48 protein-coding genes and 3 tRNA genes (1 of these 51 running past the window's edge) are annotated in these 57,671 nt (G+C 63.1%); 20 read left to right on the forward strand and 31 right to left on the reverse strand.

The window, feature by feature from the left end; all coding sequences use genetic code 11:
• Window positions 1–197 (reverse strand): FAD-binding protein (locus ACNA1V_RS11730; RefSeq protein ID WP_415833794.1); only part of this gene is annotated, 197 nt, incomplete at its 3' end.
• A 514-nt stretch (window positions 198–711) separates the two neighbouring features.
• Between ACNA1V_RS11730 and ACNA1V_RS11735 the strand changes: the two genes are divergently transcribed.
• On the forward strand, window positions 712–1,257 hold the full coding sequence (locus ACNA1V_RS11735) for a hypothetical protein (RefSeq protein WP_415833795.1): 546 nt from the start codon (window positions 712–714) through the stop codon (window positions 1,255–1,257).
• A 156-nt stretch (window positions 1,258–1,413) separates the two neighbouring features.
• Here ACNA1V_RS11735 and ACNA1V_RS11740 read toward each other — a convergent pair whose 3' ends face one another.
• The 11 genes from ACNA1V_RS11740 to ACNA1V_RS11790 form a co-directional block, all read right to left on the reverse strand.
• Window positions 1,414–3,069, reverse strand: coding sequence for a thiamine pyrophosphate-dependent enzyme (locus ACNA1V_RS11740; RefSeq protein WP_415833796.1), 1,656 nt, complete (start codon window positions 3,067–3,069; stop codon window positions 1,414–1,416).
• 101 nt (window positions 3,070–3,170) lie between these two features.
• Window positions 3,171–4,124, reverse strand: coding sequence for a LysR substrate-binding domain-containing protein (locus tag ACNA1V_RS11745; protein WP_415833797.1), 954 nt, complete (start codon window positions 4,122–4,124; stop codon window positions 3,171–3,173).
• Window positions 4,125–4,134: 10 nt separating this feature from the next.
• The gene (locus ACNA1V_RS11750) at window positions 4,135–4,857 is read right to left on the reverse strand and encodes a B3/B4 domain-containing protein (protein ID WP_415833798.1); all 723 of its coding nucleotides are present in this window, start codon (window positions 4,855–4,857) and stop codon (window positions 4,135–4,137) included.
• Window positions 4,858–5,085: 228 nt separating this feature from the next.
• Window positions 5,086–5,907, reverse strand: a complete 822-nt coding sequence (locus ACNA1V_RS11755) for a DUF1460 domain-containing protein (protein ID WP_415833799.1) — start codon at window positions 5,905–5,907, stop codon at window positions 5,086–5,088.
• A gap of 115 nt (window positions 5,908–6,022) precedes the next feature.
• Window positions 6,023–6,099, reverse strand: a tRNA-Asp gene (locus ACNA1V_RS11760).
• A gap of 21 nt (window positions 6,100–6,120) precedes the next feature.
• Window positions 6,121–6,196: transfer RNA gene (locus ACNA1V_RS11765), tRNA-Glu, on the reverse strand.
• An 81-nt stretch (window positions 6,197–6,277) separates the two neighbouring features.
• Window positions 6,278–6,353, reverse strand: a tRNA-Ala gene (locus ACNA1V_RS11770).
• A 317-nt stretch (window positions 6,354–6,670) separates the two neighbouring features.
• The gene (locus ACNA1V_RS11775; protein ID WP_415833800.1) at window positions 6,671–9,403 is read right to left on the reverse strand and encodes a hypothetical protein; all 2,733 of its coding nucleotides are present in this window, start codon (window positions 9,401–9,403) and stop codon (window positions 6,671–6,673) included.
• A gap of 98 nt (window positions 9,404–9,501) precedes the next feature.
• Window positions 9,502–12,276 carry a TonB-dependent receptor gene (locus tag ACNA1V_RS11780; RefSeq protein ID WP_415833801.1) on the reverse strand — a complete coding sequence of 925 codons (2,775 nt, stop codon included), beginning with the start codon at window positions 12,274–12,276 and terminating at the stop codon, window positions 9,502–9,504.
• A gap of 225 nt (window positions 12,277–12,501) precedes the next feature.
• Window positions 12,502–13,470 carry a FecR domain-containing protein gene (locus ACNA1V_RS11785; protein WP_415833802.1) on the reverse strand — a complete coding sequence of 323 codons (969 nt, stop codon included), beginning with the start codon at window positions 13,468–13,470 and terminating at the stop codon, window positions 12,502–12,504.
• A 5-nt stretch (window positions 13,471–13,475) separates the two neighbouring features.
• Entirely contained in the window at window positions 13,476–13,985 is a 510-nt protein-coding gene (locus ACNA1V_RS11790; protein WP_415833803.1) for a sigma-70 family RNA polymerase sigma factor, read from the reverse strand.
• A gap of 247 nt (window positions 13,986–14,232) precedes the next feature.
• On the opposite strand from ACNA1V_RS11790, the gene ACNA1V_RS11795 reads away from it, so the two are divergent.
• The gene (locus ACNA1V_RS11795) at window positions 14,233–15,375 is read left to right on the forward strand and encodes an HPP family protein (protein WP_415833804.1); all 1,143 of its coding nucleotides are present in this window, start codon (window positions 14,233–14,235) and stop codon (window positions 15,373–15,375) included.
• Between the two features lie 310 nt (window positions 15,376–15,685).
• On the opposite strand, the gene ACNA1V_RS11800 is transcribed toward ACNA1V_RS11795, so the two are convergent.
• Entirely contained in the window at window positions 15,686–16,126 is a 441-nt protein-coding gene (locus ACNA1V_RS11800; protein WP_415833805.1) for an HIT family protein, read from the reverse strand.
• Between the two features lie 45 nt (window positions 16,127–16,171).
• Complete coding sequence (gene map, locus ACNA1V_RS11805; protein ID WP_415833806.1) at window positions 16,172–16,987, reverse strand: type I methionyl aminopeptidase; 816 nt, start codon at window positions 16,985–16,987, stop codon at window positions 16,172–16,174.
• Window positions 16,988–17,404: 417 nt separating this feature from the next.
• On the opposite strand from map, the gene bioB reads away from it, so the two are divergent.
• Window positions 17,405–18,523: a biotin synthase BioB gene (gene bioB, locus ACNA1V_RS11810; protein ID WP_415833807.1), complete on the forward strand. Its 1,119-nt coding sequence runs from the start codon at window positions 17,405–17,407 to the stop codon at window positions 18,521–18,523.
• The gene (locus ACNA1V_RS11815; RefSeq protein WP_415833808.1) at window positions 18,511–19,365 is read left to right on the forward strand and encodes an EamA family transporter; all 855 of its coding nucleotides are present in this window, start codon (window positions 18,511–18,513) and stop codon (window positions 19,363–19,365) included. Before bioB ends, ACNA1V_RS11815 begins: the two co-directional genes overlap by 13 nt.
• Here ACNA1V_RS11815 and ACNA1V_RS11820 read toward each other — a convergent pair.
• The 4 genes from ACNA1V_RS11820 to ACNA1V_RS11835 all read right to left on the reverse strand — a co-directional run bounded on the left by ACNA1V_RS11820 (window position 19,303) and on the right by ACNA1V_RS11835 (window position 23,731).
• Window positions 19,303–20,808 carry an MFS transporter gene (locus tag ACNA1V_RS11820; protein ID WP_415833809.1) on the reverse strand — a complete coding sequence of 502 codons (1,506 nt, stop codon included), beginning with the start codon at window positions 20,806–20,808 and terminating at the stop codon, window positions 19,303–19,305. The two genes, ACNA1V_RS11815 and ACNA1V_RS11820, sit on opposite strands and share 63 nt — an antisense overlap.
• Window positions 20,809–21,151: 343 nt before the next feature.
• Window positions 21,152–21,613 carry a universal stress protein gene (locus ACNA1V_RS11825; protein ID WP_415833810.1) on the reverse strand — a complete coding sequence of 154 codons (462 nt, stop codon included), beginning with the start codon at window positions 21,611–21,613 and terminating at the stop codon, window positions 21,152–21,154.
• Window positions 21,614–21,778: 165 nt separating this feature from the next.
• On the reverse strand, window positions 21,779–22,120 hold the full coding sequence (locus ACNA1V_RS11830; protein WP_415833811.1) for a protein tyrosine phosphatase family protein: 342 nt from the start codon (window positions 22,118–22,120) through the stop codon (window positions 21,779–21,781).
• Between the two features lie 156 nt (window positions 22,121–22,276).
• Window positions 22,277–23,731 (reverse strand): aminotransferase-like domain-containing protein, encoded by a 1,455-nt coding sequence (locus ACNA1V_RS11835; RefSeq protein ID WP_415833812.1) that lies wholly within the window; start codon window positions 23,729–23,731, stop codon window positions 22,277–22,279.
• A 147-nt stretch (window positions 23,732–23,878) separates the two neighbouring features.
• Here ACNA1V_RS11835 and ACNA1V_RS11840 point away from each other — a divergent pair, with 147 nt between their 5' ends.
• Window positions 23,879–24,529, forward strand: a complete 651-nt coding sequence (locus tag ACNA1V_RS11840) for a LysE family translocator (protein ID WP_415833813.1) — start codon at window positions 23,879–23,881, stop codon at window positions 24,527–24,529.
• A gap of 108 nt (window positions 24,530–24,637) precedes the next feature.
• Here ACNA1V_RS11840 and pdxY read toward each other — a convergent pair whose 3' ends face one another.
• Both pdxY and ACNA1V_RS11850 read right to left on the reverse strand, forming a co-directional pair.
• Complete coding sequence (pdxY, locus tag ACNA1V_RS11845; RefSeq protein ID WP_415833814.1) at window positions 24,638–25,474, reverse strand: pyridoxal kinase; 837 nt, start codon at window positions 25,472–25,474, stop codon at window positions 24,638–24,640.
• A 225-nt stretch (window positions 25,475–25,699) separates the two neighbouring features.
• Window positions 25,700–26,290 (reverse strand): YqaA family protein, encoded by a 591-nt coding sequence (locus ACNA1V_RS11850; protein ID WP_415833815.1) that lies wholly within the window; start codon window positions 26,288–26,290, stop codon window positions 25,700–25,702.
• Between the two features lie 109 nt (window positions 26,291–26,399).
• Between ACNA1V_RS11850 and ilvA the strand changes: the two genes are divergently transcribed.
• Together ilvA and ACNA1V_RS11860 are read left to right on the forward strand one after the other, a co-directional pair.
• A complete protein-coding gene (gene ilvA, locus ACNA1V_RS11855) occupies window positions 26,400–27,908 on the forward strand; it encodes a threonine ammonia-lyase, biosynthetic (protein WP_415833816.1) in 1,509 nt (502 codons plus the stop codon).
• A gap of 58 nt (window positions 27,909–27,966) precedes the next feature.
• On the forward strand, window positions 27,967–29,256 hold the full coding sequence (locus tag ACNA1V_RS11860) for a glycerate kinase type-2 family protein (RefSeq protein WP_415833865.1): 1,290 nt from the start codon (window positions 27,967–27,969) through the stop codon (window positions 29,254–29,256).
• A gap of 35 nt (window positions 29,257–29,291) precedes the next feature.
• Here the strand turns inward: ACNA1V_RS11860 and ACNA1V_RS11865 are convergent, their stop codons facing one another.
• The 3 genes from ACNA1V_RS11865 to ACNA1V_RS11875 all read right to left on the reverse strand — a co-directional run bounded on the left by ACNA1V_RS11865 (window position 29,292) and on the right by ACNA1V_RS11875 (window position 34,142).
• The gene (locus ACNA1V_RS11865) at window positions 29,292–30,662 is read right to left on the reverse strand and encodes a sigma-54-dependent transcriptional regulator (protein WP_415833817.1); all 1,371 of its coding nucleotides are present in this window, start codon (window positions 30,660–30,662) and stop codon (window positions 29,292–29,294) included.
• Window positions 30,659–32,656: an ATP-binding protein gene (locus ACNA1V_RS11870; RefSeq protein WP_415833818.1), complete on the reverse strand. Its 1,998-nt coding sequence runs from the start codon at window positions 32,654–32,656 to the stop codon at window positions 30,659–30,661. Before ACNA1V_RS11870 ends, ACNA1V_RS11865 begins: the two co-directional genes overlap by 4 nt.
• A gap of 148 nt (window positions 32,657–32,804) precedes the next feature.
• Entirely contained in the window at window positions 32,805–34,142 is a 1,338-nt protein-coding gene (locus ACNA1V_RS11875; RefSeq protein WP_415833819.1) for a dicarboxylate/amino acid:cation symporter, read from the reverse strand.
• Between the two features lie 526 nt (window positions 34,143–34,668).
• Here ACNA1V_RS11875 and thiC point away from each other — a divergent pair.
• From thiC to ACNA1V_RS11900, 5 genes are all read left to right on the forward strand, one after another.
• On the forward strand, window positions 34,669–36,585 hold the full coding sequence (gene thiC / locus ACNA1V_RS11880) for a phosphomethylpyrimidine synthase ThiC (RefSeq protein ID WP_415833820.1): 1,917 nt from the start codon (window positions 34,669–34,671) through the stop codon (window positions 36,583–36,585).
• A 166-nt stretch (window positions 36,586–36,751) separates the two neighbouring features.
• Window positions 36,752–37,291: a YaeQ family protein gene (locus ACNA1V_RS11885; protein ID WP_415833821.1), complete on the forward strand. Its 540-nt coding sequence runs from the start codon at window positions 36,752–36,754 to the stop codon at window positions 37,289–37,291.
• A gap of 69 nt (window positions 37,292–37,360) precedes the next feature.
• Complete coding sequence (locus ACNA1V_RS11890; RefSeq protein ID WP_415833822.1) at window positions 37,361–38,164, forward strand: thiazole synthase; 804 nt, start codon at window positions 37,361–37,363, stop codon at window positions 38,162–38,164.
• Window positions 38,165–38,172: 8 nt separating this feature from the next.
• Window positions 38,173–39,018, forward strand: a complete 846-nt coding sequence (gene thiD / locus ACNA1V_RS11895) for a bifunctional hydroxymethylpyrimidine kinase/phosphomethylpyrimidine kinase (RefSeq protein ID WP_415833823.1) — start codon at window positions 38,173–38,175, stop codon at window positions 39,016–39,018.
• Between the two features lie 125 nt (window positions 39,019–39,143).
• Complete coding sequence (locus tag ACNA1V_RS11900) at window positions 39,144–39,824, forward strand: protein-L-isoaspartate O-methyltransferase family protein (RefSeq protein WP_415833824.1); 681 nt, start codon at window positions 39,144–39,146, stop codon at window positions 39,822–39,824.
• Window positions 39,825–39,909: 85 nt separating this feature from the next.
• On the opposite strand, the gene rfaE2 is transcribed toward ACNA1V_RS11900, so the two are convergent.
• The 5 genes from rfaE2 to ubiE all read right to left on the reverse strand — a co-directional run bounded on the left by rfaE2 (window position 39,910) and on the right by ubiE (window position 45,212).
• Window positions 39,910–40,407, reverse strand: coding sequence for a D-glycero-beta-D-manno-heptose 1-phosphate adenylyltransferase (rfaE2, locus tag ACNA1V_RS11905; RefSeq protein WP_415833825.1), 498 nt, complete (start codon window positions 40,405–40,407; stop codon window positions 39,910–39,912).
• Between the two features lie 49 nt (window positions 40,408–40,456).
• Window positions 40,457–42,010 (reverse strand): ubiquinone biosynthesis regulatory protein kinase UbiB, encoded by a 1,554-nt coding sequence (gene ubiB / locus ACNA1V_RS11910; protein ID WP_415833826.1) that lies wholly within the window; start codon window positions 42,008–42,010, stop codon window positions 40,457–40,459.
• Window positions 42,007–42,654 carry a ubiquinone biosynthesis accessory factor UbiJ gene (locus ACNA1V_RS11915; RefSeq protein WP_415833827.1) on the reverse strand — a complete coding sequence of 216 codons (648 nt, stop codon included), beginning with the start codon at window positions 42,652–42,654 and terminating at the stop codon, window positions 42,007–42,009. The genes ubiB and ACNA1V_RS11915 overlap by 4 nt, the downstream gene beginning before the upstream one ends.
• Before the next feature lie 311 nt (window positions 42,655–42,965).
• Window positions 42,966–43,949, reverse strand: a complete 984-nt coding sequence (locus ACNA1V_RS11920; RefSeq protein WP_415833828.1) for a Tim44 domain-containing protein — start codon at window positions 43,947–43,949, stop codon at window positions 42,966–42,968.
• A 468-nt stretch (window positions 43,950–44,417) separates the two neighbouring features.
• Complete coding sequence (gene ubiE / locus ACNA1V_RS11925; protein WP_415833829.1) at window positions 44,418–45,212, reverse strand: bifunctional demethylmenaquinone methyltransferase/2-methoxy-6-polyprenyl-1,4-benzoquinol methylase UbiE; 795 nt, start codon at window positions 45,210–45,212, stop codon at window positions 44,418–44,420.
• A gap of 243 nt (window positions 45,213–45,455) precedes the next feature.
• Between ubiE and phoB the strand changes: the two genes are divergently transcribed.
• The 3 genes from phoB to serA all read left to right on the forward strand — a co-directional run bounded on the left by phoB (window position 45,456) and on the right by serA (window position 48,942).
• Window positions 45,456–46,154 (forward strand): phosphate regulon transcriptional regulator PhoB, encoded by a 699-nt coding sequence (phoB, locus tag ACNA1V_RS11930; protein WP_415833830.1) that lies wholly within the window; start codon window positions 45,456–45,458, stop codon window positions 46,152–46,154.
• Window positions 46,155–46,227: 73 nt separating this feature from the next.
• The gene (phoR, locus tag ACNA1V_RS11935) at window positions 46,228–47,529 is read left to right on the forward strand and encodes a phosphate regulon sensor histidine kinase PhoR (protein WP_415833831.1); all 1,302 of its coding nucleotides are present in this window, start codon (window positions 46,228–46,230) and stop codon (window positions 47,527–47,529) included.
• 204 nt (window positions 47,530–47,733) lie between these two features.
• Entirely contained in the window at window positions 47,734–48,942 is a 1,209-nt protein-coding gene (gene serA / locus ACNA1V_RS11940) for a phosphoglycerate dehydrogenase (protein WP_415833832.1), read from the forward strand.
• A 65-nt stretch (window positions 48,943–49,007) separates the two neighbouring features.
• Here serA and ACNA1V_RS11945 read toward each other — a convergent pair whose 3' ends face one another.
• Together ACNA1V_RS11945 and ACNA1V_RS11950 are read right to left on the reverse strand one after the other, a co-directional pair.
• A complete protein-coding gene (locus tag ACNA1V_RS11945) occupies window positions 49,008–49,910 on the reverse strand; it encodes an HpcH/HpaI aldolase/citrate lyase family protein (protein WP_415833833.1) in 903 nt (300 codons plus the stop codon).
• 52 nt (window positions 49,911–49,962) lie between these two features.
• Window positions 49,963–50,760 carry a sulfite exporter TauE/SafE family protein gene (locus ACNA1V_RS11950; RefSeq protein WP_415833834.1) on the reverse strand — a complete coding sequence of 266 codons (798 nt, stop codon included), beginning with the start codon at window positions 50,758–50,760 and terminating at the stop codon, window positions 49,963–49,965.
• A 187-nt stretch (window positions 50,761–50,947) separates the two neighbouring features.
• Here ACNA1V_RS11950 and ACNA1V_RS11955 point away from each other — a divergent pair, with 187 nt between their 5' ends.
• The 3 genes from ACNA1V_RS11955 to ACNA1V_RS11965 all read left to right on the forward strand — a co-directional run bounded on the left by ACNA1V_RS11955 (window position 50,948) and on the right by ACNA1V_RS11965 (window position 55,771).
• Window positions 50,948–53,392: an ExeM/NucH family extracellular endonuclease gene (locus ACNA1V_RS11955; protein ID WP_415833835.1), complete on the forward strand. Its 2,445-nt coding sequence runs from the start codon at window positions 50,948–50,950 to the stop codon at window positions 53,390–53,392.
• Window positions 53,393–53,561: 169 nt separating this feature from the next.
• The gene (locus ACNA1V_RS11960) at window positions 53,562–54,482 is read left to right on the forward strand and encodes a sulfurtransferase (RefSeq protein ID WP_415833836.1); all 921 of its coding nucleotides are present in this window, start codon (window positions 53,562–53,564) and stop codon (window positions 54,480–54,482) included.
• Between the two features lie 2 nt (window positions 54,483–54,484).
• Complete coding sequence (locus tag ACNA1V_RS11965) at window positions 54,485–55,771, forward strand: YeeE/YedE family protein (protein WP_415833837.1); 1,287 nt, start codon at window positions 54,485–54,487, stop codon at window positions 55,769–55,771.
• Between the two features lie 375 nt (window positions 55,772–56,146).
• Here ACNA1V_RS11965 and ACNA1V_RS11970 read toward each other — a convergent pair whose 3' ends face one another.
• A complete protein-coding gene (locus tag ACNA1V_RS11970) occupies window positions 56,147–56,755 on the reverse strand; it encodes an arylesterase (protein WP_415833838.1) in 609 nt (202 codons plus the stop codon).
• On the opposite strand from ACNA1V_RS11970, the gene ACNA1V_RS11975 reads away from it, so the two are divergent.
• Window positions 56,754–57,446, forward strand: coding sequence for an ABC transporter ATP-binding protein (locus tag ACNA1V_RS11975; RefSeq protein WP_415833839.1), 693 nt, complete (start codon window positions 56,754–56,756; stop codon window positions 57,444–57,446). The genes ACNA1V_RS11970 and ACNA1V_RS11975 overlap by 2 nt on opposite strands.
• A 99-nt stretch (window positions 57,447–57,545) precedes the next feature.
• On the forward strand, window positions 57,546–57,671 hold the 5' end (the start) of the coding sequence (locus ACNA1V_RS11980) for an ABC transporter permease (protein WP_415833840.1). The gene runs 2,358 nt beyond the window's last position; only the first 126 of its 2,484 coding nucleotides appear in the window; it begins with the start codon at window positions 57,546–57,548; the stop codon falls past the right edge of the window.

Genomic DNA, 57,671 nt, shown 5'->3' on the forward strand with positions numbered 1-57,671 from the left:
CCCTGCGAGTTCCCCGGCACCCAGGTCGTACCGCCTGAGGTGGACGTATTGCCCCCTACCTGTCCGGTTTTCTCGCACAGCAGCACCTTCAGCCCGCTCAAAGCCCCCACCAGCGCCGCAGTCATCCCGCCTGCCCCCGCGCCGAATACCAGCAGATCGACCTCCTCGTCGAAACCTGCTTTCTGTTGATCCGTCATGCAGCCTCCATCCCCTTGTTATGCATCCCGCCGAACAGGAAACGAGGAAACGCGCACGCACGGCAGGCAGTCGATTAAACCGGTGGAATTATATTCTTAATTGGAATCTGATTCCATTTTGTTGATCACCATTCCAAACACACTGCTCTGACTGAAGCCCTCTCATCGCAGCCCTGTGCCTGAGCCTGCCGTGACGCGCCACCGCGAGCCGCGTTGACGCTATCTATTCGGCCTGTCCAGCAGGGCCGGCAAGGCAAAATGTTCTGTCTTGGCAGGCGTGGCACCGCACATGGCTGCGCTTTTCATGAGACGGATCAATAGTGCTTCGCAATCCCATTTGCAAATCGGCAAAGGCTGTCGCACAATCCTTTACAAATCATGAAAGTTAATTCTTTCGGCAGCAGTTTTAATGAAGTCCCAGACCGTCCTTGCAGACGGTACGCCGTCCCCATGCCGACGCCCGGCGCTCTGCCGTGTTCGGACGTTTATTCAATCCTTTTCACGAGTTTTCACCATGATCGGAAATACGCTGAATCAAGCAAAGAAACGCCTGCTGCTCGCGGGCGCAGCCACGGTCTGCGTCCTCGCAGCCGGCTGCGCTGCGCTTGGCGGCCCCGAGCCTTATTCCGCGCAAGCCTGGGTAGGCAAGCCTGTAGCGACCGCCACCAAAGTGTTCGGCCAGCCGTCTGCGACCAAGGCCCTGCCCAATGGCGCCACCGACTACGCCTGGTACGGCCTGTACGACCGCACCTACGATCGCCCGCTGGGCTACTTCATGGATCCGGGCTTCTACCAGCCGCCCTTTGACCAGTTCGATGGCCCCGACTACTACCCGCCCCTGGCCGCCTTCGGCAATCCGGAGTTCGACGGCCCCTACCCCTACCCGGATGGCGGCCTGAACTACGTGGCGGAGCGCCGCCTGGTCAAGTGCAAGGTTTCGCTGACGGCAGAGCAAGGCGTCATCAAGTCGTTCAAGGTGCAAAACCTGACGACCCCGGATCAGTTCATGGCCGGCGGTTGCGACAACTACGTCACCAACTGGGTCCAGCAGGCCCAGTAAGCCCTGTCTTGCGACAAGGCCCGTCACCGCTGTCGTGACAGGCCTTGCCCGCAACAGAAAACAAAGCCCTGCCAGCACATGCTGGCAGGGCTTTGTACCTTTATGCACTCAAGCTGCTGGCGATAGCGCACTGCGCCCACCCTCAGCCTGAAGGCTTCAGATGCTGGCCTTGGAGAAGTCCGGATGCAGGAATTTCCAGGGGCTGGCATCAGTGCCACGCGGCACCACCACTTCGATGAGCACCGGCCGGTCAGCGGCAAGCGCCTGCTCCAGCACACCGCGCAAGGCTTCGGGCGCATGGACGCGATGCCCTTGCACACCAAAGGATTCGGCAAACTTCATGAAATCCGGATTCACCAGTTCCGACCCCAGCAGACGGCCACCAAACGCCTCCTGCTGATCACGGTAAACGTTGCCAAATGCGCTGTTGTTGAACACGATGGTCACGACATTGATGCCATACTGCACCGCCGTCGCCAGCTCCTGGGCCGCGAAGAGAAAGCCGCCATCGCCGCAGATGGAGACCACGGCCTTGTCGGGATTGGCCACCTTCACGCCCAGCGCCGTCGGAAAACCGAAACCCAGCGTGCCCTGCTGACCAGAAGTCACCAGGGTACGAGGCTCATAAACCGGGAATCCGAAAATGGATGTAAAGCCGACCTGGGAAATCTCCTCGACAAAGAAGCCATCACGCGGCAGCACTGCGCGAATCACGCGCAGGTAGTCCAGCTGCGGCTGGATGCACTGGATGTCCTGCTCGGCCGCCGCCTTGGCGGCCGCCAGCTCCGCATCGCGACGCGGTGGCGTGCCGGTGCGCCGTACTTCTTCTGCCAACGCCGCCGCCCCGTCGGCCGCATCGGCCAAGACACTGACATCCGCACTGATGCGCCGCACTTCCGCCGGGTCGATGTCGATACGGATCAGTTTCAAGCCGGCCGGGCGGTGACGCCAGCGGATATCAAACAGCTCGAAGCGGGATCCGATCACGATGGCCACATCCGTTTGCGGCCACAGCCGGGCGCCGGACGCCACGGTAAAACCCAGTGGGTGATCATCGCCCACCACGCCACGGCCCCCACGGAAACTCACGACGGGCGCGCCCAGCGTCTCCGCCAGCTCACGCACTTCCGCGCTGGCTTCCAAAGCGCCTGAGCCCACGAAAATCATGGGTGTCCTGGCCTGGCTCAGCAGCTTTGCCGCCCGTGCAATGGCGTCGCAGTCCACTGGCGGCTTGGGCTGCAGCGGCAGCGGCGCCTGGGTACGCACCCGCCCTGGCTGGGTGAAGAAATCCCAGGAAGCCTGTAGCGACACGACACCGGGCCGCCCGGACTGCATTTCCTGAAAGGCACGCGCCACCTGCCAGGGCGTATCGGCAGGCTGCTCGATATGGGCCGCCCACTTGCCCAGGTCGCGCAGGATTTCCAATTGCTTGGGCAACTCGTGCAACTGCCCCCGGCCGCGATCCTTGAAACCGCTCATGACGTCGCCGGTAATGGCCAGCACGGGCGCATTGCAGCCATGCGCCGTCAGCATCGCTGCGCTGGCATTGAGGATCCCGGGCCCAGGCACCACGGCAAACACGCCGGGTTTGCCACTGGAACGCGCATAGCCGAAGGCCATGTAGCCACTGGTCTGCTCATGGCGTGCGCCTATGGTGCGCACACTGTCCTGATTGCGCGCCAGCGCATCCGTCAAACCATATATCTGCGCGCCAGGCAGCGCGAATACGGTATCGACACCGTGGGTTTTCAGGCCATGCACCAGGGCATCGCCCCCTGTCATGGTGTACGTGGTGTTCGGATCGGTCTGCATATCACTTGCCTCCTGCCAGTTACGATTATCTTGTCATTGCGTTCGACGGTTCGACAATGCCCTCCTGCCGCAGCCAGGCGCGTACCGCCTAAGGAAAATGCTCAGACTGCATAGCCTGGCGGCACCGCATCGCCAGGGCTGAGAAAACGGGAATTGCGGCAATGCTCGAACACGAATTGCCGGAACCACTGCTGTTCTGGGGAACTCTGGATACGGCTGTGCCAGACGACCCAGTAGCGGAAACGATGCTCGATGAAGGATAAGGGCCGCGCACAGACCTCTGCCTGCTGCGCCCATTGGCGGGCGATGTGGTCGGGCAACGTCAGCAACATGTCGCTTTGCTGGATGACACTGAGCGCGGCGCTGTAGAACGGCACCGCCAGCTTCAGGTCACGGCGCAAGTGCTGGCGACGCAGATGCGCGTCGATGAAACTGTCCTTGTCACCCCCCAGGCTGATCGTGGCATGCGGCCAGGACAAGTACTGCGCCTGGGTGATCTGCTCAGCATTGGCCAGCGCATGGCCGCTGCGCATGCAGCAAACAGGCGTATCCTCGCCCAGTACCCGGCCATGGTAGTCAGCAGGCGTATCTTCCAGCATGGTCGTTACCAGATCGACCTTGCCGTCCTCCAGCCAGTCATACCGATCGGCCTGCCAGATGCGGAACTCCACGCTGACACCTGGCGCCTGCTCGGCCAGGTCATGCAGCAGGCCAGGCAAAATGTACTGCGCGACATAATCCGACCCTGCCAGGCAAAAACGGCGCTCGCAACGGGCAGGGGAAAACTCGGTGGGGGAACTCAAGCGCTCCAGGCCTGCTAGCACCTCGCGCAACGGATCCAGCAAGGCTTGCCCCCGCTCGGTCAGCACATATTCCCGCCCGCGGCGCACCATCAGCGGATCGCCCAAGGCCTCGCGAAACTGCGCCAGATGGCGGCTCAGGGCGGGCTGGCTCGTGCCCAGCAGCTTCGCCGCCCGGCTCAGGTTGCGCACTTCCAGTATGGCCGCCAACGCCATCAACTGAGACACGCTCAGGTGATTGAAGGCGAAGTTCATGGCAGCGGGCTCAGTCCAATGCGATCCGCGTGACAGGCTGCGTGGCATCCAGCACCGCCTGCCCCAGACAGCGCCCGCCGCAATATCGGCCGACCAGGGCCACGACGTCCGCCACCGCGTTCTCGACATCATCGCGGCTGCTTGGCGGCAAACCGTCGATATCGAAAAAGACGCACGAAGTATCGGCCACTGTGCGCGTATCGGCAGCCTGGCGCCAGGTCCAGCGCCGCGTCAGCACCCGCTGGCCAGCGGCCAGCACGATCTCGCCCGCGGCGATGCTTTCAGGCGCTTTGCCTGGCTCGGCCAGGAACCCATCTCCGTCCTCCGTCTTGCGCAGGGCAATCTCCTGCGAGTGCGCACCAATGGGATGCACCCCGGCCGGCAGCACGTAGCGCAAGGACAGCAGGTTGCCGATATCCACCAGCGGATTGATGTCGGGCAAGGTATCCGGCTTGAGCACACGGCGGCTCAAGGCCTCAATGGCACTGCGGTGCTCGGAAGGCTTGGCACCAAACCGGCGATAGGCTTCCCGCCACGCGGCAATCTGCGGGTACTCGGCCGGATTGCCGGCGATGCGCTCGCGCAATGCCGCTTCACTCTCCCGCAGCAAGGCTGTCAGCCCGGCATCGGGCCGCGAATTGTCCAAGCCTGCGAACACGACCACGCCCCGCCGGTATTCCGGATGATCCTGGAAAATTTCTGGAGCAATGGTGTATGAAAAATTCGTCGTCATGCGGCCTCGATACGGAGCAGATGCACAGGCCCGGCCAGATGCGGCCGGATTCGCAAGGACTATACACCGGCCCCGGACGCCAAACCATGCGCCATCCGAATGGCAACTATGCAAATAATGGATAGCCCTCCCCCGCCATCCTCCAGCCTGCCCGTCCGCTACTCGGTCTCGGTGCCCGACGCCGGATAGCCATCCCGGCCAAAGCAGTCCTGACCCGAACGGCTCTCTTCAGTGCGTACGCAGCACCACCATGCCGGGTTTCGCCGCCATATATTCCCGCAGCGGCACATCGACCACCTTCCTATTGGCCTGCACGGAGGAAGCATTGCGGAACCAGACCTGACCACCCGCCTTGATCACAATCCCCACATGCGTCACATCCAGGCCATCCAGCGGCGTATAGGCGCCCACATAATCTCCGGTCTGCAACTGCTCCAGCACATGTTCATCAATGGCAGCGGCCGGAATGTAATCTATCGTCCTGGGCGTCCCCCCCAGGCCGGGCAAATACTCCGTGCCATCGGCCTTGCGGTTCAGCACCTTATCCACCGAAACCGTGATGCTGCCCAGCTCACGCGTCACATCTCTCGCATTCCTGGGCTCGACAGCCGCCCAATCGGAAAAAAAGTGGCGGCGATGACGGAAATCCACCGTGCCATCCGCATAGCGGATGGCAGCCAGCCGGGCCAGAAAATCGTTGCTGTCCGTGGCACGGCTCAAGGCTTCCACGTAATCAATAAACGTAAAACAATCGACCCGATTGAAATCCGCCACCAGCATCTCCCGGGTATCGCGCGAACCCACCAGCGTATCGGCCAAATAGGGAACGCCCAGAAATAGGGACGACACCTGCGCCAGCCGTTCGCCATGACTCAAACCCGGTTCGGACAAGGTGGGCATGGCAACAATGGCCTCCACCCGGCTACGGGTCGCCTCATCCGTCTTGACCAGGTATTGCCCCTGCTGCGCCATGGCAGGAGGCACGCAGGCCATGGCCAGAGCAAGGCCTGCCAGCATGGCTGGCAGGCGGATACTGGGGTAAAAGTGCATGATTTCCTTGCGTCCGTCTGCCCTGCCAACAAATGCCAGCAGGGATCGCACACAGGATAGCTGTGGCATGGACGAAAAAAAAGCACCTTTTTCAAGGTGCTTTTTTTGAATCTTTTGGCGGAGCGGACGGGGCTCGAACCCGCGACCCCCGGCGTGACAGGCCGGTATTCTAACCAACTGAACTACCGCTCCGCAGCGGTACCACAAAATTAGTGGCGTCCCCTAGGGGATTCGAACCCCTGTACTCACCGTGAAAGGGTGATGTCCTAGGCCTCTAGACGAAGGGGACAGGACCAAAACAACAGATCGAAGATTATACAGCACTTCTTCGATTTACTACAAGTTCTTTTTCAAGAACCTCTTCGCTTCGTGGTGGAGGTAAGCGGGATCGAACCGCTGACCTCTTGCATGCCATGCAAGCGCTCTCCCAGCTGAGCTATACCCCCATTTGCTTCAACATTCCACCAACTTTTTACTCGGCTTTCGCTTCGTTTTTTTCGTTGGCTTCTCTGTGTCAGCAGCGAAGAATTGAATTATGCATGAAAGAAAACCCGTGCGCAAGCTCCGTATCGAATATTTTTCATATTTGCACAAATACAACACTTCTATTTTTTTATCGCCTGAAGACTTCCCAAAGCGATTTTCACATCGGCAACGACTTTCTGCCGCACACCTGCCGCCCCTCCTGGGCCGGCGGGCCCCCGCCCGGCCTCAGGCCAGGCGGGTCAGCCGCACACCCACGCTCAAGCAGCGGATGCGGTATTTACTGGGCCCTCACGCAAGCCTGATACGTTTGCCCCTTGCGGTCCACCGCTTCCTGCATCCCCACCACGTTGTTACCGGGGTTGTATTCGAAGGTCCAATCGGGGCGTTCCTTCAGACCAAACTTCCAGACCAGGCCGTTCTTGTTGACGAAGGTGTTCTGATCCCCGGTGCTCAGCCCGCAGCCTTGCAGATTGTTGATCGGCCAGATCAGCTGGAACTCTACCGATTGTCCGCGCCGGATCACCGTGCCATTGTCCAGACCCACAAAGCGGGGACGCTCGATATTGTCCTTGTCATAGGCCTCGAGATTCACAATGGTGTAGTCCTGGTCATAAGCCGTCAGGCGGAAGGTCTTGATCACCGCATCGTCATTGAACCCGCGCGCGGCAGTCAAGCCTGTCGTGACCGGAAGGCTTGCCTGCTTGGGCGTCTGCGCATACGTGGCCTGGTACGGGAACAGCTCCTGCTTGAACTCCTTCTCCGCATCAGGCTGCGCCACCGCCTGCTGCAGTTCATTGCTCCAGCGATGGGCAATCAGCCTGTCCTCCAGCAACAGCGTGGGATACTGCTCGCGCGTTGCGGCATTCATGTTGAGGGTGAACGGCCCGGTCGCTTCCACGCCGTCGCTGACCATCAGCTCGACGCTGTAGTTGCCCGTCACCGTCGGCGCCAGCGTCAGGTCCGGGCAGGTCCACTGCCCCAGATTGGCCTGTGCATGGCGCCATGTCGGGTAGTCGCCATTGGCAGCCGTCCAGGATCCGCCGACCGAGCACAATTTTTCACCCAGCTCCCACTTGGCACCGTTCGGCTGGTTCTTCATGGTCCACAGATAGGTCAGCGTATCCCCATCCGGATCCACCGCATTGGCACCCAGCGCAAAACCATGCCACAGCGTCAGTTTGTGCTGTTGCTCCGTCCCGTTGGCATATACCCGGAACAGTTTGTCCTTGATCAACGGGCCGATCAGCAAGGGCTGCTCCGCGTCATAGACGGTGGAACCGACATTGGTGTACTGCAGATCCCCCAGCGACGGCCGCACCTGCGGCGCATGATTGCGAGCCTTGGCGAAAATGGTCAAGGGCCAAGGCGCACTACGCGAGATCGGCTGCCCGTTCGTGGGCTTATCAATCACCACCAGCGTCGCCGTATAGGGGCCGGCCTTATCTACCGTGAACTGCGCACGGTCGCCATCCTTGCCCACCGGCACCAATGTGGCCTGGCTGCCATCAGGCGCATCCACCAGCGTCCATTCGTATGTCAGCTGGTTGCGGTCAGCATCGGTGCTTTGCGAACCATCCAGGGTCACCAGCATGCCAACAGCCGCATTGGTGTTGCCGCGAGATTCATAGATCACAGCGGACGGACGGCGGTTGGCGCCATTGGTGGCCGTGAACTTCTGCACCAGACGCTCGGACTCGGCACCCTCGGCATCCACGACGGTCAGGGCAATTTCATAGTCCCCCTTCGCATCGAACAGCACGGAAGGCATGCTGCCGCCACTGGCCAATGCCTTCTTGATCGCGGCCTGGTCAGAAGCTGGCGGCGCGCTCAGCAGTTCCCACTTATGAGTCAGGGTATAGGGATCGAATGAGTCCACGTCATACGACAGGTTGCCCTGCAGCATGAGCGTCGTACCAGTTTCCACCATGCCGCCCGGCGCACTGTCCAACCCGAGGCGGGCGATAGGCCGCATGTTCGGCTGACCGGGCACGGGCATGATATTGACGAATGCCTGTACCGGCAGATCCCCGCTGCGAGCGACCCCGTTGAACACGGACAGCTCTATGCGATGCCGGCCAGCGGCACGCGGAACAAAACGCATGACCTGCTTCTTGGCGTCATAAACCACGGCGTCGTGCTCACTGCCAGGCAAGCCAGACTTCCCCGGGATGACTTTCCAGCGATACTCCAGGTGATCGCCGCCACCCAGCTGGCTGGCGCCCCCGTCGATCGTAATTTCCTGTCCCACCAGCAAAGTCTGGTCAGCAGGTGGTAGCGTAATGGTCGCGACCGGACGCGCGAACGGTTCGCTGACATTTACCGTCACGCGTGCCGGCGCGCTGGTGCGGTCCTCATAGAAAACCGTCAAGTCGAACTCGTATTTACCCGGTTTGTCCGCCTTGAAACGCGCCACTGCACGCTTGGCCTCATCCGGATCCATGCTCCGCAATGCGCTTTCCGGGGGCACGCCAATCAGGCGCCAGGCATACGCCAATTTCTTGACATCGCCATTGAAAGGCGGAACGCTGGCGCTGCCATCGAGCTGCACCGCCCCCACCAAGGCCTCGATGCCTGTCGGCACAACGGCAACCGGGTCTTCATTGACTACCAGAAGCGCGGTAGATGCCGTTGCCGACGATGCGCCATTGCTGACCATCAGTGCGACCTGATACTCACCCGGCACGTCTGGCAACAGGCGGGCGACGGAATCGCCCGCATTTTCCAGCGTCACCTGGCTATTGATGGGCTTGCGATTCAAGACCCACTGATAGCCGATGATGCCCCCTTTGCTGGACTTGCCATCCAGCACGACCGTCTGGCCCAGTTGCACCGTCCCGCCGGACTGTACCAGCTGGTCACCGACCAATATCTGGATGGCGGGTTTGGGCTGGTTCACGCCCGCAGGGTTCTCGCTGTCCCCATCATAGCCACTGTCAGTACCACCGCCGCATGCGGACAGCACGAGCGCGGCGCCAAAAGCCAGCAGCAGCTTTTTTGCTCCGGATGTCATAGGTATTTTCCTTTTCGTGAATGGTGCGCGCAAAAATCACGGACGAAGCCGGCTTCATCTGTGTACTCACGCGACGTAAATGTCTGGCCTCGGGCCGCTCAGAACTGCACCGTGGCGCTCAGCCTCGCCGTCCGCCCCGGTGCGGGCACCAGGCCCAGGCTCAAGGCGTCCAGGTAGTAGCGGTCGGTAATGTTGTCGATGTTGAAATCGACGCTGAAGTTATCGTTGAAGCGATAGGACGCAAACAGATCGAAGATCTTGTAGGCATGCCAATCGACCGGCCGCGCAAAAATCGTGTCCACACCCTGGCTGTCAAACCGCGGCATAGGGTTGCGCTTGCCCATGAAGGTTCCGCGCATGCCTACCGTCAGGCGCTGATCAAACAGGCGGGTGCCGACCAGCAGGCTGGCGTGCCAGTTGGGCGGAATCATGTTGTTGATATAGCTGTTGGCCAGGCCGTAGTCGGTGCACTCCTCGCTGCGGTAGCTCCCTTCATGGCAGACTTCGATCTTGTTGTAGCGGGTGCCGCTGAACTCCACCCACATCGGCCCGATGTCATATGAACCGCCCAGTTCCACGCCATTGACATTCACACTGTCGATGTTGCGCAACCGAAACAGTGGCGAACCGCTGTTTTCGTTCGTATTGGGGATGGTCCGGGTCAGGTAGTTGCGCGTATGGTTGCGGAAATAAGCCAGTTTCAGCCTCAGGCTGTCGCTGTCGGTCAGCAGGCCATCCAACATGTAGTTGATGCCCACTTCACGGCTGACCGCCCGCTCCGGCTTGAGGTTGGCGTCCGGCGTGGCGCTGACGGAAAAGCCGGAGGTGGTCTCGAACAGGCTGGGCATGCGCAAGGCCTCGGCATAACGCGCATAGAACTGCAGCCCGTAAACCGGCTCCCAGGTCAGCCCGATCATCGGGGCCGAGCCGCTGCCACGGGAATCCAGGAAAACATCGTCGCACTCGCCGGCACCTGCGCTATCCACGCAATAAGCGCTGGAATTCGTCAGTAGCACAGGCTTGTTGTCGTTGGAGCGAAAACGCGTATAACGCAGCCCGGCATCCAGCGTCACGCTTTCCACCGGCTTGTACTTCAGCGCTGCGAATGCGCTGTACTCGGTACGCTCGCCCAGCCGGCCTTGTGGCAAAGCGGAACTCCCCTCATCCGGACGGGATGTCACATGCTCTTTCTGCAAGGCGCCACCGTAACGGATTTCCGTTGCGCCCAGCCACTCAAAGCGCATGGTGTTGCTGGCATCCAGCCCCCAGCGGCGGTAGCGTTCGGTTTCCGAGCCCAGGTACTTCAGGTCATCGGAGTAGTTGTTGTTCATGCTGCGCGTACGCGTCAGCCAGAGATTGGCTTGCAGGTCGATCAGGTCTGTCGCCGCAGGATTCCAACGGTATTGGCTCGTCCAGGTATTGGCCGTCACCTCGCTGTTGGCCGTCTGGCGCACAACGCTGTACCAGATCAGCTGCGACGGCATCAGTTCGCCGTAGGTACTGCGGTAGCGCAACCAGCTCAGCTTCAGTTCCTGGTCTTCGGACAGATTGATCTTGCCTTTGAGCAGCGTGGAATCGCTCTTGTAATTGCTGTTGACGACACGCTCGCCGCCCCGAAAGCGCGACGCCCCGGTACGTTCGGTAATGATGTCCGTCCAGAACCCGCCGTCATAGCTGTCTATGACTTCCATCTTGGCCTTGGGGCCATGGTTCCCGGCGTAATAATTGCCCTGCTCCCGATGCGCAATGGCACCGACCAGCTCCAACTTGTCGAAACGGCCCGCCAGCGCCAGGCTGCCTGCCCAGCTTTTGGGCGTGAAGGTGCCAGGGCGATCCAGCGTTTCCTCCGGGCCCAGGGCATTGGCAAAGTCATGCTCCCCCGAGCACAGCAACTCCGATACGCAATTGATGCGATATTTGCCGCTGTCCGCCAATCCGGCGCGCTGCCCCGGATCCGACGGCGAGCCGCTGTTGTTGCCAATCGCCGTGCCACGCATGCGCATCCCGAACGATTCACCATTACGCAGAATGTCGTCGGCCTCCAGGGTACGCATGCTGACCAGGCCGCCGATGGCGCCAGTGCCACCTGCATCCATGTTCGGCCCTTTGTCGATACGCACGCCACCGATCAGGTCGGGATCCACGTAGGTCCGGGAAGATACCCCCGCGTACCCCCGGTACACCGTCGTTTCCTGCCGCGAACCGTCGATCAGCACCGGTACCCGGCCCTGGCCCTGCATGCCGCGGATATTGACATCCAGGCCGCCTGAGTTGCGGTTCTCGCCCACCAGCACGCCCGGCACACCCTGGAATATGTCCCCCACCGAGGTGCCTCGAAAACGCTCAAGATCGTCACGCGTCAGCACACTCACCGAATGCGAGGTTCGGTACACCTCGTCCTTGGGATCTTCCGGGGTTCCCACCACTTCCACCGCATCCAGGTTCGCCACGCCAGCGGCTGACTGCGGCGGCAACGCGCGCAGCACATAGGTGCCGTCCACCTGGCGCCGTGCTTCCAGATTGCTGCCCAGCAACAGGCGGCGGAATGCCTCGCTGGTGGAATAGCTTCCTTGCAGGCCGGGACTGCTCAACCCTTCCGTGAGCGCCGGCACGAAGGTGATGGCCTCGCCCGAAATGCTCGCTGCCTGGCGCAGCACCTGCGCCAACGGCCCGGGAGCAATATTGAACTCATACACACCCGCTGCCGCTACGCGGCCATTCTGCGCCTGCACCGGCTCCGGGCTCAGTTGCAACGCCAGCCCGGCGGTCAGCACCAAGGCGCCCCAACTTGCATCACGCAAACCGCGCCTGCCGGCTCTCTCCGGGCTGGCGACCCGACATCCCTGACGGCCAGCGCTGCGCTTTCCTTCCATTCCGTGTTCCTCTACAACCCGATTCACATGCGCCACGCAATGCGACGCCATCTATGGTGTAGGTGGATTGAGAACGAGAAATGGTCAGATTATCTGCCCGGATATTTGCAACAAAACGTATCAAGGCAATGGAAAGACATCGCGGCCCCTCACCCTCATCTCCGCACCGCGGCCACTGGCCACCCGTGCGGATGACAGCAGACAGCGGCTATCAGACGATGGGACTCAAGCAGGCACCAGCTTGAGCCAGTAGCGGCTGTGGCGCTGCACCCGTACCGGCAAGGCCTGGGTGATTGCGGTCAGCACCCGGTCCGTATCCATATAGGGGAAGAGCCCGGTCAGGCGCAGGTCTGCGACGGCAGGGTCGCACAGCAGCCAGCCACGATGGTAACGACTCAGCTCCGCCAAGAAATCGGCCAGGCGGACATCATCGGCCACGAGTTCGCCGCGCGCCCAGGCGCCGTCCTCATCTTTCAGCGGACGGGCTTGCGGCCCGGTTCCAGGCTGGATCACGGCGCGTTGCCCGGCCTCCAGCACATAGGAACGCAACCAGCCATCGGCCATCAGCACCACGCGATGCTCCAGGACGCTCACAATCGTGTCGGCCTCGCGCTGCCTGACAATAAACCGCGTGCCCAGCGGCGCGACCCAGCCCTGCGCCGTTTCCACCCGCATCGGGCGATCCAGCGCATCCTTGCCGGTTTCGATCAGCACTTCACCCTGGCGCAGCCGGATCAGGCGCAGGCCTGCCGTGAAATCGACATCCACCGCGCTATCGGTGTTGAGCAGCAACCGTGTGCCATCCGTGAGCGTCAGCATGCGCTGCTCGCCGACCCCGGTGCTGTAATCCGCCACCAGGCTTTGCCAGCCATGCACCTGCATCAGTGCGCCAAGGCTGACGCCACCGACCGCCACGGCGGCCACACGCTTGAATGCACGCCGGCGCCCGGCATCGTGCACGCCGGACAAGCCCTGCCGCGCCGCCGCAGGATTCAGCGTGCGCAAGCCCACGCCCAGGCTTTCGAAACGGGCCCAGGCCTCGCGATGGGCGGGATCGGATTCCATCCATTGCCGCCAGCGCCGCCGGGTATCGGCGGAAACGTCATCGGCCATCAGTTCCGTCATCCAGTAGGCGGCAGCGCGAGCAATTTCCTCGCGCCCGCCATCGCCACCGGCCAGCCAGGAAGACACCATGCCGCTCATCCCAGCAACACCAGGAAAGCCTGCTGATTGGCGCGCATCAGGTATTGCTTGACCGAACTGGTCGAAACACCCAGCGCCTGCGCCACCTCCTGGTAGGAAGCGCCCTGCAGGTGCACCAGCATGAAGGCTTCGCGGACTTTGGCAGGCAAGCCATCCAGCATCTTGTCCAGGCGCAGCAGGGTTTCCAAAGCCAGCGCCCGGGTTTCGGGCGACATTTCCATCTCTTCGGGCAAGGCTGCCAGTGCGGCCAGGTAGGCCTCTTCCAATTGCCGGCGCCGGTGCCTGTTGGCCACGAGGCAACGCGCAATCGTCGTGAGATAGGGACGAGGCTCGATGATTTCTGCTGCCTTGCCGGAGCAGATCACGCTGAGAAACGTATCCTGCACCAGATCCGCGGCATCGGCATCATTGCCCAGACGACGGCGCAGCCAGCCATGCAACCACCCTTGGTGGTCTTGGTAAAGCGCGTCAACAGGATCAGCTGGCGTAAAGGCTTTGACTGGCACAGGCGGACTCCGGCGACCTGACCCCGGCACAGCAGCAGGGATCGGCCATTCGGTCAAAGAGATGTGGAAGCAAGAATTGTATGAGAATTATTCTTATTACTCAAAGAATTTAACATGCTGGAAAAAACTGCGGCGTGCATACCACGGTACTCAAGCGGGATCTGTATTGTGGCGCCTGTCTCCGGTCGGGCGCGCCCCGGCCTGAATGCCTTCACGGCAAGGACCGAAGGGTCTATGATTTGCCATCATGTCCGGTTTAATGCATCGCCTGCTGCTGGCGCTCAAGCCCGCCCCCTTCCAGATCAACAATCGTGAGCGTCTGCGTGCCCTCATCGGCGCCGGCCTGGCGATTCTGATCACCTCCCAGTTCAGCCAATGGATGATTGGCGACGACCTGCACACCTACTGGATGGTCGGTTCGCTGGGGGCCACCTCGCTTCTGGTTTTTCTCCTGCCCGGCAGCCCGCTAGCCCAGCCCTACGCTGCCGTCCTGGGCAATACCGCCGGCGCCTGCGTCGGCGTCCTGTGCGCCCATGCCGGCCTGCCCCCGGTGCCAAGCACCGCACTGGCGGTTGCCGGCGCCATGACCGCCATGTTTATCCTGCGTTGCGTCCACCCGCCAGGCGTCGCGGTCGCGCTTTTTGCCTCGCTGACGCACATTACCGATATTTCGTTTGCACTGGTGCCCATCTTCACGGATACCTTGCTGCTGGTCATCCTGGGCGCCATCTATAACAACCTGACCGGCAAGGCCTATCCCTACATGGAGCCGCCCAAGACGGTCTCTCCTGCCAGGCCGGCCACCAACCGCTTTACCGATGAAGACCTGGATCGCGCGCTGGCACGCTACAACCAGGCCCTCAACATCAGCCGCAGCGAGCTGGCGCAGGTGCTGGAATATACCGAAAGCGCCACCTATGAGCGCATTCTGGGCGCAACGCTGTGCCGCGACATCATGAGCCGCGACCCCATCGCTGTCTCACCGGAAACACGCCAGCCGCAGGCCTGGGAAATCATCCGCAGCAACAAACTCAAGGCGCTGCCCATCGTCGATGATCAGCACCACCTGATCGGCATCGCCACGGCCTCGGACTTTGCCGATTCCACGCTGACCGCCACGACGCCTGTGCCCGCGCCGCGCGGCTTGCGCGCCCTGCTGGGACGGCGCAAGCCCAAAACGGAAGGCGTGCCCACGGTAGCCGACATCATGACGGCCCCCGTCACCCATGCCAGCGAAGATGCCCCGATCAGCAGCCTGATCCCGCTCTTCGCCCAGCAGCGCCTGCGGCATATCCCCATCCTGGACGCCAACGGCCAGCTGACGGGCATCGTCACACAATCCGACCTGCTGCAAGCGCTGTACCAGGCAGTGCAGCCGGCAGAAAGCTGAGCCTTGCCCGAGCGCGCGCCCAGGCACGTGCCAGCGCCACCACTAGGCAATGCGCAATTCGGCAGTGAGCAGCGCCTGAACCGCATGCACCTTGGGCAGCAATTGCCGCCCTATGGGCCACAATAGATTGAGCGGCCGCCCTGCTGATAACGGCCTGGGTCGCCCGCATGCGCGTACGATAATCCACGAGCGACGCCAGCCGACCCCTGGAAGGCAAAGAAAAAACCGCTACCCCCGCAAGCGGGTAACGGTTTGCTTTTGGTTGGTTTTTGGCTGGCTTTTGCCCGCGGCATGTGCCGCAGGCAGGCGCTCAGGCTTCGGCCTTGGCCATGTCAGCCAGCACCTTGCGCAGCTTTTCCGCGTTAGCCACCAGTTCCGTCATATCGCCCTTCTCGGCTGCATGGGCCAGCACTTCTTGCCCCGCGTTGCGCGGAATGACATGGAAATGGATATGCGGCACCGTTTGCCCGGCGGCAGCGCCGTTCATTTGCGCAACCAGAATGCCCTGCGGCGCAAAGGCCTGCTTGGCCGCAATGGCCAGGCGGCGCGTGGTGCTGATCACCGCGCGCGCGCCGTCATCGGACAGGTCGAGCAAGGTCTCGGCGGCTTCCCTGGGGATCACGAGCACGTGTCCGGGCGCCTGCGGCATGATGTCCATGAACGCAACCGTGTGCTCGTCTTCATAGACACGGATGCTGGGCAATTCATCGCGCAGGATGCGCGCAAACACATTGTTGTTATCGTAAGCCACGTCGAAGAGTCTCCTAAGACAAGAAAACGGCGCCCGCAGCCAGCCTCAGGCCGTGACGGTATGCACCAGGGGAATCTCGGGGTAGTCGCCAGTCCCTTCAGGCCAGGGGGTCAGCAGCTCGTAGCCATCTGCGGTCACGGCCACCATGTGCTCCCATTGCGCCGACAGCGAATGGTCCTTGGTCACGACAGTCCAGCCATCGCCCAGCACTTTCACGCCGGCACGGCCAGCATTGATCATCGGCTCGATGGTGAACACCATGCCTTCGACCAGCTTCATGCCCTGGCCCTTGCTGCCATAGTGCAGCACCTGCGGCTCATCGTGATAAACGCGGCCAATGCCGTGCCCGCAGTACTCGCGCACGACGGAAAAACCCTCGCGATGCGCAACGGTCTGGATGGCATGGCCGATATCGCCCAGCGTTGCGCCCGGACGCACGACCATGATGCCGGCACGCATGGCCTCGTAAGTCACGTTCACCAGACGCCGCCCCAGCGGGCCGACCTTGCCGACGTAATACATACGGCTGGTATCGCCGTAGTAACCATCCTTGATCAAAGCCACGTCGATATTGACGATATCGCCGTCCTTGAGAATCTTCGTCGGCGATGGAATGCCGTGGCACACCACGTGGTTGACCGAGGTGCAGGAGGTCTTGGTATAGCCGTGATAGCCGATATTGGCCGGCGTGGCCTGCAATTCGTTGATGATGTACTCGCGGCAGATGTCGTCCAGCGCTTCCGTGGAAACACCGGGCTTCACATACGGCGTGATCATTTCCAGCACAGAAGCAGCCAGACGCCCTGAAATGCGCAGCTTTTCAAGATCTGCTTCGGTATTAATGGTGATTTTCCTGCTCACAAGCCTGCTCCTTGAACCATGGCGCCCTGAATGGGTGTTGTTTCCTGCGCCTGTGTGGCCCGGCGGAGCGAGGCGCCTGCGGCACGCAGACTGGCGTGCATAGGTTCGAATATGTTGACAATGCCCATGAGGGGATTATACGCCCCGGCCCCAGGCATACCGCCGCCCGCGCGCGCAGCACGCGCCGATCCCGCTGCCTCGGCGGTCAAACAATCAGCAAAAAGGCCTTGAAAACACAATTTGATACAAAATTACATGAAAAACATCTATCAACATTTCACCGAAGATAACCGAAAATGGCGCATAAGCACCAAAAATCAATCAATGCACAATAAAACAAGTCCAAGTTCAGCTAAAAATCGTTCTTGAGATTTGTTTTCTCGAACTCCTACGATCAGCCGATTACAGGAGTTCATCATGTCCCTATCCCCGCATACACCTGCCGCCACGACCACCGTCCCCCTTCCGCTGACGCCCCGCCAGGCCGACGCACTCGCTCCGGCGCAGAACTGGAGCCGGGAAGCCATCCTCGCCCTGTACGACCTGCCCTTTCCGGAACTGCTGTACCGCGCCCAGGAAACCCACCGTGAACATTTCGACCCGGCGCGGATCGAACTGGCCACGCTGCTCTCCATCAAAACCGGCGGCTGTGCCGAGGACTGCGCCTATTGCCCGCAGTCCTCCCATTACGAAACGCCGGTTCAGGCAGACAAGCTGATGGATGTCGATTCCGTCCTGGCCGCAGCACAGCGTGCCAAGGCCTCCGGCGCGACGCGCTTTTGCATGGGTGCGGCCTGGAGCCGCCCGAAGCCACGGCATATGGAAGCCCTGACCGGCATCGTGCGCGCCGTGCGCGGACTGGGACTGGAAACCTGCATGACGCTGGGCATGCTTGAAGCAGAACAAGCGCAGGCGCTGAGCGACGCCGGCCTGGACTACTACAACCACAACCTGGATACCGCACCCGAATTCTATGGCCGCATCATCACCACCCGTACCTACCAGGACCGGCTGGACACCCTGCACCATGTCCGCGACGCCGGCATCAAGATTTGCTGCGGCGGCATCGTCGGCCTCGGGGAGTCGCGCCGCGAACGCGCCGGGCTGATTGCCCAGCTGGCCAATATGTCGCCCTACCCGGAGTCCGTGCCCATCAACAATCTGGTGCAGGTCGCCGGCACCCCCTTGTCCGGCCTGGATACGCTGGATCCATTCGAATTCGTTCGCACCATCGCCGTCGCGCGCATCACCATGCCGCGCGCCCGTGTCCGCCTGTCGGCTGGCCGCGAGGAAATGCCGGAGGGCATCCAGGCGTTGTGCTTCCTGGCGGGCGCCAACTCCATTTTCTATGGCGATATGCTGCTGACCACGCCCAACCCGCAAGCCGATGCCGACCGCAAACTGCTGGAGCGCCTGGGCATGCATACCTCCGCACAGCTGCCAGGCGCCGTCCATTCCCATGACGACAGCCGCGCCGAAAGCGCACTGGCCGCGGAATCCTCAGCACGGGAAGCCTGCCACGCATGTTCTCGCTGATACTGGCCATCGCCAGCAGCGTCACCGTCACGCTGCTGCTCAAGCAATCAGCCCGACGCGGTTGCGACCACGCCACCATGATTGCGGTGAACTATCTGCTGGCTGCGCTGCTGTGCCTGGCCTGGCTGCCGCCCAGCCTGTCCGGCTGGCATGCCATGCAAACGCCGTGGTGGGTGCTGCTGGCGCTGGGCCTGCTGTTGCCGGCTGGCTTTCTGGTCATGGGCAGTGCCGTCAAGCACGCCGGCATCGTGCGCAGCGATGCCGCCCAGCGCTTATCTGTCTGTCTGCCGCTGTTGGCTGCATTCCTGTTTTTCGGCCAGACGCTGACACCCGCCATCATGGCCGGCATCGCGCTAGCCTTGGCAGCGCTGCTTCTGCTGATGCAAGGCCCGTCTCACCCTGCCCAGGCTGCCACCTCCGGCTCGCCCCGTAGCTGGGCCTTGCTGCTGGCCGTCTGGCTGGCCTATGGCAGCGTGGATACGCTGTTCAAGCAAGTGGCTCGCCACCAGGATCACTTTGCCACCGTGCTGCTGGCCTGCTTTGTCCTGGCCGGCCTGGTCATGGCGCTGTTTCTGTGGCGGCGCGGGCAAGGCCTGCGGCGCCGCGACCTGGCCTGGGGGCTGGCGCTGGGCCTGCTGAATTTCAGCAATATCGTCTTTTACCTGCGCGCCCACCGCGCCTACCCCGACAATCCTGCACTGATATTCACTGCCATGAACATCGGCGTGATTGCCGCAGGCGCTCTGGCAGGCGCCTGCCTGTTCAATGAACGTCCCGGCTTACGCGGCTGGGCCGGGGTCGGGCTTGCGATCCTTGCCATTGTCGCGCTCTGGCCGCGCTGAGCCGCTGGCAGGCGACTCCATGACTGCGCCGCCCGCAATCGCGGCTACAGCGCCAGCAATATAAGGATCATCCTGCTCTTCCGGCGCGACCGGCTCCTGCCGTGCGGCCGACGGCTCAGGCGCCGTGCCGCCAGGTGGCTGCTGCGGCCCCGCCTGCTCGGTGACCGGGGTGTTATCCACGGCCACGGTTTCGATATACACATCGTCCTCAGGCGTACTGCGCGGGTCCAGCGTGGTCGCCAGCGGCGAGCCGTGGGAAATATCCGGCGTCGCCACGAACTGCACTGGCGCATCGCCCGCCGGACGCATGCTGGTCACCCGGCGCGGATTCATGATGAAAACCAGCAGCACGCTGCACGCCGACACAAAGACGAAGAACCACGACGGGCCGATCTTGTCCATCAGCACCCCAGCCAGCAGCGGCCCGATACAAGCGCCCAGGCCATAGACCATCAACAGGACCGCGCTCAAGCCCACGCGCCGCTCCTGGTCCACGTGATCATTGGCAAAGGCCGTACTGAGCGAATACAGGGTAAAGATCAGAATGCCCGATAGGCCGGCCAATACCATCAATGCCATGGTTGGCAGATAGCTGCCCCACCACATCGGCACCACGATCAGGGTCAGCAACACCGAGTTGACGCGAATCAGCGCCACCCGGTTCACCCGATCGGACAGCCAGCCCATGGGCCACTGCGACAACACCCCCGCCGCCACGGCAATGGCCACAAAGATGGCGGCCTGCGCGGTATCCATGCCCTGTTTGGCCGCATACACCGGCGCCAGGCCATAAAACGCGCCCGTCAGGTTACCCGACACCAGAATGGCGGCCAGCGCCTGCGGCACCTTGCGGATGAAATAAGGCACATCCAGCGGAGCCGGCAATTGCGCTGCGGGGTGCGAGCGGGCCGTCAACGCGATAGGCACCAGGCAAATGGACAGGCAGATAGCCACGAAGGTCAGCGGCCGCAGATCCAGCACAGGATAGGCGCTCAGGGCCAGCTGCCCCAGCACCGTCCCCAACCCCGATACCAGCATATAGAAGGCAAATACCCGGCCCCGCTGACGATTTTCCGTCTGCTCGTTCAGCCAGCTTTCTATCGCCATGAACTGCGTCACCATGGCCAGCCCGGAAATCAGGCGAAACAGCAGCCACAGCCAGAGCGAATCGCCCAGGCTCTGCGCCAGCACCATGACCGTCGCGATGGCCGCACAGGCGACATAGGCACGCACATGCCCGACCCGGATGATCAGCTTGTGCCCGAGACGGGCACCGCCCACCAGCCCCAGGTAGTAAGCCGCGATCAGGCCGCCCACCCAGATTTCGCTGACGGATTGCGCCGTCAGGCGCAAGGCCATGTAGGTATTGAACATGCCGGTGCCCAAGAGCATCAGCAAGGTGGCAAGGTACAGAGCGGAGAAGGATGTCAGGGTTGACAGCATGAATCAGCGCGCTCCTCAGGCGATGAGACGGGTCGCTGGAGGACCCAGGCCAAGGGCCGCCCTGGTAACGCCGTCAGCCGGAAACGGCATGCACCTGGCGATGGACGACCCGGAAACCGGGGTACCTGGCGACAGCCGCGCCCCTGCGGCCATTATGGCCTGAGTTGACGGCTCACCGCCACCCCATCTGCCCTGGAGATGAAAGCAGCCATTAACAGAAACCAAAAGAACAGCAAAAAAAAACTCCGGCATGCCGGAGTTTCTCTACGCCAGGCACTTCCGCTGGAAGCGCCGGCCAGCCAGGCGGCCGGCACCAGCCGGCACACATGGTGAACAAACGGGATCAGTCCTCGTCTTTGACGCGGTACACCAGGACAGCGGTGGGGGACAGCGACAGAACCTTGGAGGTCACGCTGCCCAGCAGCAGGCGCGACAGGCCGCTGCGGCCATGGCTACCGATGAAAATCAGGTCAGCGCCGTGTTCCTTGGCGGCTTCGGCGATACCTTCGGCCACATTGAAGTGGGTCACGGATTTCAGCTGAACCGTCACGCCAGCGGCATTTGCCGCTTCACCGATCTGCTTCAGATACTTGTCGGCCTGCTCTGCGGCGGCCTTTTCGTAGTTTTCGTCCGTCAGGGCATAGGCCGCTGCCATGCCATCAAAACCAATCGTTGCCGCGAACGGCTGCGTCACATACAGGCCGACGACTTCGGCGCCTACGGAACGGGCAAACGCGATGCCAGCATTGACGGCCTGGATGGACAGCGGGGAACCGTCAGTCGGGATCAGAATCTTCTTGAACATAACCCTACTCTCCTTGTTCTGTATTGATTGAAAGGTGCAACCCGGTTGCGCGAGCCCGCGCAGCTGAGAATCATACTGTTTCATGCTAGCGGAAAACCGGCCGCGATACGACTATTCCCATGACGGGAACGCAATTTTGTTTGCCTTTATTTGAGCCAGCGCAAATCAATTTCCGACCGCGGCGCGGTACAACACACTGCATCGCGTACCGGTACGGCAATAGGCCAGCACAGGCGCCGGCAGCGTCTGGAGCAGCTCGGCGAACCGGGCGACATCGGCCGCGGTCATCGCGCCGCTGACCACGGGTTGATACACGCATTGCAAACCAGCCGCCTCGGCAGCCGCCGTCACGGCGTCAGCCGTCGGCTGCGCCGGACCGGCTTCGAAATCCGGGCGGTTGATGATAACGCTGCGATAGCCGGCTGCCGCCACGGCAGCCATATCTTCAGGCTGCAATTGCGGTGCGACGGCGAAGCTGTCGGACAGGGCATTGATGGGCACAGACATACTGGAACTCCAGGAAGCAGACGGGCAAACTCCGCCTGCAAACAGTTGAATAACATCCTCAGTTGCACAGTAGCATAGTCCTCGGCGTTCCGAGGCGACTTTCCCGGCGTCCGGCGGGCATGCCGGGCCACAAACTGCCGTCGCCAGCCCCCTCCCTCAGTCGCTGCCCCTGACTGCCGCCAGCGCCCGCGCCAACCTGTCCCAAGCCCGTTCATCCTGCATCAGCAAAATGGAAAACCGGATATGCGTGGATGGCTGTTGCGATGGAGAAAACAGAGAACCCGGCGCCAGCAGCAAGCCCTGGTCTGCCGCCGCCATGGCCAGGCGCTCGGCGTCCACGCCGCAGTCCGTCCACAGAAACAGGCCGGCATCGGGCAGCAGGCCGGGGTCCAGGCCCAGCGCACGCAATCGTTCATGGCAGATCCGCCGTGCCGTATCGGTCTTTTCCCGTAGCCGCAGGACATGCCGCCGGTATTGCCCGCCAGCCAGAACGGCATAGACCAGCCGCTCGCCCACTTCGGGCGAACTCAGGCCATTCAGCATTTTCAGATCGCACAGCGCCGCAACATGCTCAGGCGCCGCCGCCAGGTAGCCGACCCGCAGGTTCGCCGCCATCAGCTTGGAAAAGCCTCCCACCAGGATCACGCGCTTGAAACCATCCAGCGCCGCCAGGCGGATGGGCGTGCCGCCAGCCAGATCCCCGTAAGTATCGTCTTCGATCACCATGAAGTCATAGCGCTCGGCCAGACGCAGGATTTCATGCGCCACGCGGGCCGTCATGCCATGGCCGGTCGGGTTGTGAACCACGGAGTTGCACAGGAAAAAACGCGGCCGGTGCAATTGCGCCAATGCCTCCAGGCGATCCAGATCCAGGCCGCGCATGCCGCGCGGCACCCCTACGGGACGGATGCCCTGCGCCGCCAGATTGGCAAACCCGACAAACCAGGACGGATCCTCGACCAGCACGGTATCTCCCGGCTGTGCCAGATAGCGCACCACCAGGCTCAGCCCATGCGTCACGCCGCCGGTCGTCATCAGATTCCCGGCTGGATTGAGTTCGACCCCATCGCGCTGCAACAAACGCGCCACCTGCTGCCGCAAGGGGAGATACCCTTCCGGCAGGCCATAGTTCAGCAAATAGCCGGTAGGCAGACGCGCCACGCGACGCATCGCGCTGGCCAGCATTTCCGGATCCGTCCAGGCAGGCGGCAGCATGCCGCTACTGCCTGACAAGGCACCGCCGGGCGGCGCCTCCTGGAACATGCTGCGCAATAGCCAGCTCACGTCCAGCGTCGTGCGTTCAACCGGCGCCGGTTGCGCCAGAGGCCATTCCACCGGCGCAGCAGACGCCTGGACATAAAACCCCGCACCACGGCGCGACTGGATCAGCCCACGCGCCACCAGCAATTCATAGGCTTCCACGACCGTAAAACGGCTGACTGCCGCCAGACCCGCCATATCCCGTATGGACGGCAGGCGCGCGCCTGCCCGCAGGGCGCGCTGCTCGATTTGCCCGGCAAGCTTATCCGCCAGCTGCTGCGCCAGCGGCACGCTGCTGTCACGCACCAGCCGCCAGGAAAAGAGCGGGGCTTCCGCGGACTCAAGTGTCATGGTCATATCACCAGGCCAGTTCAGATAACTGTTTGAATAACCGTATAGGTACTGTACAGATATTACTGCGTAAAGTTTGCCTCATGCCCCACCGCCCCCGGAACGGGCGGGTGATTTTCGATTCTCCGAGACTTCCGCAGGACACTGATGATGCATGCCCCCCTATCCCATGACATGATGGCACCGGCACTGGCCGGATCCCTGGCGCTTTTCATGTTTGCCTCGTCTATCACCCCCGGGCCCAACAATGTCATGTTGGCCGCATCCGGCCTGAACTTCGGGTTCCGCCGTTCCGTGCCGCACATGCTGGGTATCAGCCTGGGCATGATGAGCATGCTGGTTCTGGTCGGGGCGGGCATGGGCAGCCTGTTCCTGAACGTTCCATGGATCTATGAAGTCCTGCGCTATGTTGGCGCGGCCTATCTGCTCTACCTGGCATGGCGCATCGCTACCGCAGGCGGCATGGATGACGCCAACCAGCGCGGCCGCCCCATGACGCTGATGGAAGCCCTGCTGTTCCAGTGGGTCAACCCCAAAGCCTGGATCATGGTCGTGGGTGCCATCGCAACCTATGTGCCGCAACAGAATTTCTTCATCAACCTGGTGCTGGCCACGCTGTTGTCCGGCCTGATCAATCTGCCCTGCATCAGCGTCTGGGCACTGTGCGGCACCGCCCTGCAGCGCGTACTGACGGCACCGCTGGCCATACGCTGCTTCAATATTGGCATGGCGCTGCTGCTGGTGCTCTCGCTCTATCCGATTCTGGCGACACTGGTGGCCTCATCGCCTGCCCGCTGACCGGCATGATCGGATCGGCCCGGCGCTTTCGTCCTGCATGCGCCGCCCGCCGGCAATCCTGCTTCCGGCGGGCACCCGTGCGCAGGCAGCCCGGCCGGCACCGACCGGTCAGGGCTGGCGCCGGGTTGCCGGAAACCGGCGCGTCGGCAACTGGATGGCAGGCATGGCCTGTGTCAGCGGCATTTCATGGGCATCCGTGGCCGCAGCCAGTTCGATGACTGCGTAAACACCACTCACCGAATCCGCCAGCGCCACTTCCAGCGCAGCGCCGCGCAGCAACGACACCAGGAAACGTGCCGTCATGACATCCCCGGTTCCGCTCAGATCAACATCCAGACGCGGCGTACGCACCTGCCAGATATCACTGCCACGGCCCACGACGTTGACGATTCCCCCATGTTCATCGGGCACGCTGCTGACGACGATGATGCGCTGGCGTTCGCCGCTCAGCGCCGCCATGCGGCCAGCCAGCGTGGCCTCTTGCGGCACGAGCCGCTGCAGCTCGAAGGTATTGGGGGTCAGGACATCGGCCAGCGGCACCAGTTCCTCGGCGATGGCCTGGGCACAGGCGGCATCGACATACAGGCCTTTCTGGCTGTCGCCCATGACCGGATCGCACACATACAGCAGGCCGGGATGCTGACGCTTCACATCCACCAGCCATTGCGCCACTTCGCGCACGATGGCGGCGCTACCCATCCAGCCTGTCAGCACAACGTCCAGCTGGCGTGCCTCGACGCGCTGGTTCAGGCCTGCACACAGCGCTCGCACATCCTCCGCCCGCACGGGCATGGACGACCATTCGGGATAGTCGGGCGTATTGGACAGCAGCGTGGTCGGCACCGGATAGACAGTCAATCCGGCGGACTGCAGGACAGGCACCGCCGCACTGTTGCCGGCATAGCCAAACACCAGTTGCGACTGTATGGAGACGACAGTTTTCATGGAAAGCAGCGTAACAACAGAAGGGGCGCTAAACGCAGAAAGCAAACCGCCAGCCTGGTTGCTGGGCCAGACATGGGCTGCCGCACGTACTGTAACCAAGGGAAACTTTCATCATACGCCTTTGACGGGCCGCCTGCGGGCTCCCTCCGCCAGCCTGGCGCCGAACGCAGCGAAAAAACGACGCGGCACTCAGGCAACGGCGCCATGCGCCGACCGACAGAACGCTCACAGGCCGGGCAGCGCCTGACCCGATACCCACAGCAGGAATGCCGTCATCAGGACATAGCGCAAGAACTTGCCTATCGCCATATAAACGACACAGGGCCAGAAAGAAAAGCGCAACCAGCCTGCCGCAGCGCAAAGCGGATCGCCCACGGCGGGCAACCAGGACAACAGCAAGGCTGGCGGTCCGATGCGGCGCATCCAGTTGCGGGCGCGGACATCCCAGCGTCCGGCCCGCTCACTGCCGTCTGTTTCGTCCTGTACCCCCGGTCCGGCTTCCTGCCCCGGCAGGCTGCGCGCCTGCGCGGCGCTCAGCCGCTTGCGCCGGTGCCAATGCACGAAGGCTTTGCGGGCGCCCAGGCCCATGGCATAGGAAATCGCACCGCCTATCGTATTGCCCAGCGTCGCTACCAGCACGGCGGGCCAGAACATGTGCGGCGTCAGGGTCAGATAGCCGAACACCACCGGTTCAGACCCCAGGGGCAGCAAGGTTGCCGACACCAGGCTGACGATGAAAATGGCGCTCAGCCCGACCTGCGGCAATGCGAACATCGCCAGCAGGCTGTGAATGGCGGACATCAAGGTGCTTTCCATCGCCGCAGTTTACAAGAAGCGGTTTGTGAACGGCGCCGAAACGCTGTGCTACTCTGAACGGTTTCCTGTCTCTACTTTTTCAACACACCCAGGCCGAGCGCCGACAACCATGAATACCGACTATCTGAAACGCATCCTGACATCCAAGGTCTATGACGTCGCGGTGGAAACCCCGCTGGAATACGCCCCGTTGATTTCAGAGCGAATTCAGAACAAGGTCTGGTTCAAGCGCGAAGACATGCAGGAAGTCTTCAGCTTCAAGCTGCGCGGCGCTTATAACAAGATCGCCAATCTGTCCCCGGCAGCGCTATCGCGCGGCGTGATCGCGGCTTCTGCCGGCAACCATGCGCAAGGCGTCGCCCTGTCTGCGCGCAAGCTGGGCTGTCGCGCCGTCATCGTCATGCCGGTGACCACACCGCGCATCAAGGTAGATGCCGTGATGGCGCACGGCGCGGAAGTCGTGCTGGCCGGCGAAAGCTATTCCGACGCCTACCAGCATGCGCTGACCCTCGAAAAGGAACAGAAGCTCACCTTCGTGCACCCTTTTGACGACCCGGATGTGATCGCCGGCCAGGGCACGGTCGCCATGGAGATCCTGCACCAGCATCCTGGCCCGATTGAAGCGGTTTTCGTCGCCATAGGCGGCGGCGGCCTGGTTTCCGGCGTCGGTTCCTACATCAAGGCGCTGCGCCCGGAAATCAAGATCATCGGTGTGCAGACCGTCGATTCCGATGCCATGCTGCGCAGCGTGCAGGCAGGCAAGCGCATCACGCTCTCGGATGTCGGCCTGTTTTCGGACGGCACGGCCGTCAAGCAGGTCGGGCAGGAAACCTTCCGCATTGCCCGCGAAGTCGTCGATGAATTCGTCGTGGTCGATACCGACGAAATCTGTGCCGCGCTCAAGGATGTCTTCACCGAAACCCGCAGCGTGCTCGAACCCGCTGGCGCCATGGCGCTGGCCGCTGCCAAGAAGTATGCGGCCGAACGCAAGCTGAAGAACAAGACGCTGATCACGATTGCCTGTGGCGCGAACATGAATTTCGACCGGATGCGCTTCGTGGCCGAGCGCACCGCCATCGGCGAACAACGTGAAGCCCTGTTCGCCGTCAGCATGCCCGAGCAGCGCGGCAGCTTCCGCCGCTTCTGTGAACTGCTGGGCGACCGCGCCGTCACCGAGTTCAAGTACCGCATGGAAGACAGCGACCGCGCCCATGTGTTCGTCGGCCTGCAAGTCAGCTCACCCGCAGAAGCGGAAAAACTGGCTGGCAATCTGCGCAAGCATGATTTCGACATTCTCGACCTGACGCAGAATGAACTGGCCAAGACCCATCTGCGCCATATGGTAGGCGGGAAATCCTCTCAGGCAACCGACGAACTGCTGTACCGCTTCGACTTTCCCGAGCGCCCCGGCGCCCTGATGCGTTTTCTGGCGGCCATGCAGCCGGACTGGAACATCAGCCTGTTCCACTACCGCAATCAGGGCGGCGATGCGGCCAGCGTGCTGATCGGCATCCAGGTTCCCAGCGCCGACCGCAAGGCCTTCCGCGAGTTCCTGAAAGCACTGGATTATCCGCACGCCAACGAAACGGATAACCCCGCGTACCGCTTGTTCCTGTAATCGCCGCCGCCGTCCGGCCCAACCACCGGACGGCGCAGGCTTTCTGCGAGCAGTCATGATGCCCAGCCCAGACTTCCGTGCCGATGAACTGCTGCGCCGACTGTTTCAGGCAGCCATTTCAGCGGCTGACCCGGCCCGCTGCCTAGCCCCTTATATCGCTGACCTGCGTGCCCGCGTACGCGGCGGGAGAGTTGTCGTCATTGGGGCAGGCAAAGCCTCTGCCGCCATGGCCGCTGCCCTGGAAAACGCCTGGGACGGCCCGCTGGAAGGCCTGGTGGTCACACGCTACGGCCATGCCGTTCCGTGCCGCCAGATTGAAATCATCGAGGCCGCCCACCCCGTGCCGGACAGCGCGGGCGCTGCCGCGGCACAACGCATGCAGGACTGCGTCACCGGGCTAGGCCCACGGGATCTGGTCATCGGCCTGTTTTCCGGCGGTGGTTCGGCTTTGCTGGCTGCACCACTACCCGGCATTGCCCTCGCGGACAAACAGGCGCTGAACCGCGCGCTGCTGGCCAGCGGCGCGTCGATTTCGGAAATGAACTGCGTCCGCCGCCACCTCTCGGCCGTCAAGGGCGGCCGTCTGGCGGCCGCCTGCTATCCGGCACAGGTCGTCAATCTGCTGATCTCCGATGTGCCGGGCGATGATCCCGCCGACATAGCATCCGGCCCGACCGTTCCCGATATGACAACGCGCGCGCAGGCAATTGCCGTATTACAGCGCTACGGTATCGCCCTGCCCGCCGCCTTGCAGCAGGTGCTATGCTCGCCGGCAGCGGAATCCCGCAAACCTGGCGACCCAGCCCTGCCTGCCATCATCACGCACCTGATCGCAACGCCACGCCTGGCATTGCAGGCGGCCGCACAGGCGGCGCATGCCGCAGGGATTTCCCCCTATATCCTGGGCGATGCCATCGAAGGCGAAGCGCGCGAAGTGGCGCGCGCCATGGCCGGCATGGCGCTGTCCTGCCGACGCTACAACGAGCCCTTTCCTGCCCCCTGCGTGCTGCTGTCCGGCGGCGAAACGACGGTCACGCTGCGAGGCCAGGGGCGCGGTGGCCGCAATGTGGAGTTCCTGTTGGCCCTGGCCCTGGCGCTGCGCGGCGAGCCGGGCATTCATGCCCTGGCCGCCGACACGGATGGCGTGGACGGCCAGGAACCGGTTGCCGGTGCCTGCATCCGCCCGGATACGCTGGCCCGCGCCCGCGCCATGGGGCTGGACCCGATGGGCAGCCTGGCCAACAATGATGCTCATGGCTTCTTCGAAAGCCTGGGCGATGGCGTCATCACCGGCCCTACCCTGACCAACGTCAACGATTTCCGCGCCCTGCTGATCCTGCCAGACTGAACCGCCCACCCGCGGCATACGCGCAGCCGCCACATTCAGGACAGGCTCAAGCCATACTTGCGCACCTTGTCATGCAAGGTAGTCTTGGGCACCTGCAAAGCCGCACTGGCGCGCGTCAGGCTGTTGCCATGGCGGCGCAAGGCCTCGACGATCAAGGCCCGCTCGAAATCGGCCACGGCCTGAGCCAGGGGCCGTTCCTGCGTCATGGCGTCATCTGCGCCGCCGGCGCTGGCGAAAGGCGGAAATCCTGCAGCGATCCCCAGCACGCAACGTTCCGCCGCGTTGCGCAATTCACGCACATTGCCCGGCCAGTGATACGCCATCATGCTGCGCAAGCGGCCCGGATCCTGCGCCAGTGGCTCACGCCCGTGGCGGCTGGCCGCCTGCAGCGCAAAATGCTCGAACAGGATACCGATGTCCTCACGCCGTTCGCGCAAGGGAGGCAAGGGCAAGGTTGCCACGCTCAGGCGATAGTACAGATCCGCCCGGAATCCGCCGCTTTCCGCCAGCGCCAGCAAATCCACCTTGGTCGCAGCGACCACGCGGCAATCCACCAGCACGGGCGTATTGGATCCCAGACGCTCCAGCGTACGCTCCTGCAGGACACGCAAGAGTTTGACCTGCATGGACATCGGCATGCTTTCGATTTCGTCCAGAAACAGCGTCCCGCCGCTGGCATGTTCGATGCGGCCGATACGGCGCCGGCCAGCGCCCGTGAACGCGCCTGCCTCATGTCCGAATATCTCGCTCTCAAACAGATGCTCAGGCAAGCCACCGCAATTGATTGCGACAAAATTGCCATGGCGCCGCACACTGGCTTCATGCAGGCAACGCGCCACCAGCTCCTTGCCGGTGCCGGTTTCACCGTGGATCAGCACATCGGCTTCGCTGTGCCCCAGTTCCGCCACCAGCCGCCGCACACGGCGCATGGGTTCGGATTCCCCCAGAATGCGGGCATCTATCGTGTCGCGGTTCTGCAGCGTTGCCCGCAACGCACGCACCTCCAGCGTCAGGCGCCGATGCTCCTGCGCCCGCCGCACGAGTTCCACCAGGTAATCGGGTGCGAATGGTTTTTCAATGAAATCATGTGCGCCATCTTTCATGGCCTGCACGGCCAGCGCCACATCCCCATGTCCGGTCATCAGGATCACGGGCAGTTCGGCATCCTGTGCCTGCAATTGCCGCAACAGCGCCATGCCATCCATGCCCGGCAGACGCATATCCGTAACGACCAGCCCCGGCGCGGCGCCCGCTTCGAGACGGCGCAGCGCCTGCTCGGCGCTCTCTACCGCTTCCACGGCGATATCCGCCAGCTGCAGCGTCTGCACACAGCCCAGACGCACATTTTCATCGTCCTCAACCAGCAGGACACTCAGTGCCGGACCAGCCGCTGCGGCGCTTTTCATCTGGCGTTTTCCTTTGCCGGCGCTGCCGGTGCAGCAGGCAAGTCCACAATGAACAATGCGCCGCCGCTGGCTGCCGCCGCCGCGCTCAGCGTGCCGCCGAAATCACGCACGATGCCGGCCGAAATCGCCAGCCCCAGCCCCAGGCCACGGCCGGCATCCTTGGTCGTAAAGAAGGGTTCGAACAAGTGCGCCAGCACCTCTTCCGGCAGACCGGGCCCGTTGTCCGCCACTTCGATGCGTACCCGGTCGCCTTCTCGTTTGGCGCTGAGGCGAACAGCGGGCGCCGCATGCCCTTCGACGGCATCCAACGCGTTCCCGATCAGGTTGACCAGCACTTGCTCCAGGCGGTTGGCGTCGCACAGGGCGGTCACACCACCAGCGATCATCATGCGCATCCCGGCCCCGACCTGACGCAAACGCGGTTCCAGCAGAAACAGCGCGTTGTCGATCGTCCGGCGCACATCCACCGGCTGCGGCGCGCCATCGGACTTGCGCGCAAACAACTTGAGCCGGCTGGTCAGGCCGCCCATGGTATCGACCAGCGTGCCTATGCGATCCAGATTCCCCCGCGCGGCCGCCAGGTCGCCACGTTCCATGAAGCGGCCGGCATTGCTGGACAATGTCCGCAGGGCCGCCAGCGGCTGGCTCAGTTCATGCGCCAGCTCGGCCGACAATTGCCCGATGACTGCCATCTTGCCCGCATGCACCAGTTCATCCTGGGCCGCATGCAGATGCCGCGTACGCTCCTCGACCTTACGTTCCAGCTCGTCATGCGCCCGCTGCAGCGCTTCGCGCGCCTGCAGGCGCTCACGCAAATAGGCGCGGCGCTGCTGCCAGAGCAGCAACATAATGCATATCAGCGCCGTGGCTGCAGCCGCCAGCGCCGCGCGCGTCCAGGCCATCCAGGTCAGGTGCCCGGCGGGTGACAGCACGGTCAGCGTCCAGCCGGTATCCCCCAAGGGCTGGGCTTGCGCCAGATACATCGGTGCGGCCCAGCCGTCAGCCGCTGCCCCTGCCGGCGACGGCAGGCTCACCAGGGCCGCGCCATCAGGCAAAGCCTGGCTTTCCACCAGCCCCAGCGGAGCCAGAGGCTGATCGAAATACTGCAAGCTGGCACGCAGGCGCTCGCGCGCCTCATCCGCCAGGGGCCTCATGGCAGAAAATTTCCACGCCGGCGACGAAGCCAGGATGACAATACCGTTGGCATCGGTCACCAGCACCGGAATATCCACACTGCGCCAAGACTGCTCCAACTGCTCCAGCCCGACCTTGACCACCGCGACACCCGCCAGCTCCCCGTCCTCATACAGCGGCGACGACAGGTAATAGCCAGGGTCTCCACGCGTCGTACCGACGCCAAAAAATCGCCCGGTGCGGCCAGCCGCCGCTTCGCGGAAATAGTCACGGTAGGACAGGTCTTCCCCAAGGAAGCTATCAGGCTGCTGCCAATTACTGCTGGCCAGCACCTGGCCCTGCGTATTCAGAATGTAGATGGCACGCGTGCCTGCGAGCCGGTTCAGGCTTTCAAGAAACCGATTGACCGCCAGGGGCAACGCCTGCGCATCATCCGCCCTGCCCGCCGCAAGAGGAGGCGAGGCAGGTTCTGCTTCCGCTGCGGCCTCACGGTCCAGGGCCGCATCCGCGCCAGCAATGTCGCCGGCATCCTGCGCCATACCGGCGAGAAGCTCATCAAGGCTGGAGGCATCCACTGCCCTTGCGCCCTCGGGTGGCGCCGCAGGCTGAAGCTGCCGGGGCGCCAGCATCAAACGGACGTCACGCTCCAGCGCGAGCGTGGCGGGCAGGAACGCATATTTGTCGATCTGCCGCTCCAGGCTGGCGGCATACAGGGCCACACGGCCCTGACCGGCGCGCTGCAAGGCATCGAGATCATCGCTCATGCTATGGCGATAACCGGCCCAGCCCGCCAGCGCAGACAGCAGCGCGATCCCTGGCAACAACAGCCCCAGTCTGCGGAAAAAACGGGATACGGGCATCAGGTCGATCCAGAATGGAAACGCTCGACGCATCATAGCAGAGCCATTCCGCCTCATGCGCCTGCCCGCCCGGCGGCCTGGCCTCGCCTGCCGCCCTCGCTGCCGTCACAGGCAGCGGGCGGCGTCTCTGCACCGGGGTGCCGACCCCTCATGCGGCGCGTTCTGCGCTGCCCGGAGCAGACCTTGCCGCAGCCAATGCCGGCGCCTCATTCTCCACCTCCGCCACCTCGGCCTGCAGGCCGTCCGCCAGCGCTTCATCCTGCCCGTCCAGGGCCTTTTCCCACTTGGCGACTACTGCGGTGGCAATCGTATTGCCCAGCACGTTGGTCGCGCTGCGCCCCATATCAAGGAAGTGGTCTATCCCCAGGATCAGCAAAATGCCGGCTTCCGGCAGTCCGAACATGGGCAGCACGGCGGCGACCACCACCAGCGACGCACGCGGCACCCCGGCAATGCCCTTGCTGGACACCATCAGCACCAGCAGCATCAGAAACTGCTGCTGCAGCGACAACGGAATATCGTAGGCCTGCGAGATGAACAAGGCCACGAAGGTCGTGTAGATCATCGAGCCATCCAGATTGAAGGAATAGCCCAGCGGCAGCACGAAACCGATCAGGCGCTTGCGCACGCCGAAAGCTTCCAGCTTTTCCATGACCAGCGGATAGGCCGCTTCGCTGGAGGCCGTGGAAAAGCCCAGCAGCATAGGCTCGCGCACGGCGCGCACCAGGCGAAAGACATCGCGCCCCAGCACCATGAAGCCCGCGCCGATCAACACGATCCAGAGCGCCACCAGCGCAATGGCGAAACACAGCATGAAGCGGCCATAGACCATCAGGATGCCCAGGCCTTCCGTCGTGATGATATTGGCGACGGCACCGAACACACCCAGCGGCGCAAAGCGCATGACATAGTTCGTCACGCGCAGCATCACCGGCACCAGGCCTTCGATGGATTGCGCCAGCACCAGGGAAGTCTTGTCGCGCAAGTGACCCAGTGCCAGGCCGAAGAAGACCGCGAATACCAGGATCTGCAGAATCTCGTTGTTGGCCATGGCTTCGACGAAATTGCGCGGCACCACATGCAGCAGGAAATCGTGCAGGTTCAGCGACCCGGTACTGAGGCCGGAACTGGCGCGCGCATCAGGCAAAGGCACGCCGACATTGGCCCCAGGCTGCAGCAGATTGGCAAACAGCAGGCCCAGCAGCAGCGACACGAACGACGCCATCATGAACCAGCCCACCGCCTTGCCGCCAATGCGCCCTACCGCCCGGCCATCGCCCATGCTGGCCAGACCGGCCACCAGGGTCGCAAAAATCAGCGGCGCGATGATCATCTTGATCATGCGCATGAACAGCTCAGTCAGCATTGCGAAATAGCTGGCGATTTCCTTGGCCTGCGCCGCGCTGCCCGCCCACAGGTGACAGGCATACCCCACGACTATGCCCACCACCAGCGCAATGAGTATCCACTGGGTCAGCCGGTTCATTTTTGGTTTTTTTCTTGGCGCTGATGGCGCCGGAGCACCGGCACTGCCGGAAGCCTGCTGGGAACTGCTGTGCGCGGCTGCATCCGGCGCAGTGGGGTTTGCGCTATGGCGTGTCGTCATTGTTTTCTCTCCACCTGTAGATACCGGCCTGAACCGGACCCAGATATCTAGCAAGTGCCGTGCCAACTTTCCACGGCCTGTAGAAAAACCCAATACCTTGAAAAAAAAGCGGTTTTCAGCATTCCTCGCATGGCCAGATTCGGAAATCCGGACAAACCGCCGCCAAATCCATCCGGAAATCCGAACAATCCGGTTTCTGTCCGACGGTTTCCCAGACGGGCTGCCTTGCGCTTATACTGGCTGCCACGCAGGGGTACATCCCGCCGCCTATCCAGGCGGGGTTGTTGAGAGAGTCCCTTCGTACCAGTACGGATAATGCCGATGCTGGGAGCGTATGCCGGGCCTTTCTGCGCGCCCGGTATCCTTCCTTATCGGCTCCACGATTCCTTCTTCATGGAGCTTCACCTTGAATCAAAAAGCCAACTTCCTGGCCGCCACGGCCCAGGTCGATGCGGCTGCCATCGCGCCGCTGCCCCAATCCCGCAAGATCTACCAGACTGGCTCACGGCCTGACATCCGCGTGCCTTTTCGGGAAATCACCCAGGAACGTACCCCGACGCTGTTCGGCGGCGAGGAAAACCCGCCGTTGACGGTGTACGACACCAGCGGCCCCTATACCGACCCTGATGCGCAGATCGACATCCGCCAAGGCCTGCCCGCCTTGCGCGCCGGCTGGATTGCCGAACGCGGCGATACCGAACAGCTAGACGGGCCCGGCAGCGCCTACGGCCAAGAACGCCTGCGCGACCCCAAGCTGGCGTCCATGCGTTTCGGCCTGCAGCGTCCGCCCCGGCGAGCCCTGGCAGGCGCCAATGTCACGCAGATGCACTATGCGCGGCGCGGCATTGTCACGCCGGAAATGGAATTTGCGGCCATTCGCGAAAACCTGCGGCGTGAACAAACCATCGAAACCCTGCGCGCCAGCGGGCCGGAAGGCGAAAAAATGGCGCGCCGCCTGCTGCGCCAGCACCCTGGCCAGAGCTTTGGCGCCAGCATTCCGGCCAGCATCACGCCGGAATTCGTCCGTGACGAAATCGCCCGAGGCCGCGCCATCCTGCCGGTCAACATCAATCACCCCGAAATTGAACCGATGCTCATCGGCCGCAATTTCCTGGTGAAGATCAACGCCAATATCGGCAATTCGGCAGTCAGTTCCGGCATCAGCGAGGAGGTCGAAAAAATGACCTGGGCCATTCGCTGGGGCGCGGATACCGTCATGGACTTGTCCACCGGCAAGAACATCCACGAAACTCGCGAATGGATCATCCGCAATTCGCCCGTACCCATCGGCACCGTGCCCATCTACCAGGCGCTGGAGAAGGTCAACGGCAAGGCGGAAGACCTGACCTGGGAAATCTTCCGCGACACGCTGATCGAACAGGCAGAACAGGGCGTGGATTACTTCACCATCCACGCCGGCGTGCGGCTGCCCTTCATTCCGCTGACGGCCGACCGCATGACCGGCATCGTCTCGCGCGGCGGCTCCATCATGGCCAAATGGTGTCTGGCGCACCACAAGGAAAGCTTCCTCTACACGCACTTCGAAGACATCTGCGACATCATGAAGGCCTATGACGTCAGCTTCTCGCTGGGCGACGGCCTGCGGCCCGGCTCCGCCTACGATGCCAACGACGAAGCCCAGTTCGCGGAACTGAAAACGCTGGGCGAACTGACGCAGATCGCCTGGAAGCATGACGTTCAGGTGATGATCGAAGGCCCGGGCCACGTGCCCATGCAGATGATCCGTGAAAACATGGAGCTGCAGCTGGAGCACTGTCATGAAGCGCCGTTCTATACCCTGGGGCCGCTGACCACGGACATCGCGCCGGGCTACGACCACATCACCTCGGGCATCGGTGCGGCGCTGATCGGCTGGTATGGCACGGCCATGCTGTGTTATGTCACGCCCAAGGAGCACCTGGGCCTGCCCAACAAGAAGGACGTCAAGGACGGCATCATCACCTACAAGATCGCCGCCCATGCCGCCGACCTCGCCAAGGGCCATCCCGGCGCCGCCATCCGCGACAACGCGCTCTCCAAGGCGCGCTTCGAATTCCGCTGGGAGGACCAGTTCAACCTGGGCCTGGACCCGGATACGGCGCGGGAATTCCATGATGAAACCTTGCCCAAGGATTCCATGAAGGTGGCGCACTTCTGCTCCATGTGCGGGCCGCACTTCTGCAGCATGAAGATCACCCAGGATGTGCGCGAATATGCGCAACGCCAGGGACTCGAAGCCGGCAAGGAGGCGCTGGCGGCCGGCATGCAGGAAAAAGCGGTGGAGTTCCGTGCGCGCGGCGCGGAAATCTATCAAACCGTTTGATCCTTGCCCCCGGGCTGCCGCCATGCAGGCCTTGCCGGGCCCCCGCCGTACCACGCTTGCTGCAATGCAGCGAGCGTGGTACGGCGCCTGTGCCTACAATGCTCGTTTCACCGCAAGGCGTGCCGCCCGGCCCGCGCCGGTTTCCTTTTTCCACGCTGCATTCCCCATGGCCCTGCCCGCAACCATTTATAAAACCGATCTGAACGTCGCCGACAATGACCGCGCCTACTATGGCAGCCACTCGCTGACCCTGGCGCGGCATCCTTCCGAAACCGACGAACGCCTGATGGTCAGGCTCCTGGCCTATGCGCTGAATGCCGATGCCGATGAAAACCTGCGTTTCACCCGCGGCCTGAGCGAAGTCGATGAACCGGAACTCTGGCGCCTGGACCTGACCGGTGCGGTGCAGACCTGGATCGAAGTCGGCACGCCGGATGAACGCCGGATCCTCAAGGCCTGTGGCCGAGCCGACGAAGTCATTGTCTATGCCTATGGCCGCAATGCGCCACTATGGTGGAGCGGCGTGCGCACCAAGCTGCGCAAGGCTGAAGGCAAACTGCGTGTCTATCTGCTGCCCGCCGATGCCACGGCCACACTGGCAGGGCTGGCGCGCCGCAATATGTCCCTCAACATCAATATCCAGGATGGCGCTGCCTGGATCTCCGCCGACACCGGCGAAGCCACGGTGGATATCACTCCCGCCTGAGGCCTGGCGCGCGCCTTCCCCCCGCGTTCCCTCCCCTTTTCAACGACCCAACATACCCCCCTGACGATCATGAGCGAACAACAAGACATCCTGCGCATCGGCGACCGTGAATTCAGCTCCCGCCTGCTGGTAGGCACAGGCAAGTACGCCGACTTCCAGCAGACCCGTGAGGCCATCGACGCCAGCGGCGCGCAGATCGTGACCTTGGCAATCCGCCGCATCAACATCGGCCAGGACCCTTCCGCTCCCAACCTGCTGGATTACCTGCCGCCGTCGCAATTCACGCTGCTGCCCAACACCGCCGGCTGTTATACCGCCGACGATGCCGTGCGCACGCTGCGCCTGGCGCGCGAATTGCTCGATGGCCATGACCTGGTCAAGCTCGAAGTATTGGGTGATGCCCAGAACCTGTTCCCGAACATGCCTGAAACCCTGAAGGCCGCCGAAACCCTGGTCAAGGATGGCTTCAAGGTCATGGTCTATTGTTCGGACGACCCCATCCAAGCCCGCATGCTCGAGGATATCGGCTGCGTCGCCATCATGCCCCTGGCGTCCCTCATCGGCTCGGGCATGGGCATCCTGAACCCCTGGAACCTGCGTCTCATCATCGACCAATCGCGCGTCCCGGTCATCGTCGATGCCGGCGTAGGCACGGCTTCGGACGCAACGGTTGCGATGGAACTGGGCTGCGACGCCGTCCTGATGAATACCGCCATTGCCGGTGCCCGCGAACCCGTGCGCATGGCACGCGCCATGCGCCTGGCTGTCGAAGCCGGCCGCGAAGCCTACCTGGCCGGCCGCATGCCGCGCAAGTTCTACAGCGCCGACCCCAGCTCGCCCACCGAGGGCCTGCTGACTCCGACCCGCAAGTGAGGTTGAACATGATCCGTACCGCCCCACCCGCCCGCCAGCCCGGCGCCGCGCCACACACCCTGACCATTGCAGGGGTCGATCCATCCGGTGGCGCCGGCGTGCTGGCCGACGTCAAGGCCATGAGTGCGCTGGGTGCCTACGGCTGCGGCGTCATCGCAGCGCTTACCGCGCAGAACACGCAAGGCGTCACAGGCATTCTGCCGATAGACCCGGCCTTCGTCGGCCAGCAGATCGACACCCTGTTTGATGATATCCGCATCGACGCGGCCAAGATAGGCATGCTGGGCCAGCGCCGCGTCACCGAAATCGTGGCGGAAAAGCTGGCTGCGCGCCCCGTGCCGCATCTGGTGCTGGATCCCGTCATGGTCGCCAAAAGCGGCGACATGCTGCTGGAGACCGATGCGGTGGGTGCGCTGCGCGAAGCCCTGCTGCCGCTGGCCACCATCATCACCCCGAACCTGCCCGAAGCCGGTGTGTTGCTGGAACAAAGCGCAGTCGAAAACGTGCGCGACATGCGCCGCGTTGCCGAAAAGCTGCGCAATCTGATGGATACCAGCAGCCATCGCTGGGTGCTGCTCAAGGGCGGCCATCTGCCAGGCGATGACACCGTGGATCTGCTGCATGATGGCGATGTCATGCTAGAACTGCCTGGCCGGCGCATTGCCACGCGCAATACGCACGGCACCGGTTGCACTCTGTCCGCCGCACTGGCCGCGCTGCTGCCGCAATCGGCGGATGTTCCCGAGGCGGCACGGCGCGCCAAGGCCTATCTGATGACGGCACTGGAACAGGCTGACCGCCTTCATATCGGCAACGGCCAGGGCCCGGTCCACCATTTCCACGCCTGGTGGTAAACCTGGCGGGCTGAAGGCGGCCCTCCCCATTGGCCCATCTCAACCGGTACAATCGGGAGGTCACTTACATTCCCCCGCACTGGCGCTGCATACGCCGCGCCGCCTGCATTGGACGCAATCACGCCATGAACGCTGCAAACCTGCCTGCCCTCGAGCAAGCTCGCTTCAATATGATCGAACAGCAGATCCGTCCCTGGGTGCCGCTGGACGAAACCCTGTCGGACGCGCTCTACGCACTGCGCCGTGAACAGTTCGTGCCTGCCGCCCAGCGCGCGCTGGCCTTCTCCGACCTGGAAATTCCGCTGATCATCGACGGCATCGACAGCAACCAGGCCATGCTGGCTCCCAAGATCGAAGCCCGCCTGGCCCTGGCCCTGGAACTCAAGCCCAGCGACTGTATTCTCGAAATCGGCACCGGTTCCGGCTTCCAGGCCGCGTTACTGGGCCGTCTGGGCCAGCAAGTGCTGTCCGTCGAAATCGACCCGCGCCTGGCGGCCTTCGCCCAGCAGAATCTGCAGCAGAACCAGGTCAGCAACGTCAAGGTCGAAACCGGTGACGGTGGCTCCGGCTGGGGTTCCACCGAGTACGACGCCATCCTGCTGACCGGCTCCGTTCCGGTCGTGCCCGATGCCCTGAAGTATCAGCTGCGCATCGGCGGTCGTCTGGTGGCTGTCGTCGGCCAGCACCCGGTGATGACGGCCTGTCGTATCACACGCACCACTGCGGCGACGTTCGAAACCGAACCGCTGTTCGAAACCATCGTCAAGCCGCTGCGCGGCGCGACAGTTTCCAAGTTCAAGTTCTGAACCAGAACCCGGCGCACTTGCGTGCGCCGGCAGGGCCGCGACAGAATCTGCGCCCGCCACAAGGTGACGGCGCGCAGGCACGCGTTCAATCCGTCTTGGCCGCCGCCATGATTTTCCGCACCAGCTTGGTGGTGGAACGGTCATGGGCAAAGGGAATGGCCACCGCCTTGCCACCCCAGCTGCGCACGGCCGCCGTTTCCGGCAACACTTCCATATCGTAGTCGCCACCCTTGACGATGATGTCCGGCCGCAAGGCTTCGATCAAGGCCTGCGGCGTGCTTTCCTCGAAGCAGGTCACGGCGTCCACGCTCGCCAGGGCGGCCAGCATCGCCATGCGATCTTCCTGGCTGTTCAAGGGACGTTCATCCCCTTTGCCCAGCATGCGTACCGAAGCATCGCTGTTGACTGCCACTAGCAGCGTCCGCCCCAATTGCGCCGCTTCATCGAGATAGCTCACATGCCCGCGGTGCAGAATGTCGAACACACCGTTGGTAAATACCAGCGGCCGGGGCAGACGCCCCAGGCGCACGGCCTCGATGCAGGCCTCGCGGGTCCAGATTTTCGTTTCAAAACGGATGGTCATGAATCCTTCCTGTTCGGTGCATCAGGCGCTGTGCAGCGGCAAATGCCCATCAGCGGGTCAGTGCCCAGAGCCCTACGACCAACGCGACGGCCAGCACTCCGATCAACACTGCCAGCAGACGATTGCCGGTTTCCCTGGCCTTGCGCAAGCGTTGGGTTTCTTCCAACAGCGCAGGCATGTGATCCGGACGCGCCAGATTCTCATGCACCAGACGTGGCAACTCAGGCAAGGTCTGTGCCCAACGCCCGGCTTCCTGCTGCAATTTCTCTTTCAGGCCGCGCCAACCCATACGGCGATGCATCCAGCGTTCCAGATAGGGCTTGGCGGTTTTCCAAAGATCCAGGCCGGGATCCAGTTCGCGTCCCATGCCTTCGACATTGAGCAAGGTCTTTTGCAACAACACGAGCTGCGGCTGCACTTCCATATTGAAACGACGCGAGGTCTGGAACAGTCGCAGCAGCACCTGACCCAGCGAAATCTCTGCCAGCGGGCGGTCGAAATGCGGCTCGCACACGGCCCGCACAGCGCCTTCCAGCTCTTCTTCGCGCGTATCCGCAGGCACCCAGCCGGATTCGATATGCAACTTGGCCACCTGACGGTAATCCCGCTGGAAGAACGCCAGGAAATTGAGCGCCAGATAGTTTTTGTCGAAATCCGACAAGGAACCGACGATTCCGAAATCCAGCGCGATATAACGGCCCAGCGTCTCGGGTTGATCCGACACGTAGATATTGCCCGGATGCATGTCAGCATGGAAAAAACCGTCATCGAAGACCTGGGCAAAGAAAATCTCCACCCCGGTACGCGCCAGGGTCGGCAAATCCACACCGGCCGCCCGCAAGGCTTCGACCTTGCTGACCTGGATCCCGCGCATCCGCTCCATGGTGAACACCGTGGACGAGGTGTAATCCCAGAACACTTCCGGCACGATCAGCTGGCTGGCACGCACGCTATCGACCGAAAAGTTGCGGCGCAACTGACTGCAATTGGACGCTTCGCGCAGCAGATCCAATTCATCATGCAGGTATTTATCGAACTCGCCCACCACTTCGCGCGCCTTCAGGCGGCGCGCATCGGCAGACAACCGTTCGAGCAAGGTCGCCAGGCGGCGCATCAGCCCCAGGTCCTGGTCGATGATCTTGCGCATGCCCGGCCGCAGCACCTTCACTGCAACCTCCCGGCCATTGTGCAAGACGGCGAAGTGCACCTGTGCCACCGAGGCCGATGCCACCGGCGTCATCTCGAACTCGGCAAACAGTTGCGCCGGCGGGGCGCCCAGCGCCTTTTCAATGGTGGCGACCGCCTGCGCCGAAGGGAACGGCGGCACATTGTCCTGCAGTCGCGCCAATTCCTCGGCGAAATCCGGCGCGATCAAATCGCGGCGGGTGGACAGCACCTGCCCGAATTTGACGAAAATCGGCCCCAGCGACTCCAGGGCCAGACGCAGGCGCACAGCTCTGGGCTGGCGCGGAGGACGGCCGAAACGGACACAGCGCAAAGCCACCCTGGCCCAGCGGAACTGCAGGCCGGACAATACGATTTCATCGAGCCGGTAACGCAGGCAGACAAACAGGATACGCCACAGGCGGAACATCGAATTCACAGACTGCCCCTCCGGCCAACGGTAGCTTCCAGACGCGCCAAACGGCGCTGCAATGCCTCAACCCGGGTGCAGGCACCGTCGAGCTGCTGCTCCACCTGCATGCGATCGAGCTGCCACTGCCGCCACTGCGAGGCGCCCAGCACGGTCTCGGTTTCTTCCGACAGGTACTCGGCCGTATTGCCGGCCAGGCGTTGCAGGAAATCGCGCAAGCCGCGCCGCAACTGACGCGCGCCAGCCACAATGCGCACCGCCGGCACATCGCCGACCCAGCGCGAGAGCGTATCTTCCGCATCCCAGCGCAGCCCCCGGGCCAATTCCGCCAAGGTCTGCGCCAGGCCGGCCTCGCCAGAAATATGCATGATTTCCGCAAGCGGCGGCTGGCTGACACCAGGCCGCGGCAGCGCCAGACGCTCCAAGGGCAAGGTCAGAATGACGTCCGACGAGGTGCCGTCTTCATCTTCAAGAAACTCCAGACAGGCATCCGGCGCCACCAGGAACACGGCACGCATGCCCCCGGCCACCAGGGTAATCCGCTTGCCGCTATGGCGCGCCAATTTTTCCCGAGCCCAAGGCTCCTGCGCTGTCAGCGCGTTGAACGCCCTGACAGCCAAATCGACAGGATGAGGCAAGAATGCTGGCAACATGAAGGCAATCCTGGGCTGCCGCCCGAATGAGTCTTGAATATCTTGGGTACAGCAAGCAGTTTAACGGCTTTGGCTGCGCAGCACATGCCTGGACGGAGCCCCATGCCCTGCGCCGCCGCATCCCGGCCACGACCGCACACGCCGGCCCGGGCTCGCGCAGCAAAAAGCCCTGGCGGGGAAACTCCCCGGCCAGGGCCTGGAATACATCAAACCGCACACCGGCAAAGGTGGCCTGTCCGAACCACAAGGCATCGGGCCGGCCCTGCGCATGCTGCCATTCTGGCAAGCGCTCAGGGCCGTGCCATGCCCGATTACTGAGCGACGTTCATTTGTTGAATGCCAGCCAGCAGCCAGCCGCCTTGCTCGCTCTTGAACAGGTTCCAGACTTCTTCGAAACGGAAGGCTTCCGCACCCGCTTCTTCACGCAGCATGCCGGAGAAGCGCACGCTGGCCAGGTGGCCGCCCGAGACTTGCTCCACGCCCAGCAGTTCCGCGTTGAGCAGCACGACCGAGGTTTGACCGCCGGCATTGGCTGCGATCTGCGGACGCAGTTCCGCGAGCAGATCATCCGTCAGGTATTCACGCAGGGACTCGACGTCACCGCTATCCCACAGCTTCTGGATGGCGACGAACTGGGCCTTGGCGTTCTGCAGGAAGGCATGAGAGTCGAAATCGGCCGGGATGAACCAGCTGGTATCGACCGGCGCGGCAGCAGCAGCGGCAGCCATAGGCGCGGCAGCGGCAACCGGGGCTGCGGCGGGCGCCGCAGCAGGTTGCGCAGACTCACGCCACATCGGGGCCGGTTGCTGGCCACCCTGGCCGCCAGCACCTGCACCTGCGCCCTGCATGGCCGGACGAGCACCCGCGCTGGCACCGCGCAGACGACGCACGATAAAGAAGATGGCAAAAACAACCAGGCCGATCAGCAGCGCGCTGGAAAGGAACTCAAGCAAGGCGCCGGACAGGCCCATGCTGGACAGCAACGCGGCCAGGCCCAGACCGGCGGCGATGCCGGCAATGGGGCCCAGGAAGCGCGACATGCCGCTGCGCGTGGCGGCGCCTGCCGCCGCACCTGCGGCCGCCGGTGCAGCGGCCGAACGCGCCGTGTTGGCGCCGGTATTGGCCGCCGGCGGCGTGACCGCCTGGCGTTGCTGCATGACATTGCTGGATTGACGGCCGAAGCTGCCGCCACCACCCATGCGGCGTGCGTCGGCGTCAAAGGAAGCGCCCAGCATGGCAACGCCGGTCAGGGCGATGACTGCAGCGGCACAGAATTTCGTAAAACGTCGAGACATGGACAATTTCCCCGTATTGGCCCGCCGCACTCGATGCGGCCGACTCTAGAACACCCCCACGCTGCGTACGGCCTGCATGGCCCGGATGGGCACATGCGCCTGCAAGCGACATGGCGGAACCCTGCTGGGTTGGTTGCGGATACTGTGATGCTGCGGATCGCGACATCGGCCAACAACGGTTCCACCCCCCGTTTTCTGGAGGACATGAACCAAGCTTACTAGAAGCTTAATATTTTTGCCAGAGGTGTGATTCCCCGACAAAAAACAATGGGCCAGCGATTCCGGCATGACGCGCCGGACGATGGCAGCCAAACCGCATGGTATTTGATGCCCCAGCGTAAGCGAAGCCGGGCACGCACCGGGAGGGCACGCAAAAAAAAGTCGTTTTATCGTGTTACAGCGTGTCCGGCTGCACCACGGGCAAGGTGCAGCCCAGGCAAGGCACCCGGCAGGCCCGCGCCAGCGCGTTCAGTCCAGCCGCACGCCTTCGTGCAAGGCTGCGATCCCTGCTGTCAGGTTGAAATAACGTACCCGCGAGAATCCGACATCGCGCATCATCTGCGCCAGCGTTTCCTGGTCAGGATGCATGCGGATGGACTCGGCCAGATAGCGATAGCTTTCTTCGTCGTTGGCAATGACCTTGCCCAGGCGCGGCAGCACATTGAAGGAATACCAGTCGTAGGCCGGCTCCAGCGGTTTGGCGATACGCGAGAACTCCAGCACCAGCAGCTTGCCGCCCGGCTTGAGCACGCGGCGCATCTCCGCGAGCGCAACATCTTTGTGCGTCATGTTGCGCAGGCCGAAGGCCACGCTGACGCGGTCGAAATACGCATCCGGAAACGGCAGTTTCTCGGCATCGCAGACGGCAACCGGCAGCACCAGGCCGCTGTCCATCATGCGGTCGCGCCCTACCGACAGCATGGAATCATTGATGTCCGTCAGCCAGACTTCCCCCTGCGGACCCGCGCGACGCGCAAATGCACGCGCCAGATCTCCCGTGCCGCCGGCGATGTCCAGCACTTTCATGCCGGGACGGATCGCAGCGCGCCCTACCGTGAAGGTTTTCCACACACGATGCAAACCGACGGACATCATGTCGTTCATGATGTCATAACGCTTGGCCACCGAATGGAACACGCCTGCCACGCGACGCGCCTTGTCGTGCTCGGCAACGGTCTCGAAGCCGAAATGGGTAGTGTGATCTGCGGCGCCAGAAGGCGTGCCAGCGTCCGTTGGTGCGGGAGAAATCTGTTTTTCGCTCATCCCGATATCGTAGCCGATTCCATGCCGGCAGGAAGTATCCGCACCACGCAAATTCCCGCTGCAGGCTGCGATTTTCGCTTCCCGCCCACCGCCTGTCGAACATGAGGCCGCCTGGCTCGCATCGACATGGCCGCCGATGCTCAGCCGTCCGCTTCCGGCATTTCGTCACAGACCTGAAACATTGCCGCCATATTATGGCAATGTCCCCGCCATACGGCGCCTTTTCCTTACTGCCTGATTGCCATGTCCAGCACTATTCTCGTGGTTGAAGATGAACCTGCCATCCAGGAGCTTATCGCCGTCAATCTGTCCTTCGCGGGACACAAAGTTCTGCGCGCGTTCAATGTCGAACAGGCGCACACCCTGATCCGTGCCGAACTGCCCGACCTGATCCTGCTCGACTGGATGCTGCCCGGCGCGTCCGGCCTGAGCATGGCACGCACCCTGCGTGCCGACGAACGCACCCGCAGCGTGCCCATCATCATGCTGACCGCCAAAGGCTCAGAACAGGACAAGGTGGACGGCCTGGAAGCCGGTGCCGACGACTACATCACCAAGCCATTTTCCCCGAAGGAGCTGATGGCGCGCATCAAGGCCGTGCTGCGCCGCCGCGCGCCGCAGCTGACCGATGACGTCATCGACGTTTCCGGCCTGCGCCTGGACCCGGTCACGCACCGCCTGACCGGCAATGGCAAGGCGCTGCATATCGGCCCTACCGAATTCCGCCTGCTGCACTTTTTCATGACCCATCCGGAACGCGTGTTTTCCCGCGCCCAGCTGCTCGATCAGGTATGGGGCGACCACGTCTTCGTTGAAGAACGCACGGTGGATGTGCATATCCGCCGCCTGCGCAAAGCGCTCGAGCCCTCCAGCCACGACGCCCACGTGGAAACGGTGCGCGGCAGCGGCTACCGCTTCACCAACCAGATCACCAGCAACTGAGCCGGCGTACGCGCCGGTTTCCGCGCACTGCTGACGCGCCCGAGGCCGCGGCAGTGCGACAATGGATGCCACTATGATCTGGATACGCACGCTCGCTACCCTGCTTGCCTGGGCTGCAGTCGCCGCACTGGTGCATTGGCGCCTGGGGGGCAACAGCGGCATGCTGGTGTTCGCCTGCGGCGCCGGGCTGCAGACCTTCCGGCTGGCCCGCCAGATCCAACGCTTTTCGCAATGGCTCAAAACGCCGGAAAGCGCACCGCCCTACGCCCTGGGCGTCCTCGATGAAAGCGCGGCCATGCTGTACCGCTACCAGCGCCGCCGCATCCGCGAATTCGAAGAAAACCAGCGCATGCTGCAAGGCATGATTGCCGCCGCGCAGGCGCTGCCCGATGGTGCCGTCACCCTCAACGAAAGCCTGCACATCGAATGGTGCAACCGCATGGCGCGCCGCCACCTGGGCCTGCGGTTGCCGGCCGATCAGGGCCAGTACCTGCTCAATCTGCTGCGCGAACCCGAGTTCGTTGCCTACGCACAACAGGAAGAATGGCCGGAACCGATTCTGGTGCGTCTGGTGCGCGAAGGCCAGGAACGCCTGATGATGATGCAGCTGGCCGCCTATGCCAGCGACCAGCGCCTGCTGATCACCCGCGATGTCACGCAGATAGAAAAACTCGAAACCACGCGGCGCGACTTCGTTGCCAATGTCTCGCATGAACTGCGCACCCCCCTGACCGTCCTGAGCGGATTTCTGGAAACATTGCAGGATCTGCCCACGGATGCCATCACGCCCGAACAGCGTGAATACTATCTGTCCCTGATGCATGAACAGGCCCAGCGCATGCAGACCATCGTGGCTGACCTGCTGACGCTGTCCGCACTGGAATCCTCGCCTTCGGCCGACCCCCAGGAAATCTCCGCCACCGACCTGATCCAGGCCGCCAGACTGCAAGCCGAAAGCCTGTCGTCGGGACGGCACACGTTTTCCTGGCAGATCGACGAGCGCCTGGCCTTGCTGGGCGCAGAAACCGAGCTCAGCTCCGCCTTCACCAACCTGCTGACCAATGCCGTCCGCTACACCCCCGACAACGGCACCATAGATGTGTCCTGGCGCCGCCTGCCAGACGGCGGCGCCCAATACAGCGTGCGCGACTCCGGCATAGGCATCGCCGCCGTTCATATTCCGCGCCTGACCGAACGCTTCTACCGCGTGGATCGGGGCCGCTCACGCGCCGTCGGTGGCACCGGACTGGGGCTGGCCATCACCAAACACATCGCCATGCGGCATGACGCGGAACTGCGCATCGAGAGCAAACCGGGCCATGGCAGCACGTTTTCACTGATTTTCCCCCCGGATCGAGTCGTGGCCCGGCCCTGAACCGGCAGGAAAACAACACCCCCCTGGCCCGGGCAAACACCATTCCTGCCTGTTGCAGCAAGGGGCCAGGCGACAAACCGCCCTGCCCGCCCCTACCGGCATCAGGGGAAGCCCTTATGGGTGCGGCAAAGCGATTACAATGGATCGCTTCCCGACGCGCCCAGCCGACGCGCCGCCACTTCCTCAATTAGGCTCTTGTCTGTCATGGCAAATATCGTTCTCTTCGAAAACATCCATCCCAGCGCCCGCGAAGTGTTCAAGCAGGCCGGCCTGACCAACATCGTTTCGCATGCCATCGCGCTTCCGCCCGATGAGCTGCGTGCGGCTCTGAAGACTGCCGACATCGTCGGTATTCGTTCCCGCACCAACCTCGATGCAGGCCTGCTCAACGAGTTCCCCAACATCCGTGTGATCGGCTGTTTCTGCATCGGTACCAACCAGGTTGCCCTGGATGTGGCCGCCCAGCGCGGCATTCCGGTCTTCAACGCGCCGTTCTCCAACACCCGCTCGGTCGCCGAGCTGGTGCTGGCCGAGGCCATCCTGCTGCTGCGCCGCATTCCCGAAAAGAATGATCGCGTGCATGGCGGCCACTGGGACAAAACGGCCACAGGCGCATTTGAAGCCCGCGGCAAGACGCTGGGTATCGTCGGCTACGGCAACATCGGCTCGCAGGTCAGCACGCTGGCCGAAAGCCTGGGCATGCGCGTCATTTACCATGACATCGAAGCCAAGCTGCCGCTGGGCAACGCTCGCGCCGCCCTGTCGCTGGATCAGCTGCTGGAAGAATCGGATGTCGTGACGCTGCACGTTCCCGGCGGTTCGGGCACGGCCAACATCATCAACGCCGAGCGCCTGGCGCGCACGAAAAAGGGCGCGATCATCATCAACGCCTCGCGTGGCACGGTGGTGGATATCGAAGCCCTGCGCGACGCCATCGTCAGCGGCCACATTGCCGGCGCGGCGCTGGACGTGTTCCCGACGGAACCCAAGGGCCCGAACGAGCCGCTGCAAAGCCCGCTGGTTGGCCTGCCCAACGTCATCCTGACGCCCCACATCGGCGGCAGCACCCAGGAATCCCAGGAAAACATCGGCCGCGAAGTGGCAGAAAAGCTGGTGCGCTACTGGCTGAGCGGCACCACCAAGGGCGCCGTCAACTTCCCTGAGCTGCCTTACCTGGAAGCCAATGGCGAAACCCGTGTCCTGCACATTCACCGCAATGCGCCGGGCGCCGTCAGCGCGCTCAACAACACGCTGGCGGAAAAGGGCTTGAACATCGTCAGCCAGACGCTGCAAACCAAGGGCCAGCTGGGCTACGTCGTCACCGACGTTGATGGCCCGGTGGGCGATGATGTGCTGGAACTGCTGCGCAGCCACCCGGCCACCATCCGCGTCGAGCGCGTCGCCATCAACTAAGCGCCGCTGCAACAAAAATCCCCGCCAGGCTGTACCGGCGGGGATTTTTTTATGTGCGTCCGCGTTCAGGCAGATGCGCGTGCAGCAATCTGCGCGGCGCGGGCCAACAGCACCTCCGCGGCATCCACATGCAGACGCTCCACCAGCACGCCATCCACGACCACCACGCCCAAGCCTTGCGCCTGGGCCTGCGCCCAGGCTTCGACACGCTTGCGCGCCACCGACACATCGACTTCCGACGGGCTGAATGCCGCGTTCGCAGGCGCCAGCTGCCGGGGATGAATCAGGGTTTTGCCATCAAAACCCAGCTCGCGGCCCTGCCGGCACATCCTTTCCAGCCCCGCGTCATCTTCCAGGTCGCCGTGCACACCATCCAGGGCCACGCAGCCCCATGCCCGCGCCGCCAGCACGATTTGCGACAAAGCGAACAGCAGCGGCAGACGATCGGCTCCAGGATGCGCGTCCAGCGCCTTGGCCAGATCCGATGTCCCGGCGACCAGCGCAGCCACACCCTGCTCGGCAATGGCGTCGGCTCGCAGCACGCCCAGCGGGGTTTCCACCATCACCCAGAGCGGCAAATCTGCCCGGCATCCTGCCGCCAGCATGGCCTGGCGCGCCTGCTGTACCGCTGCGGCGCTTTCCACCTTGGGCAACAGGATGCCATCAACCGCCTGCTCTGCCAGCCATGCCAGGTCTTGCTGCCCCCAGGGGGTCGCCAGCGCATTGATACGCACAATGCGCTCACGATAGCCATAGCCCTGCGGCCTGGACAACGCCGTACTGATGCGTTGACGCGCCAGCGCCTTGGATTCCGGCGCCACGGCATCTTCCAGATCGAAAATCAGGGTATCCGCATCCAGTGCCCGCGCCTTTTCCAGCGCACGCTCATTCGCGCCGGAGATATACAGTACCGAACGCCGGGGCCGCAAACGTGCTGCGGCGTCCAGAGTGTTTTGATCCTGCTGCATGCTTCCGCTGCCCTCCCTCTAATCCCTATCCCGTTATTGGTTCGCTTCAGCCTTACAGGATGAAGTTCAAGCCCACGCACAGCAACAGCACGGCAAACAGCTTTTTCAGCATGACCGGAGACAGCTTGTGCGCCAGCTTGACGCCCAGACCAGCAGAAAACATGCTGGTCACGGCAATGCCGACCAAGGCGGGCAGATAAATGAAACCGAAGCTGTGCGGCGGCCGGTTGGGCTCGCTCCAGCCGAAGTAGATGAACGACAAGGCGCCAAAAATGGCAATGGGCATCCCGCAGGCGGCGGATGTACCGACGGCTTGCTGCATGGGCAAACGGCGCCAGGACAACAGCGGCACCGTCAGGGACCCACCGCCGATGCCAAAAATCGAGGACGCGCAGCCAACCACCGTTCCGCTGATGCCCAGCCACAGCTTGCTAGGCTGGCGGAAGGGTTGGCCTGCCGCATTCTTGGTGCCCAGGCCGAAATACAGCTGGACGGACATGCAGATGGCGAAGATACCGATCACCAATTGCAAATCGGCGCCCGGCAACAGCGATGCTACCCGGCCACCCAGCACGGCCCCGACCAGCAGGCCTATCGTCATCCAGCGCACCAGGTACCAGTTGATCGCGCCGCGCTTCTGATGCCCGGAAATGGAATTGATGGAGGTGAAAACGATGGTCGCCAGCGATGTGCCGACCGCCATGTGGGTCAGGACGTTCGGATCCAGCCCCTGAGCCGTAAAGCTATAGACAAGCACCGGGACGATGATCAGGCCGCCACCGATGCCAAACAGGCCGGCCAGCACACCAGAAAACACCCCCAGCACCAGGTAAAGCAAAAAAGTCAGCATAATCAGCGCATTCCAAATAAAAGCCCGGGTGGCGCCCCATGGCGGCTTTGCCAGGCACGACGCCCTCGACCCGGGGACATGCAGCATCTTAACGCCATGCGGCTGCCACATGCTGCGGTGATTTAACGTCCTTGTCACCCACGCCGTTTACTTTGCGGATTCCCAGGATGCCATGGACCCCGCAATCATGACGAGCCACCGACGCCTTACCCCTTGCTATGCTGCCCTCCTGACCGCCTTTATGGTCACGCCAGTCTCCGCAGATGTGATTTTCAGCGAGTATGTTGAAGGCTCATCCAACAACAAGGCGCTGGAGTTGTACAACGCAGGCGACAGCGCCGTGGATCTGGGCCAGTACGAGATCCATGTCTATGCCAACGGCTCGAAGACGGTTTCCTCGACTTTCAAGCCCACTGGCAATCTTGCGGCAGGTGCCACCTATGTTGTTGCCCACTCGCACATGACGGAGACATTGGGCAGCCGCATCAACCTGACGGCAGGCCTGAACTACAACGGCGACGATGCCGTCACGCTGAGCCATCAGGGCAATATCGTGGACCGCATCGGCCAGGTCGGTTTTCGCCCCACGGAAGCTTGGGTCGGCGCCAGCGGCGCTTCGACCAAAGACAATACCTTGCGCCGCAAGGCCGCCATCAAGACCGGCGACACCGCCGCCGATACGGCATTCGACGTCGATCTCCAGTGGGATGCCTTCCCCATCGACAGTTTCGACGGTCTGGGCGCCCATCCCGGCCTGGCAGACACCGGCGGCAGCGCAACGGCCCGATGCGGCGCACCCGCAACGGCCATTGCCGATATCCAGGGCCGCGCGGACGGCACCACCCTGGACAACGTGCATGTAGAAGCCGTCGTCACCGCCAGCTATACCTACAGCAATGGCTTCTCCGGCTTTTTCATCCAGACCGCAGACGCCGAACGGCTGCGCCGTCCAGGCGTATCAGAAGGGCTGTTCGTCTATGCGCCCGGTAAAAGCGCGGCGGCCGGCCAACGCGTCCACCTGGTCGGCAAGGTCGAAGAAAAATACAACCAGACCCAGCTGACGCTGGCCAGCGATATCGCCGTCTGTGCCGACAACCTGAGCGTCCAGGCCGAACCGCTGGCCCTGCCGCTGCCCGCAGGCAGCGATCACGCCCAATACGAAGGCATGCTGGTAGAGCTCGCACCTGGCCTGACCGTCAATAACGTCTATGAGCTGGGCCGTTACGGCAGCATCCTGCTGGGCAACGGCCTGCTGCAAACACCCACCCACGCTGTCGCCCCCGGCACGGCCGCACAGGCGCTGCTGGCCGCCAACACCCGCAACAGCATCATCCTGGATGACGGCTACAACAACCAGAACCCCGCTACCGTGCCCTATCCGGCCCCGGAACTGTCCGCCGCCAATACATTGCGACGTGGCTATACCACGACCACCCCGGTACGGGGTGTCGTGGAAAACCGCTACAACGCCTGGCGTATCCAGCCGCTCCCAGGCGCTGCCGCACCAGGGTTCAATAGCGCGGGCAACCCGCGCCCCGACGCGCCCGCCCGTGCCGGCGGCACCGATGTCCGGGTTGCTTCCTTCAACGTCCTGAATTATTTCAATGGCGACGGCAAAGGCGGCGGCTTCCCCACCGCCCGTGGTGCACAGAGCGCCGCCGAACTACAACGGCAGGAAGACAAAATCGTCGCCGCGCTCAAGCAACTCGATGCCGATATCATCGGCCTGATGGAAATCGAGAACAACGGCTATGGCGATACCAGCGCCATCAGCCAGCTCACGCGCCGCATGGGCAGCAACTGGAGCTACATCCAGCCAGGCATCGACCGCCTGGGTACCGATGTGATCACTGTTGCGATGATGTACCGCAACGACACCGTACGGGAAACCGGCAAAGTCGCCACACTGGAAATCGACGATAAAAACCGCGTGCCGCTGGCCCAGACCTTTGAATCAGTGCGCGGCGGCCTGCCTGTCACCGTCGCGGTGAACCACTTCAAATCCAAGGGTTGCACCAATGCCACGGAGGGCGATGCCGATCAGAACGATGGCCAGAGTTGCTGGAACCCGACCCGCATCAAGGCAGCCAAAGCGCTCAGCGACTGGCTGGCAACCCAGCCCACGGGCGTAGCGACGGCAGGCCACCTGATCATCGGCGATCTGAACAGCTATGCCAAGGAAGATCCCATCGTCGCGCTGGCCAACGCCGGCTATGCCGATCTGCTGGCCCGTGATGGTGCCGGCGCCGAATACAGCTATGTCTTCAATGGCATGTCGGGCTACCTGGATCATGCGCTGGCTGACGCCACCCTGAGCGCCAAAGCGCTGAAAGCGCAAACCTGGCATATCAATGCCGATGAACCGCCGGCACTGCAATACTCGCTGCAATACAAGAGCGCACAGCAGCAGGCCTCGTTCTATGCGGCCGATCCATACAGCTCATCCGACCACGATCCGGTCGTGATCGACCTGGCGCTGTCCAAGCCGGATGACAACGGCGGCGGGGAAACGGAACCCCCCGAGCCTGCCCCCGGCACCGATGACCAGGGCAGCGGTGGCGGTGCGCTGGGCCTGGGCCTGCTGGCCGCCCTGGCCTGGATGCGGCGCCGCTCCTTGTCTGTGCGAACCTGAGCACGATCAGGCCGGCGCTGCCGCACACGCGCCGGCCTGATCGCCCCCACGTAGGCCAATAAGCTGACGCATTCCTGAATAGGTTATCTGCTCATCACTAATAGATATTTCCGGCCTGGGAAGCCTAACGTTACTGTCTGACTTCCTAGCACTGCAACCGGAGATGTCCATGTCACTTCGTACCTTGTGGACCAGCGCCCTGGCTGCGCTGGCCTTTGCCTCAACACCTGCGTTGGCCAGCAGCCCCTATCTGGTTTCCACCGATTGGCTGGAACAGAACCTGAACGACCCTGCCGTACGGGTGGTGGAAGTCAGCGTGAACCCCGGCCTGTATGAACGCGGCCATGTCCCCGGCGCCGTCAATTTCAACTGGCATACCGATCTGGTCGATACCGTGCAACGCGATATCGCGCCGCCCGAACAATTCCAGGCGCTGCTGCGCCAAGCCGGCATCAACCCTGACACCACCACTATCCTCTATGGCGACAACAACAATTGGTTTGCCGCCTGGGGCGCCTGGATCTTCGATATCTACGGCATCGACAACGTCAAGCTGCTGGACGGCGGCCGCAAGAAATGGGAAGCGGAAGGCCGCCCCCTGAGCACCGCTGCCGCCACGCCGCCCGCCGGCACCGTCAGCGTGAAACCCGCCAATACGGCCTTGCGCGCCCGCCTGCCCGATGTGCTCGCCGCCGCCCGCCAGGAAGCCGATGTCGCCCTGGTGGATATCCGTTCCGCCGATGAATACAACGGCAAGATTTTCGCGCCCAACGGCGTCCCTGAATTGGCCGTACGTGCCGGCCATGTGCCCGGCGCGGTGAACGTCACCTGGAGCAAACTGGTCGCTGAAGACGGCACCTTCAAGCCGGTTGAAGAACTCAAGGCGATCTACAGTGCGGTCGGTATTGACGGCGCCAAGCCCATCATCACCTACTGCCGCATCGGCGAGCGTTCCAGCCATTCCTGGTTCGCCCTGAGCAAGCTGCTGGGCTATGACGTGCGCAACTACGATGGTTCCTGGACGGAATACGGCAATAGCGTCGGCGCGCCTATCGACAACCCGGCAGGCACGATCTGGGGCCAGACCTGAGCATGAGCACGCTCTCCCGCCTGTCTCCGGCGCTGCAGCCAGCCGCCGCCTCTGCTGATGGCAGCGCCGTTTCGGGCCGGGATAGTGCCGCTGACCCGGCACATCCCCCAGCCTGGCAGCGCCCCGGACTGCCAGCCGTTGCGGCGGCGACACTGGTTGCCGCCGGGCTGGCCTGGTGGGCCTGGCAGTTGCAGGAGATTCCCGGAACAGGCCGGGGCCTGACCTTTTCGCTGCTGGCTGGCGCCCTCTTCGGCCTGGCCCTGCAGCGCTCGCGTTTCTGCTTCTATTGCATCACGCGAGACTATATGGCCAACCGCGACGCTCGCGGCCTGCTGGGCCTGATTGCGGCGCTCGCGTTGGGCTTGCTGGGCTACTACGCCGTGTTCGGTGCATTCCTGCCGGTGCCCGCCCCCGGCCGGCTGCCGCCCGGCGCCCATATCGGGCCGGTCAGCTGGGTACTGGCGCTGGGCGCGCTCATATTCGGGCTGGGCATGGCCATTTCCGGTTCTTGCATCAGCGCCCACCTATACCGCCTGGGCGAAGGCGCTTTCCATTCCCTGTTCGCCCTCGTAGGCGCACTGATCGGTTTCGGCCTGGGTTTCGCCTCATGGAATCCGCTCTATGCTGCCGTCATACGGGACGCACCCGTCCTCTGGCTGCCGCATCACCTGGGCTACGGGGGTTCACTCGTCTTGCAGCTGGCCCTGCTGGCCGCACTCGCGGCATGGCTCCTGCGCGGCCAGCAACGCCGCCACGCAAGCTCTGCCCCCAACCAGGGCGCGGCCTCCTTGCTGGCCTTGCTGTTCAGCCAACGCTGGCCCGCCTATGCCGGCGGCCTGGTGATTGCCGGGCTGGGCGCCATTGCCTACTTCCGTGTGGCGCCGCTGGGCGTCACCGCCGAACTGGGCAGCATTGCCCGTACGCTGGCCGACAACCTGGGCGCCCTGCCGGCACGCCTGGAAGGGCTGGACGGTTTTGCCGGCTGCGCCACGATCATCAAACAAAGCCTGCTCTCCAACAATGGCGTATTCGTCGCCGCCCTGGTACTGGCGTCCTTTGCCAGCGCCGTCCTGGCAGGAGATTTCCGGCCGGTCAGGCCCAGCCTGCGCAATGCGCTGCGTCACTTGCTGGGCGGCATCCTGATGGGCTGGGGCGGCATGCTGGCGCTGGGCTGCACCGTGGGCACCCTGCTGTCCGGCATCATGGCAGGCGCTGCCTCTGGCTGGGTATTTGCCCTGTTCTGCCTGACCGGTGCATGGCTGGGCTGGCGGCTGCGCCGCCGTGCCTGACCGGAACCCCAGCCAACCTCGGAACGCGGCCTTGCAGCCTGAGGCCTCTGCCCGCGTTCCGCCCGCACCGACCGGCCGGCTGAGCCATTGAAATTATCTGAAATCCAGCCGGCCTCATCGTCCGTGCCGACCCACGGCAGCCTGCGGCCTGCCCGTTATACTGCTTGCTCGCCACCGCCCCCAGGAATCATGGACCATCCGCCACCCCCGCCGGCAACTCCGGCATGGCGCCTGCCCACAGGCACCATGGTGGCCAGCATCATTCCCGCGCCCCGCCAGAACGGCCTGCATGGACAAAACCATAGGCAGCGCTATGCACAACGCCACACCCCGCCCCCACCATGGCGATGCCGGCAGACGGCAGGAACACAGCCATCAAGGCAACAGTTCGCGCAAGGCCGGCCAGACATTTTCCAGCACACGCGGCTGCGCGGCTGCCACCGGATGCAGGCCATCGCTTTGCATCATGGCAGGATCCAAGGCAACGCCTTCCAGCAGAAAAGGCACCAGCCCGGTCTGGTAGCGCTGCGCCAGCCCCGCATACAGCTGACGCAAGCCATTGCGGTAACGCGGGCCATAATTGACGGGCAATTCAATCCCCACCAGCAGGACTTCGGCCCCGGCTTCGCGCGCATCTTCTATCATGTCGGCCAGATTGTCTTCCAGCACATTCAGCGGCTGACCGCGCAAGCCATCATTGGCGCCCAGTTCCAGCACCAGGATTTCCGGACGATGCTCCGCCAGCAAAGCAGGCAAGGCCGCCTTGCCGTTGGCGCTGGTGGCCCCGCTGACGCTCGCGTTGACGACTTTCCATTCCGGCGCTTCGGTTTCCAGCCGGTGCGCCAGCAGGCTCACCCACCCCTGATCAGCCGGAATGTTATGCGCGGCGGACAGCGAATCCCCCAGTACAAGAATCACAGGAGCCGCCGCCTGCGCAAACGGCGCGGCGATCCACAGACACAGCAAGCAAAGGAAACGACGCATGAGCGGTTCATCCCAGGTACAGGTACTTTTGGAAAGCCTGCATGTTAGCAAGTCGGTAACAGGCCCCACCGGCAGGCTGGATATCCTGGAGGATATCTCCCTGCGCATTCATGCCGGCGAGAGCGCAGCCATCATTGGCGCGTCCGGTTCCGGCAAGACGACCTTGCTGGGACTGCTGGCGGGGCTGGATGTTCCCAGCAGCGGCAGCATACGCCTCGACGGCCATGCGCTGGAAGCCCTGGATGAAGAAGCACGCGCCGGATTGCGCCGCCGGCTGGTCGGGTTTGTCTTTCAGTCTTTCCATTTGCTGCCAGCGCTCAGCGCCGAAGAAAACGTCATGCTGCCGCTGGAACTGGAAGGCGCCCCGCGCGCGCGGGAACGCGCGCAAGCCGCGCTGGATGCCGTCGGCCTGTCGCATCGGCGCAGCCACTATCCGGCGCAGCTATCCGGTGGCGAACAGCAGCGCGTCGCCATCGCCCGCGCATTCGTCAACGAACCCCGCATCCTGTTTGCCGATGAGCCTACCGGCAACCTGGATGCCCGCACCGGCAGCCAGATCAGCGACCTGCTGTTCCGCCTCAACCAGGAGCATGGCACGACACTGGTGCTGGTCACGCACGACCTGACGCTGGCGCAGCGCTGCCAGCAGTCTCTGCATATCGCTGCGGGCCGCCTGAGCGATGCCGGCTGAATCCCGTCGCCCGACCGCTCCCGCCCCCCATGATCCGGACATATTCCCCCGGCATTCTGGCCGCCCGGTTTCGCCTTTCCCGCCGCCCTCTCGACATCCATGAATATTCTCTCCCTGGCTTTTCGTACCGTCCGGCGTGAATGGCGCCTCGCAGAGCTGCGCACTCTGGCCTTGGCGCTGGTTCTTTCCATCGTCGCGCTGGGCGTGGTCGCCACCCTGGCATTA

The organism is Kerstersia similis (assembly GCF_965139615.1).
Classification (GTDB): Bacteria; Pseudomonadota; Gammaproteobacteria; order Burkholderiales; family Burkholderiaceae_B; genus Kerstersia; species Kerstersia similis.

Excerpts from the sequence above, each read along its gene's own strand:
- ACNA1V_RS11820 (WP_415833809.1), bottom strand. The coding sequence starts at position 20,808 with ATGCTGTCAACCCTGACATCCTTCTCCGCTCTGTACCTTGCCACCTTG.
- ACNA1V_RS11825 (WP_415833810.1), bottom strand. The coding sequence starts at position 21,613 with ATGTTCAAGAAGATTCTGATCCCGACTGACGGTTCCCCGCTGTCCATC.
- ACNA1V_RS11735 (WP_415833795.1), top strand. The coding sequence starts at position 712 with ATGATCGGAAATACGCTGAATCAAGCAAAGAAACGCCTGCTGCTCGCG.
- pdxY (WP_415833814.1), bottom strand. The coding sequence starts at position 25,474 with ATGAAAACTGTCGTCTCCATACAGTCGCAACTGGTGTTTGGCTATGCC.
- ubiE (WP_415833829.1), bottom strand. The coding sequence starts at position 45,212 with ATGAGCGAAAAACAGATTTCTCCCGCACCAACGGACGCTGGCACGCCT.
- ACNA1V_RS11875 (WP_415833819.1), bottom strand. The coding sequence starts at position 34,142 with ATGAACCGGCTGACCCAGTGGATACTCATTGCGCTGGTGGTGGGCATA.
- ACNA1V_RS11835 (WP_415833812.1), bottom strand. The coding sequence starts at position 23,731 with ATGACACTTGAGTCCGCGGAAGCCCCGCTCTTTTCCTGGCGGCTGGTG.
- ACNA1V_RS11795 (WP_415833804.1), top strand. The coding sequence starts at position 14,233 with ATGTCCGGTTTAATGCATCGCCTGCTGCTGGCGCTCAAGCCCGCCCCC.
- bioB (WP_415833807.1), top strand. The coding sequence starts at position 17,405 with ATGTCCCTATCCCCGCATACACCTGCCGCCACGACCACCGTCCCCCTT.
- ACNA1V_RS11920 (WP_415833828.1), bottom strand. The coding sequence starts at position 43,949 with ATGTCTCGACGTTTTACGAAATTCTGTGCCGCTGCAGTCATCGCCCTG.
- ACNA1V_RS11915 (WP_415833827.1), bottom strand. The coding sequence starts at position 42,654 with ATGTTGCCAGCATTCTTGCCTCATCCTGTCGATTTGGCTGTCAGGGCG.
- ACNA1V_RS11780 (WP_415833801.1), bottom strand. The coding sequence starts at position 12,276 with ATGGAAGGAAAGCGCAGCGCTGGCCGTCAGGGATGTCGGGTCGCCAGC.
- ACNA1V_RS11870 (WP_415833818.1), bottom strand. The coding sequence starts at position 32,656 with ATGCCCGTATCCCGTTTTTTCCGCAGACTGGGGCTGTTGTTGCCAGGG.
- ACNA1V_RS11815 (WP_415833808.1), top strand. The coding sequence starts at position 18,511 with ATGTTCTCGCTGATACTGGCCATCGCCAGCAGCGTCACCGTCACGCTG.
- ACNA1V_RS11775 (WP_415833800.1), bottom strand. The coding sequence starts at position 9,403 with ATGACATCCGGAGCAAAAAAGCTGCTGCTGGCTTTTGGCGCCGCGCTC.
- ACNA1V_RS11745 (WP_415833797.1), bottom strand. The coding sequence starts at position 4,124 with ATGAACTTCGCCTTCAATCACCTGAGCGTGTCTCAGTTGATGGCGTTG.
- phoB (WP_415833830.1), top strand. The coding sequence starts at position 45,456 with ATGTCCAGCACTATTCTCGTGGTTGAAGATGAACCTGCCATCCAGGAG.
- ACNA1V_RS11890 (WP_415833822.1), top strand. The coding sequence starts at position 37,361 with ATGAGCGAACAACAAGACATCCTGCGCATCGGCGACCGTGAATTCAGC.
- rfaE2 (WP_415833825.1), bottom strand. The coding sequence starts at position 40,407 with ATGACCATCCGTTTTGAAACGAAAATCTGGACCCGCGAGGCCTGCATC.
- ACNA1V_RS11750 (WP_415833798.1), bottom strand. The coding sequence starts at position 4,857 with ATGACGACGAATTTTTCATACACCATTGCTCCAGAAATTTTCCAGGAT.
- ACNA1V_RS11950 (WP_415833834.1), bottom strand. The coding sequence starts at position 50,760 with ATGCTGACTTTTTTGCTTTACCTGGTGCTGGGGGTGTTTTCTGGTGTG.
- ACNA1V_RS11740 (WP_415833796.1), bottom strand. The coding sequence starts at position 3,069 with ATGCAGACCGATCCGAACACCACGTACACCATGACAGGGGGCGATGCC.
- ACNA1V_RS11785 (WP_415833802.1), bottom strand. The coding sequence starts at position 13,470 with ATGGTGTCTTCCTGGCTGGCCGGTGGCGATGGCGGGCGCGAGGAAATT.
- ACNA1V_RS11955 (WP_415833835.1), top strand. The coding sequence starts at position 50,948 with ATGACGAGCCACCGACGCCTTACCCCTTGCTATGCTGCCCTCCTGACC.
- ACNA1V_RS11860 (WP_415833865.1), top strand. The coding sequence starts at position 27,967 with ATGCCCAGCCCAGACTTCCGTGCCGATGAACTGCTGCGCCGACTGTTT.
- ACNA1V_RS11755 (WP_415833799.1), bottom strand. The coding sequence starts at position 5,907 with ATGCACTTTTACCCCAGTATCCGCCTGCCAGCCATGCTGGCAGGCCTT.
- thiD (WP_415833823.1), top strand. The coding sequence starts at position 38,173 with ATGATCCGTACCGCCCCACCCGCCCGCCAGCCCGGCGCCGCGCCACAC.
- serA (WP_415833832.1), top strand. The coding sequence starts at position 47,734 with ATGGCAAATATCGTTCTCTTCGAAAACATCCATCCCAGCGCCCGCGAA.
- ACNA1V_RS11975 (WP_415833839.1), top strand. The coding sequence starts at position 56,754 with ATGAGCGGTTCATCCCAGGTACAGGTACTTTTGGAAAGCCTGCATGTT.
- phoR (WP_415833831.1), top strand. The coding sequence starts at position 46,228 with ATGATCTGGATACGCACGCTCGCTACCCTGCTTGCCTGGGCTGCAGTC.
- ACNA1V_RS11865 (WP_415833817.1), bottom strand. The coding sequence starts at position 30,662 with ATGAAAAGCGCCGCAGCGGCTGGTCCGGCACTGAGTGTCCTGCTGGTT.
- ACNA1V_RS11885 (WP_415833821.1), top strand. The coding sequence starts at position 36,752 with ATGGCCCTGCCCGCAACCATTTATAAAACCGATCTGAACGTCGCCGAC.
- ACNA1V_RS11900 (WP_415833824.1), top strand. The coding sequence starts at position 39,144 with ATGAACGCTGCAAACCTGCCTGCCCTCGAGCAAGCTCGCTTCAATATG.
- ACNA1V_RS11960 (WP_415833836.1), top strand. The coding sequence starts at position 53,562 with ATGTCACTTCGTACCTTGTGGACCAGCGCCCTGGCTGCGCTGGCCTTT.
- ACNA1V_RS11965 (WP_415833837.1), top strand. The coding sequence starts at position 54,485 with ATGAGCACGCTCTCCCGCCTGTCTCCGGCGCTGCAGCCAGCCGCCGCC.
- ACNA1V_RS11945 (WP_415833833.1), bottom strand. The coding sequence starts at position 49,910 with ATGCAGCAGGATCAAAACACTCTGGACGCCGCAGCACGTTTGCGGCCC.
- ilvA (WP_415833816.1), top strand. The coding sequence starts at position 26,400 with ATGAATACCGACTATCTGAAACGCATCCTGACATCCAAGGTCTATGAC.
- ACNA1V_RS11850 (WP_415833815.1), bottom strand. The coding sequence starts at position 26,290 with ATGGAAAGCACCTTGATGTCCGCCATTCACAGCCTGCTGGCGATGTTC.
- ACNA1V_RS11830 (WP_415833811.1), bottom strand. The coding sequence starts at position 22,120 with ATGTCTGTGCCCATCAATGCCCTGTCCGACAGCTTCGCCGTCGCACCG.
- ACNA1V_RS11840 (WP_415833813.1), top strand. The coding sequence starts at position 23,879 with ATGATGCATGCCCCCCTATCCCATGACATGATGGCACCGGCACTGGCC.
- ACNA1V_RS11970 (WP_415833838.1), bottom strand. The coding sequence starts at position 56,755 with ATGCGTCGTTTCCTTTGCTTGCTGTGTCTGTGGATCGCCGCGCCGTTT.